Annotated in this window: 50 protein-coding genes (2 of these 50 running past the window's edge); 29 read left to right on the top strand and 21 right to left on the bottom strand. The window is 71.7% G+C overall.

Features of this window, described 5'->3' with window-relative positions; genetic code table 11:
* The 3 genes from ABZT06_RS11555 to ABZT06_RS11565 form a co-directional block, all read right to left on the bottom strand.
* Positions 1-3,755, bottom strand: the 5' portion of a protein-coding gene (locus ABZT06_RS11555; RefSeq protein WP_355738427.1) for a cation-translocating P-type ATPase. It extends 604 nt beyond the left edge of the window; the window shows 3,755 of its 4,359 coding nt (coding positions 1-3,755); the start codon lies at positions 3,753-3,755; its stop codon lies beyond the left edge, outside the window.
* Positions 3,756-3,764: 9 nt separating this feature from the next.
* Positions 3,765-4,235: a hypothetical protein gene (locus tag ABZT06_RS11560; protein WP_355738430.1), complete on the bottom strand. Its 471-nt coding sequence runs from the start codon at positions 4,233-4,235 to the stop codon at positions 3,765-3,767.
* Positions 4,236-4,320: 85 nt separating this feature from the next.
* Positions 4,321-5,214, bottom strand: a complete 894-nt coding sequence (locus ABZT06_RS11565) for a helix-turn-helix domain-containing protein (protein ID WP_355738433.1) — start codon at positions 5,212-5,214, stop codon at positions 4,321-4,323.
* Between the two features lie 101 nt (positions 5,215-5,315).
* On the opposite strand from ABZT06_RS11565, the gene ABZT06_RS11570 reads away from it, so the two are divergent.
* Both ABZT06_RS11570 and ABZT06_RS11575 read left to right on the top strand, forming a co-directional pair.
* Positions 5,316-6,743, top strand: a complete 1,428-nt coding sequence (locus tag ABZT06_RS11570) for an MFS transporter (protein ID WP_355738436.1) — start codon at positions 5,316-5,318, stop codon at positions 6,741-6,743.
* An 87-nt stretch (positions 6,744-6,830) separates the two neighbouring features.
* Positions 6,831-7,037, top strand: a complete 207-nt coding sequence (locus tag ABZT06_RS11575) for a hypothetical protein (protein WP_355738439.1) — start codon at positions 6,831-6,833, stop codon at positions 7,035-7,037.
* Positions 7,038-7,042: 5 nt separating this feature from the next.
* On the opposite strand, the gene ABZT06_RS11580 is transcribed toward ABZT06_RS11575, so the two are convergent.
* The 5 genes from ABZT06_RS11580 to ABZT06_RS11600 all read right to left on the bottom strand — a co-directional run bounded on the left by ABZT06_RS11580 (position 7,043) and on the right by ABZT06_RS11600 (position 11,045).
* A complete protein-coding gene (locus ABZT06_RS11580; protein WP_355738442.1) occupies positions 7,043-7,630 on the bottom strand; it encodes a TetR family transcriptional regulator in 588 nt (195 codons plus the stop codon).
* A gap of 124 nt (positions 7,631-7,754) precedes the next feature.
* Positions 7,755-7,895, bottom strand: a complete 141-nt coding sequence (locus ABZT06_RS11585) for a hypothetical protein (RefSeq protein WP_355738444.1) — start codon at positions 7,893-7,895, stop codon at positions 7,755-7,757.
* A complete protein-coding gene (locus tag ABZT06_RS11590) occupies positions 7,892-8,902 on the bottom strand; it encodes an aldo/keto reductase (RefSeq protein WP_355738447.1) in 1,011 nt (336 codons plus the stop codon). The genes ABZT06_RS11585 and ABZT06_RS11590 overlap by 4 nt, the downstream gene beginning before the upstream one ends.
* A 66-nt stretch (positions 8,903-8,968) precedes the next feature.
* Positions 8,969-9,580 (bottom strand): LysE family translocator, encoded by a 612-nt coding sequence (locus tag ABZT06_RS11595; protein WP_355738450.1) that lies wholly within the window; start codon positions 9,578-9,580, stop codon positions 8,969-8,971.
* Between the two features lie 82 nt (positions 9,581-9,662).
* Complete coding sequence (locus tag ABZT06_RS11600) at positions 9,663-11,045, bottom strand: glycine--tRNA ligase (protein ID WP_355738453.1); 1,383 nt, start codon at positions 11,043-11,045, stop codon at positions 9,663-9,665.
* Positions 11,046-11,175: 130 nt separating this feature from the next.
* Here ABZT06_RS11600 and ABZT06_RS11605 point away from each other — a divergent pair, with 130 nt between their 5' ends.
* The 5 genes from ABZT06_RS11605 to ABZT06_RS11625 all read left to right on the top strand — a co-directional run bounded on the left by ABZT06_RS11605 (position 11,176) and on the right by ABZT06_RS11625 (position 16,830).
* Positions 11,176-12,123, top strand: coding sequence for a metal ABC transporter substrate-binding protein (locus ABZT06_RS11605; protein WP_355738456.1), 948 nt, complete (start codon positions 11,176-11,178; stop codon positions 12,121-12,123).
* A complete protein-coding gene (locus ABZT06_RS11610; protein WP_355738459.1) occupies positions 12,120-12,896 on the top strand; it encodes a metal ABC transporter ATP-binding protein in 777 nt (258 codons plus the stop codon). Before ABZT06_RS11605 ends, ABZT06_RS11610 begins: the two co-directional genes overlap by 4 nt.
* Positions 12,896-13,798 carry a metal ABC transporter permease gene (locus ABZT06_RS11615; protein ID WP_355738462.1) on the top strand — a complete coding sequence of 301 codons (903 nt, stop codon included), beginning with the start codon at positions 12,896-12,898 and terminating at the stop codon, positions 13,796-13,798. Before ABZT06_RS11610 ends, ABZT06_RS11615 begins: the two co-directional genes overlap by 1 nt.
* A 58-nt stretch (positions 13,799-13,856) precedes the next feature.
* Complete coding sequence (locus ABZT06_RS11620; RefSeq protein WP_020116255.1) at positions 13,857-14,273, top strand: transcriptional repressor; 417 nt, start codon at positions 13,857-13,859, stop codon at positions 14,271-14,273.
* 157 nt (positions 14,274-14,430) lie between these two features.
* Positions 14,431-16,830 carry a M4 family metallopeptidase gene (locus ABZT06_RS11625; protein WP_355738466.1) on the top strand — a complete coding sequence of 800 codons (2,400 nt, stop codon included), beginning with the start codon at positions 14,431-14,433 and terminating at the stop codon, positions 16,828-16,830.
* Between the two features lie 30 nt (positions 16,831-16,860).
* Here the strand turns inward: ABZT06_RS11625 and ABZT06_RS11630 are convergent, their stop codons facing one another.
* From ABZT06_RS11630 to ABZT06_RS11640, 3 genes are all read right to left on the bottom strand, one after another.
* Positions 16,861-17,709, bottom strand: coding sequence for an isoprenyl transferase (locus ABZT06_RS11630; RefSeq protein ID WP_125191743.1), 849 nt, complete (start codon positions 17,707-17,709; stop codon positions 16,861-16,863).
* 19 nt (positions 17,710-17,728) lie between these two features.
* On the bottom strand, positions 17,729-18,481 hold the full coding sequence (gene recO, locus ABZT06_RS11635; RefSeq protein WP_355738470.1) for a DNA repair protein RecO: 753 nt from the start codon (positions 18,479-18,481) through the stop codon (positions 17,729-17,731).
* Between the two features lie 70 nt (positions 18,482-18,551).
* The gene (locus tag ABZT06_RS11640; RefSeq protein WP_355738473.1) at positions 18,552-18,743 is read right to left on the bottom strand and encodes a hypothetical protein; all 192 of its coding nucleotides are present in this window, start codon (positions 18,741-18,743) and stop codon (positions 18,552-18,554) included.
* Between the two features lie 150 nt (positions 18,744-18,893).
* Here ABZT06_RS11640 and ABZT06_RS11645 point away from each other — a divergent pair, with 150 nt between their 5' ends.
* From ABZT06_RS11645 to ABZT06_RS11655, 3 genes are all read left to right on the top strand, one after another.
* The gene (locus ABZT06_RS11645) at positions 18,894-19,724 is read left to right on the top strand and encodes a helix-turn-helix transcriptional regulator (RefSeq protein ID WP_355738476.1); all 831 of its coding nucleotides are present in this window, start codon (positions 18,894-18,896) and stop codon (positions 19,722-19,724) included.
* The gene (locus tag ABZT06_RS11650; protein ID WP_355738479.1) at positions 19,706-19,900 is read left to right on the top strand and encodes a DUF397 domain-containing protein; all 195 of its coding nucleotides are present in this window, start codon (positions 19,706-19,708) and stop codon (positions 19,898-19,900) included. The genes ABZT06_RS11645 and ABZT06_RS11650 overlap by 19 nt, the downstream gene beginning before the upstream one ends.
* An 80-nt stretch (positions 19,901-19,980) precedes the next feature.
* Entirely contained in the window at positions 19,981-21,462 is a 1,482-nt protein-coding gene (locus ABZT06_RS11655) for an alpha/beta hydrolase (protein ID WP_355738482.1), read from the top strand.
* On the opposite strand, the gene ABZT06_RS11660 is transcribed toward ABZT06_RS11655, so the two are convergent.
* Entirely contained in the window at positions 21,450-22,571 is a 1,122-nt protein-coding gene (locus tag ABZT06_RS11660; protein WP_355738484.1) for an abortive phage infection protein, read from the bottom strand. The two genes, ABZT06_RS11655 and ABZT06_RS11660, sit on opposite strands and share 13 nt — an antisense overlap.
* 102 nt (positions 22,572-22,673) lie before the next feature.
* On the opposite strand from ABZT06_RS11660, the gene bla reads away from it, so the two are divergent.
* The 11 genes from bla (at position 22,674) to ABZT06_RS11715 (ending at position 38,563) form a co-directional block, all read left to right on the top strand.
* The gene (gene bla / locus ABZT06_RS11665; RefSeq protein WP_355739311.1) at positions 22,674-23,588 is read left to right on the top strand and encodes a class A beta-lactamase; all 915 of its coding nucleotides are present in this window, start codon (positions 22,674-22,676) and stop codon (positions 23,586-23,588) included.
* A 94-nt stretch (positions 23,589-23,682) separates the two neighbouring features.
* Positions 23,683-24,618: a dihydrodipicolinate synthase family protein gene (locus ABZT06_RS11670; RefSeq protein ID WP_355738487.1), complete on the top strand. Its 936-nt coding sequence runs from the start codon at positions 23,683-23,685 to the stop codon at positions 24,616-24,618.
* A 74-nt stretch (positions 24,619-24,692) separates the two neighbouring features.
* Positions 24,693-25,205, top strand: a complete 513-nt coding sequence (locus ABZT06_RS11675; RefSeq protein ID WP_355738490.1) for a hypothetical protein — start codon at positions 24,693-24,695, stop codon at positions 25,203-25,205.
* Between the two features lie 207 nt (positions 25,206-25,412).
* Positions 25,413-25,859: a hypothetical protein gene (locus ABZT06_RS11680; RefSeq protein ID WP_355738492.1), complete on the top strand. Its 447-nt coding sequence runs from the start codon at positions 25,413-25,415 to the stop codon at positions 25,857-25,859.
* Positions 25,860-25,876: 17 nt separating this feature from the next.
* Positions 25,877-27,814: an Hsp70 family protein gene (locus ABZT06_RS11685; protein ID WP_355738495.1), complete on the top strand. Its 1,938-nt coding sequence runs from the start codon at positions 25,877-25,879 to the stop codon at positions 27,812-27,814.
* Positions 27,811-29,295, top strand: coding sequence for a hypothetical protein (locus tag ABZT06_RS11690; RefSeq protein ID WP_355738498.1), 1,485 nt, complete (start codon positions 27,811-27,813; stop codon positions 29,293-29,295). The genes ABZT06_RS11685 and ABZT06_RS11690 overlap by 4 nt, the downstream gene beginning before the upstream one ends.
* Positions 29,292-30,833, top strand: a complete 1,542-nt coding sequence (locus tag ABZT06_RS11695; protein WP_355738501.1) for a hypothetical protein — start codon at positions 29,292-29,294, stop codon at positions 30,831-30,833. Before ABZT06_RS11690 ends, ABZT06_RS11695 begins: the two co-directional genes overlap by 4 nt.
* Entirely contained in the window at positions 30,830-31,087 is a 258-nt protein-coding gene (locus tag ABZT06_RS11700) for a hypothetical protein (protein WP_355738504.1), read from the top strand. Before ABZT06_RS11695 ends, ABZT06_RS11700 begins: the two co-directional genes overlap by 4 nt.
* Before the next feature lie 53 nt (positions 31,088-31,140).
* Positions 31,141-32,772, top strand: a complete 1,632-nt coding sequence (locus ABZT06_RS11705; protein WP_355738507.1) for a tetratricopeptide repeat protein — start codon at positions 31,141-31,143, stop codon at positions 32,770-32,772.
* Positions 32,769-34,478 (top strand): toll/interleukin-1 receptor domain-containing protein, encoded by a 1,710-nt coding sequence (locus ABZT06_RS11710; protein ID WP_355738510.1) that lies wholly within the window; start codon positions 32,769-32,771, stop codon positions 34,476-34,478. Before ABZT06_RS11705 ends, ABZT06_RS11710 begins: the two co-directional genes overlap by 4 nt.
* Positions 34,475-38,563 carry a hypothetical protein gene (locus ABZT06_RS11715; protein WP_355738513.1) on the top strand — a complete coding sequence of 1,363 codons (4,089 nt, stop codon included), beginning with the start codon at positions 34,475-34,477 and terminating at the stop codon, positions 38,561-38,563. The genes ABZT06_RS11710 and ABZT06_RS11715 overlap by 4 nt, the downstream gene beginning before the upstream one ends.
* Before the next feature lie 191 nt (positions 38,564-38,754).
* Here the strand turns inward: ABZT06_RS11715 and ABZT06_RS11720 are convergent, their stop codons facing one another.
* Both ABZT06_RS11720 and leuA read right to left on the bottom strand, forming a co-directional pair.
* Positions 38,755-39,450, bottom strand: a complete 696-nt coding sequence (locus tag ABZT06_RS11720) for a TerB family tellurite resistance protein (protein ID WP_355738516.1) — start codon at positions 39,448-39,450, stop codon at positions 38,755-38,757.
* 184 nt (positions 39,451-39,634) lie between these two features.
* A complete protein-coding gene (gene leuA, locus ABZT06_RS11725; RefSeq protein ID WP_351993217.1) occupies positions 39,635-41,356 on the bottom strand; it encodes a 2-isopropylmalate synthase in 1,722 nt (573 codons plus the stop codon).
* A 319-nt stretch (positions 41,357-41,675) separates the two neighbouring features.
* Here leuA and ABZT06_RS11730 point away from each other — a divergent pair, with 319 nt between their 5' ends.
* The 4 genes from ABZT06_RS11730 to ABZT06_RS11745 are packed head-to-tail and all read left to right on the top strand — an operon-like array spanning position 41,676 to position 45,638.
* Positions 41,676-42,746, top strand: coding sequence for a M4 family metallopeptidase (locus ABZT06_RS11730; protein ID WP_355738519.1), 1,071 nt, complete (start codon positions 41,676-41,678; stop codon positions 42,744-42,746).
* 21 nt (positions 42,747-42,767) lie between these two features.
* Positions 42,768-43,034, top strand: coding sequence for a protealysin inhibitor emfourin (locus tag ABZT06_RS11735; RefSeq protein WP_355738522.1), 267 nt, complete (start codon positions 42,768-42,770; stop codon positions 43,032-43,034).
* Between the two features lie 58 nt (positions 43,035-43,092).
* Complete coding sequence (locus ABZT06_RS11740) at positions 43,093-44,403, top strand: GH1 family beta-glucosidase (RefSeq protein WP_355738525.1); 1,311 nt, start codon at positions 43,093-43,095, stop codon at positions 44,401-44,403.
* Complete coding sequence (locus ABZT06_RS11745; protein WP_355738528.1) at positions 44,400-45,638, top strand: MFS transporter; 1,239 nt, start codon at positions 44,400-44,402, stop codon at positions 45,636-45,638. The genes ABZT06_RS11740 and ABZT06_RS11745 overlap by 4 nt, the downstream gene beginning before the upstream one ends.
* A gap of 69 nt (positions 45,639-45,707) precedes the next feature.
* On the opposite strand, the gene ABZT06_RS11750 is transcribed toward ABZT06_RS11745, so the two are convergent.
* Complete coding sequence (locus tag ABZT06_RS11750; protein ID WP_355738531.1) at positions 45,708-46,562, bottom strand: NAD(P)-dependent oxidoreductase; 855 nt, start codon at positions 46,560-46,562, stop codon at positions 45,708-45,710.
* A 118-nt stretch (positions 46,563-46,680) separates the two neighbouring features.
* On the opposite strand from ABZT06_RS11750, the gene ABZT06_RS11755 reads away from it, so the two are divergent.
* Positions 46,681-47,541, top strand: a complete 861-nt coding sequence (locus ABZT06_RS11755; RefSeq protein ID WP_355738534.1) for a helix-turn-helix transcriptional regulator — start codon at positions 46,681-46,683, stop codon at positions 47,539-47,541.
* Positions 47,542-47,755: 214 nt separating this feature from the next.
* Here the strand turns inward: ABZT06_RS11755 and era are convergent, their stop codons facing one another.
* The gene (era, locus tag ABZT06_RS11760; protein WP_355738537.1) at positions 47,756-48,715 is read right to left on the bottom strand and encodes a GTPase Era; all 960 of its coding nucleotides are present in this window, start codon (positions 48,713-48,715) and stop codon (positions 47,756-47,758) included.
* A gap of 174 nt (positions 48,716-48,889) precedes the next feature.
* On the opposite strand from era, the gene ABZT06_RS11765 reads away from it, so the two are divergent.
* Together ABZT06_RS11765 and ABZT06_RS11770 are read left to right on the top strand one after the other, a co-directional pair.
* Complete coding sequence (locus tag ABZT06_RS11765) at positions 48,890-50,200, top strand: ammonium transporter (protein WP_355738539.1); 1,311 nt, start codon at positions 48,890-48,892, stop codon at positions 50,198-50,200.
* A complete protein-coding gene (locus tag ABZT06_RS11770) occupies positions 50,197-50,535 on the top strand; it encodes a P-II family nitrogen regulator (RefSeq protein WP_355738542.1) in 339 nt (112 codons plus the stop codon). The genes ABZT06_RS11765 and ABZT06_RS11770 overlap by 4 nt, the downstream gene beginning before the upstream one ends.
* 43 nt (positions 50,536-50,578) lie before the next feature.
* On the opposite strand, the gene ABZT06_RS11775 is transcribed toward ABZT06_RS11770, so the two are convergent.
* The 5 genes from ABZT06_RS11775 to ABZT06_RS11795 all read right to left on the bottom strand — a co-directional run bounded on the left by ABZT06_RS11775 (position 50,579) and on the right by ABZT06_RS11795 (position 55,690).
* Positions 50,579-51,544, bottom strand: coding sequence for a DUF916 domain-containing protein (locus ABZT06_RS11775; protein ID WP_355738544.1), 966 nt, complete (start codon positions 51,542-51,544; stop codon positions 50,579-50,581).
* A 60-nt stretch (positions 51,545-51,604) separates the two neighbouring features.
* Positions 51,605-52,921 carry a beta-xylosidase gene (locus ABZT06_RS11780; RefSeq protein WP_355738547.1) on the bottom strand — a complete coding sequence of 439 codons (1,317 nt, stop codon included), beginning with the start codon at positions 52,919-52,921 and terminating at the stop codon, positions 51,605-51,607.
* 146 nt (positions 52,922-53,067) lie between these two features.
* Positions 53,068-53,541: a hypothetical protein gene (locus ABZT06_RS11785; protein ID WP_355738550.1), complete on the bottom strand. Its 474-nt coding sequence runs from the start codon at positions 53,539-53,541 to the stop codon at positions 53,068-53,070.
* 205 nt (positions 53,542-53,746) lie between these two features.
* On the bottom strand, positions 53,747-54,100 hold the full coding sequence (locus tag ABZT06_RS11790; RefSeq protein WP_355738553.1) for a cytidine deaminase: 354 nt from the start codon (positions 54,098-54,100) through the stop codon (positions 53,747-53,749).
* Between the two features lie 774 nt (positions 54,101-54,874).
* Positions 54,875-55,690 carry a helix-turn-helix transcriptional regulator gene (locus ABZT06_RS11795; RefSeq protein ID WP_355739314.1) on the bottom strand — a complete coding sequence of 272 codons (816 nt, stop codon included), beginning with the start codon at positions 55,688-55,690 and terminating at the stop codon, positions 54,875-54,877.
* 146 nt (positions 55,691-55,836) lie between these two features.
* Here ABZT06_RS11795 and ABZT06_RS11800 point away from each other — a divergent pair, with 146 nt between their 5' ends.
* Positions 55,837-56,730 carry the 5' portion of an MFS transporter gene (locus ABZT06_RS11800; protein ID WP_355738556.1) on the top strand. 540 nt of this gene lie beyond the right edge of the window, so only the first 894 of its 1,434 coding nucleotides appear in the window; its start codon is at positions 55,837-55,839; the stop codon falls past the right edge of the window.

Below are 56,730 nucleotides of genomic sequence, written 5' to 3' on the forward strand. Positions count from 1 at the left end.
AGGGCGTGGCCCTCGCGGACGGCCTCGATGAGGACGGTGAGGTCGTCGCCGGTCAGGACGAGGTCGGCGGCGTTGCGGGCGGCGGCCGAGCCGCGGGCGCTGATGCCGACGCCGATGTCGGCGGCGCGGATGGCGGCCGCGTCGTTGGCGCCGTCGCCGACCATGCCGACGACCCGGCCCGCGTCCCTGAGGGCCTCGACGACCTGGAGTTTCTGCTCGGGCGCGACCCGGGCCACGACATCGGCGTCGCGCAGCATCCTGGAGCGGGCCGAGCGGTCGGCGGCGGCCAGTTCGTCGCCGGTGACGACCGTGGCGTCCTCGGGCCAGCCGAGGTCGGTGGCGATGGCGTGGGCGGTCTGCGGGTGGTCGCCGGTCAGCACGACCGGCCGTACGCCCGCCTCTCGCAGCCCGCGAACCAGGTCCGGGGAGGTCTCCCGGGCCACGTCGGCGAGGGCCAGCAGACCGACGAACTCCAGGTCCCGCAACGGCTCTTCGAGTGCCTTCTCGTCGCCGCCGAGCGGACGCCGGGCCACCGCGAGGACGCGCAGGCCGTCGGCCGCCAGGGAGTGGGCCCGTTCGGAGGCGTCGGCGGGGAGGTCCGCGCAGGCGGGCAGGACGGTCTCCGGGGCGCCCTTGAGCACCAGGACCGGGGCGTCGTCGCCCGGGTGTCCGACGGCGGCGGCGTAACCGCGGCCGGCCTCGAAGGGCAGGCCCTCCAGCTGGGTCCATTCCTCGTCGGGGGCGGCCGCGTCCAGGACTGCCTCGTCGGTGGCGTGGGCCGGGCGCTGCCCGGAGTCGCCGTCGAGCTGGGGGCAGGCGCGGGCCGCGATCCGCAGCGGGCCGTCCGCCTCGGGCTCGTCGAGGGTGTGGACGGTGCCGTGCGCGTCGGTGACCCGGACCAGGCGCAGCCGGTTCTCGGTGAGGGTGCCGGTCTTGTCGAAGCAGATGGTGTCCATCCGGCCCAGGGCCTCCAGGGTGCGCGGGGCGCGGACCAGGACGCCGTGCGCGCTGAGCCGGCGGGCGGCAGCCAGCTGCGCGACCGTGGCCACCAGCGGCAGCCCTTCCGGTACGGCGGCCACCGCGACCGCGACCCCGCCGCTGACGGCCTGCCGCAGGGGCGTGCCGCGTACCAGGGCGAGCGCGGTGACCGCGGCACCGCCCGCCATCGTCAACGGCATCGCCTTGCGGGTGATTTCCTGGAGCCGGGCCTGGACTCCGGCGGCTGCCGGGTTCCGGGCGGCGAGCGCGACGGCGCGGGCGGCCTCGGTGCGGTCGCCGGTGTCCACGACGACCGCGCGGGCGTTTCCGGCCACCACGGTCGTCCCCTCGAAGACCATGCAGTGACGTTCGGCGACGGGGGCGCGCGGGCTCGGGTCGGTGCTCTTGTCGACCGGGAGGGACTCGCCGGTCAGCGCGGACTCGTCGACCTCCAGGCCGTCCTCCCACAGCAGCCGGGCGTCGGCGGGCACGACGTCGTCCAGGGTGAGCTCGATGACGTCACCGGGGCTCAGCCTGGCGGCGTCGACGACGTGCGGTTCCGCGTCGTCCTCGTCCGCGACCCGGGCCTTCTGCTTCTGCTGGGCGAGCAGCCCGGAGAGGGCCCGTTCGGCGCGCAGCCGCTGGAGGCCGCCGACGAGCGCGTTCAGGTCGAGGGCGCCGACCACCAGCAGGGCGTCCATCGCGGATCCGAGGATCGCGGACGCGGCCGAACCGACGGCGAGGACCGGGGTGAGCGGGTCGTCCAGTTCCCCGCGCACGGCCCGCGCGAGCTGCGCCGACCACCGGGCGGGGGCCAGCACGGGCAGGCGTACGACGGCGTCGGCGGCGGTGCGGACCCGTGCGGTCGTCTGCTCGGTGAGCGTCGGCTCCGGGGGCGCCTCCTGTTCAAGGCGGTCGCGTACGGCGTCCGGGTGCAGGGCGTGCCAGGCCACCCGGGGACGCGGGTGCGGGAGACTCGTGCCGGTCACCCGGAGCGCGGCGCGGGTGCCGGTGAACAGGGCGGCGGCCGCGGCCGCGTCGACGGGTGCGTGCCGGAGGCCGGGGAGTGCCGTACGGCGTCCGCCGCGGCCCGACTCGCCGACGGCGACCAGGAGTCCGGACAGGGCCGCGCCCGAGCGGGCCAGGGTCTGGGAGCGGCGGCCGACCCCGCGGGCCGCCGGTACGGCGGTCAGCAGCCGCCAGACGTCGGGCAGTCCGTGCGGGGCGAGGATGTCGGCGCCCCAGGCGACCGCGCAGCCGCCGTCGGTGAGGGAGACGGCCACGTCACCGCGGAGGAGCCCGGCGACGGTGTCGGCGTCCTGGGGGCGGGCGACGGTGAGCACGCCACCACCGCCGCGCCCGTCCTCGTCTTCGCCCTCGCCGTCGTCGTCGCCGTCGTCGTCGCGGAGTTGGTCGACGATGTCCCGCAACGGCCGCTCGGCGCTGACGACCTGGTCGGCGAGGCCGGTGAAGTCGGCCAGCGCGGGGTCGTCCACGACGACGACCCGGAGTCCGGCGCGCCGGGCCGCGTCCAGCACGGGTTCGGCCCAGGGGTCGGCGCCGGCGCCCGGGGTGCGCAGGGCGCTCGGGTGCAGGAGGACGGTGCCGAGGGTCTCCAGCTGCCGCAGCCGGTCCGGGTCGCGCACCAGGATGCCGGAACGCGACAGGGCCGCGCTCAGTACGGCGTGGAAGGCGGCGGGGCCGTACCGGGCGGCCTTGGGGGAGCCCGCGAGGACGGCCTCCGCGGCGTCGGTCACGTCGTGCTTGACGAGGAGCGCGGCGACGGCGCCGGCGACGCTGCCGGCCGAGGCGTGACCGGCGTACTCCTGGGCGGGCGAGGGGCGCGGGGGCGGGCGCAGGGCCAGGTCGGCGGGCACGCTGTCCCGGTCGGGGACGCACAGGTCGTCGTGCACGGTCTCGAAGGCGGCCGTCCGCACGAGGGCCTCGGCCAGTTGGCAGCTGCGCAGTGTGCCGTCGAGCAGCAGCGAGGTGGGGCTTTGGCCGGCGCCGTGCACGGCGGCGTTCACGGCGGCCAGCACCACGTCCGTCCGCGCGCTCCCGAGCCGCCCGCGCAGCCAGCCCCGGAAGCGGGGGTTCTCCCGCAGCATCATCGTCACCGCCGTCACCGGCCGCGGCGAGGCGGGCAGCCGCAGCGCGGACCCGGTGACCGCGGCGGCGGCCCCGACGGCGTCGGCGGCCAGCGCCAGGGCGGCGGTGCGCACGGAGCCGGGGTCACCGGGGTGGGCGAGTTCCTCGACGTCCTGGCTGTCCGGCACCAGGCCGTACCGCTCTGCGAGCACCGAGGCCCGCTCCACGACCCGATCGGTGGCCGCTTCCTCGACCGCGGTCACGACGAGCCGCCCGAGACCCTCGTCCCAGTAGGCCAGGGCGACGTCGGGGTGCTCGGCGAGGTCTACGGCGAGGCGGCGGGCGCGGTGTGCGGTGGGGGCGTGTTCCCCGTGTGTTCCCTTTTGCTCGTGTGTTCCCTGTTGCTCGTGTGCCCCGTGTTCTCCGGGTTCCCCGTGCCCCGCCTCCGCCTCCGCCCGCAGGGGCAGATGGACGCGGTGGCCCGCTCGCCAGTGCGTGGGTGCTCCCGGAAGGGCCGCGCGGGCGGCCCTCGTGGTGCGGGCCGCGAAGTCCGCGGTGCGTACGCCGGCCCGGGCCGTTCCGGCCACCGCTCCCGCGGCCGCGCCGACCGCGGCGGGCGTACCCCTGGCGAGCAGGCGCGGGCCGGCCAGGACGAGTCCCGCGGCGGCCGTCGTGAGTCCTCGGTTCATCGTTCGTCCTCAGTGGCCGGGTCGGGACGCCGTCTCGTGCGGCGGGAGCTTGTCGGAGGGCGTGGGCGGCGCGGAGGAGGGTGCCCCGGACGCCCGGTGGGGCGCGGAGCCCGGTGTGCCGTGGGTCGACGACAGGACCCGGGGGGTGGGCCGGCTCTCGTCGGCGGGCTCCTCCCGCTCCCCCGGCCTCGGCTGGGTCAGCCACGCCACCGCCGCCCCGGTGACCGCGACGGGCCACTCCACGATGCCCGCGACGCCGAGCACCCCGGCCCCGGCGTACACCGCGAGCCGTCGGCCGCGCGGGGACACCGCTCCGACCCGGTCCAGCGCTCCCTCGGCCACCCGGCCCACCGTCCCGGCCCCGGGCACCTTCCCCAGCACCGACACGGCGGCCCGCAGCGGCTGCGGGAGCCCCTGCGACGCTGAAGGTGACGGTGAGCGTGACTCTGCTACCTGCTGCGACGACTTCTGCTCGGCCATGACGCGCCTCGCCTGTGGGGGGTCTCTTCTTCGGACCGCCCGAGTTCCCGCACTACGGGCGCTCATCCACACCGGCGGCGACCGATCAGGCGCTCCCCCGCTCCAGGGCGATCGCGTGCAGCTTCTCCAGCCGTCCGCGGGTCTCCTCGTCGGCGGGGGCGTAGATCACCATGCGGGGGCCCGCCTCGGGGCCGAGCCAGAGGTCGGTGTGGTCGACGGAGACGTGGCCGACGTAGCGGTTCACGAACTCCTTGCGGCGGCCCCGTTGTTCGATGACCTCGTGCCGGTCCCAGACCTCGCGGAACTCCGGGGACTCGGTGCGCAGCCGCTTCAGGAGCATCTTCCAGGCGGGCTCGGCGAGGTGGCCGGCCATGGTGGCGCGGAACCGGGCGGCCATCAGGCGCTGCGCCTCGGGCAGGTTGATGATCGAGGAGCGCCAGTCCTCGTTGGTGTAGGAGAGGATCATGCCGTTGCGGTCCTCGGGCGGCACCGCGTCCAGGTCGCACAGCAGCAGGCCGTAGGTGCGGTTGTAGGCGAGGATGTCGTAGCGGCTGTTCTGCACGCAGGCCGGGACCGGTTCCAGCTGTTCGAGCACCTGCCGGACGGCGGGGGTGACCGACGGGCAGACGGTGGCCGGTGTCGGGTCGACCGCACCGGCGAGCTGGAAGAGGTGCGAGCGCTCGCTCGGGTCCAGCAGCAGCGCGCGGGCGAGGGCGTCCAGGACCTGCACGGAGACCTGGATGTCGCGGGCCTGCTCCAGCCAGGTGTACCAGGTGACGCCGACCGCGGAGAGGTGGGCGACCTCCTCCCGGCGCAGGCCCGGGGTGCGGCGCCTGCGGCCGCGGGGCAGGCCGACCTGCTCGGGGGTGATGTGCTCGCGGCGGTGGCGCAGGAAGGCGGCGAGCTCATGGCGCCGGATCGCCGAGAGGGACGCGGAAGCGAGTGCCGGTACGGCTGTCTCCTGGACCATCGTCGTCATGCCTCCAGCCTGCCCGCACCGGAACCCTGTTGCCAGGTGGTTCTTCTACCAGGATAAGAAGACTCTGGTACCCGTCTGGGCGTGGGCGCAGGCTCGTCGACGTGACGACCGAAACCACGACTCCACGCCCTGTCCGCGCCGCCGCGCCACCCGAGCTGGGCGGCCTCGGACTGTTCACGGTGCTGCTCGCCGCGGCACTGCCCCTCATCGACTTCTTCATCGTCAACGTCGCCCTGCCCAGCATCGGCGCGGACCTCTCCGCGAGCGAGTCGGTCCTCGAACTCGTCGTGGCGGGTTACGGGTTGGCGTACGCCGTCCTCCTGGTCCTCGGCGGCCGGCTCGGCGACCTGTTCGGCCGGCGCCGGCTGTTCCTGGGCGGCATGCTGGCGTTCGGGCTGACCTCACTCGCGTGCGGGCTCGCGCCGACCGCGTGGACGCTGGTGGCGGCGCGGGTCGCCCAGGGCGCCGCGTCGGCCGCGATGCTGCCGCAGGTCCTCGCCACCATCCAGTCGGCGACGGCCGGACCCCGCCGGGCGCGGGCGATGGGCCTGTACGGCGCGACGGCGGGCCTCGCCATGGTGGCGGGCCAGATCCTCGGCGGTGTCCTGGTGGCGGCCGACATCGCGGGCACGAGCTGGCGGGCGGCGTTCCTGGTGAACGTGCCCGTGGTCCTGGTCGGCCTGGTCCTTGCGGCTCGTACCGTCCCGGAGACCCGCTCCCCCCGCCCCGAGCCGGTGGACGGGCCCGGCACGGTCCTGCTGGCGGCGACCCTGCTGGCGCTGCTGGCCCCGCTGACCGAGGGCCGGGCGGCGGGCTGGCCGCTGTGGACGTGGCTGTCGCTGGCGGCGTCCCCGTTGCTGGCCGGGGCGTTCCTCGCGGTGGAGCGCCGGGCGGACCGCGGGGGCCGCACGCCTCTCGTCCCCCCGAGCCTGTTCCAGCTGGTGTCCCTGCGCCGCGGGCTGCTGCTGATCCTGCCCTTCTCGATGGGCTTCGCCGGCTTCATGTTCGTGATCGCGGTGGCGCTCCAGGAGGGTGCGGGCCGCAGCCCCGTCCAGGCGGGGCTCGCGCTGGTCCCGCTCGCTGTGACGTTCCTGTGCACGTCGATCGCCGGGCCGCGGCTGATCTCCCGCTTCGGCACCCGGGTGGTGACCGCGGGCGCGCTGGTCCAGGGGGTCGGCCTGGGCCTGATGATCCTGGCGGCCCGTTCCTCCTGGCCCGACCTCGGTCTGCTCCCGCTCCTGCCCGGCGGGGCGATCGCCGGAGTGGGCCAGGCCCTCCAACTGCCCGTGGTCTTCCGGATCGTGCTGTCCGAGGTGCCGCCCGCGCGGGCCGGTGTGGGCAGCGGGGTGATGGTCACCACCCAGCAGGCCGCCCTGGCCCTGGGTGTGGCCACGCTGGGCAGCCTCTTCCTCGCCCTGGTGCCGGGCATGGGCATGCGGGACGCCCTGGTCACCACCCTGCTGGTGCAGTTGGCGGGGGTGGCGCTGACGGGACTGCTGAGCCTGCGGCTGCCGCGTGTCATCGACTGAGCCCGCTCACGATTCGACCAACTCATGGTGAAGGTGCTCCTGTTGATGTTGGTCTTGCAGCACACTCCTCGTCGGAGGCGAGGCGTCATGGTGCAGACCAACACGAGCAAGGTGAGCCGGTGGGACCAGCACGGGCGCGAGCATGTCGTCCAGGTGCTCCGCAAGGGCCCGCAGCGCACGATCAGATGTGACACCTGCGGGTGGCGCAAGGGGGCCCAGTTCCTGCCCTGGCTGAAGGCGGAGGAACACCTGGCGGAGGCCCACCAGGCGACGGTGGACCCGTCGCAGACGTAGCGCGGTCAGGCCTTGAGGCCGCGCACCAACAGGTCCACCAGTGCCGTGAACTCCTCTTCCACGCCCGGCTGTTCCCACTCCCCGGCATAGCCGGGGTCGTGGAAGCGGCCGGTGGCCTGGAAGACGGCTCGGGCCGCCACGGCCGGGTCGGCGACGGTGAAGGTGCCCGCCTCGACGCCGTCCCGGACGATGCGGGTCAGCTGGTCGGTCAGCTCGGCGAGGTGCTCGATGACCGCCGCGACATTCTCCCCGGTCAGGACCGTGTAGGTGGCGAACAGCTCCGGATCGTCGCCCGCCTTGCGGCGCTTGGCCTCGAACAGCGCGGCGAGCCAGTCCCGCAGGCGGGCCTCCGGATCACGGTCCTCCTCGGCGATCGCGGCGAGCATGCCCGTCGCCCGGTCCAGCCACCGCTTCGTCACCGCCTCCCGCAGCGCCGCCTTCGTCCGGAAGTGCCGGTAGACGCTGCCATGGCTGACGCCGAGCGCGCGCGCCACGTCGATCACGGTGGCCTTGGCCGGGCCGTGACGGCGCAGCACCTCTTCGGTGGCTTCGAGGATGCGCTCGGCGGTCAGGATCTCGATGGTCGGCGGCATGCCTAGACGGTACCTGGCACGGTGTTCACCGCTCGCTGTCGAGCATCGCCATCAGCCAGGCCGACGGCACCCAGGACCACGCCGAGCCGTCCCCGGCCCCTGGCACCGACCAGCGCCACGGTGATCACCGCTCGCCGTCGAGCATCGCCGTAAGCAGCCCCACGTCCGCCGGCACGGCAGCCTCGATCGCGGCCAGGCCGACGGCACCCAGGGCCACGCCGAGCCGTCCCCGGCCCTTGGCACCGACGAGCGCCACGGTGTTCACCGCTCGCTGTCGAGCATCGCCATCAGCGGTGCCGCGTACCGCTCACCGGCCACCGCGTCCGCCGGTACGGCGTCCTCGATCGCGGTGAGGTCGGCGGCGTCCAGGGTCACGTCCAAGGCGCCCAGTGCCTCGCCGAGCCGTTCCCGGGTCTTCGCGCCGATCAGCGGCACGATGTCGTCGCCCCGGGAGGCCACCCAGGCGATGGCGATCTGCGCGACGGTGACGCCCTTCTGTTCGGCGATCTTGCGCAGGGACTCGACCAGCGTGAGGTTGTGCTGGAGGTTCTCGCCCTGGAAGCGGGGCGAGTGGGCGCGGAAGTCGTCGGCGGCGAGTCGCCGGTCGGCCGTGAGGTGACCGGAGATCAGTCCGCGCGAGAGCACTCCGTACGCGGTGACGGAGATGCCCAGCTCGCGCAGGGTGGGCAGGATCTCCCGCTCGGGACCACGGGACACGAGCGCGTACTCGATCTGGAGGTCGGAGATCGGGGCGGTGGCGGCGGCCCGGCGAATGGTGTCTGCGCCCACCTCACTGAGCCCGATGTGCCGGACCCAGCCCTTCTCGACCAGTTCGGCGATCGCGCCGACGGTCTCCTCGATCGGCACCTGCGGGTCGAGCCGGGAGGGGCGGTAGACGTCGATGTGGTCGACGCCGAGCCGCTGGAGGGAGTACGCGGCGAAGTTCTTCACGGCGGCGGGGCGGCCGTCGAAGCCGGACCAGCCGCCCTCCGGGTCGCGCAGGGCGCCGAACTTCACACTGAGCAGCGCGTTGTCGCGCAGGGAGGCCGGAGCGGTGCGCAGTGCCTCGCTGATCAGCAGTTCGTTGTGGCCCATGCCGTAGAAGTCGCCGGTGTCCAGCAGGGTGACGCCGGCCTCCAGGGCGGCGTGGATGGTGGCGATCGACTCGGCGCGGTCCGTCTCGCCGTACATACCGGACATGCCCATGCAGCCGAGGCCGAAGGCGGAGACCTGGGGGCCGGTGGTTCCGAGGGTTCGCGTTCGCATCGTCATGCCGCCCACCCTGCCATGACAGCTGACAGATTTCAATATCTGTCAGCTGTCATTCGTCATGCACCTTCACGTCCGGGTGGTGGCCAGCTTGGCCCCGAGCAGCACGAAGGACCCCGCGAAACTCCGCCGCAGCCAGGCCATCACCCGGGGCCGGGAGATCACATGACTGCGGACCGAGGCCGCCAGGACCCCGTACCCGGCGAAGACCACGAAGGTCGCCAGCATGAAGACCCCGCTCAGGGCCAGCATGCGCGGCAGGGCGTGCGGCTCGGCCGGGCTCACGAACTGGGGCAGGAACGCGAGGAAGAAGATCGTCAGCTTCGGGTTGAGGAGGTTGATCAGCACCCCCCGGACGATCACGCGGCCCGCGGACCGGGGCGCGCCGTCCTGGTCGACGTCGATCACCTGCTTGTCCCGCACGGTCGCCCAGGCCATGTACAGGAGGTAGGCGACCCCGGCGTACTTGACCGCCTGGAACGCCACGGCACTGGCGTTCAGCAGCGCGGCGAGCCCGGTGACGGTGGCCAGGACGTGCGGCACGATCCCGAGGGTGCAGGCGAACGCGGCGACGACGCTCGCGCGAGGACCGCGGGAGAGTCCGGCGGCCAGCGTGTAGACGACGCCGGTGCCGGGAGTGGCGACCACGACGAGGGTGGTGAGGAGGAAGGCGAGGCTCATGGGGCCAGCCTGGACATGCGACGGCCCCCGATACAGGGCCAAAGCGAGGCGTGTATCGGGGGCCAAAGACAGCGGGGGGGACCTAGCAGCCGATCAGCCGGGCCGCCAGGTAGCCCTCGATCTGGTCGAGGGAGATCCGCTCCTGCTTCATGGAGTCGCGCTCGCGGACCGTGACCGCGTTGTCCTCGAGGGTGTCGAAGTCGACGGTCACGCAGTACGGCGTACCGATCTCGTCCTGGCGACGGTAGCGGCGGCCGATGGCACCGGCGTCGTCGAACTCGATGTTCCAGTTCTGGCGCAGCGCCTGGGCCAGGCCCTTGGCCTTCGGGGACAGCTCGGCGTTGCGGGACAGCGGGAGGACCGCGACCTTCACCGGGGCCAGGCGGTGGTCGAGGCGCAGCACCGTGCGCTTCTCCAGCTTGCCCTTGGCGTTGGGGGCCTCGTCCTCGACGTAGGCGTCGAGCAGGAACGCCAGCATCGCGCGGCCGACACCGGCCGCGGGCTCGATGACGTACGGCGTCCAGCGCTCGCCGGCCTCCTGGTCGTAGTAGACGAGGTCCTGGCCGGAGGCCTTGGAGTGGGCGGTGAGGTCGTAGTCGGTGCGGTTGGCCACACCCTCCAGCTCACCCCACTCGTTGCCGCCGAACTGGAAGCGGTACTCGATGTCGGCGGTGCGCTTGGAGTAGTGGGAGAGCTTCTCCGCCGGGTGGTCGTACCAGCGCATGTTCTCCTCGCGGAGACCGAGGCCGGTGTACCAGTTCCAGCGCTGCTCCATCCAGTACTCCTGCCACTTCTCGTCCTCGCCCGGCTTGACGAAGAACTCCATCTCCATCTGCTCGAACTCGCGGGTGCGGAAGATGAAGTTGCCGGGCGTGATCTCGTTGCGGAAGGACTTGCCCATCTGCGCGATGCCGAACGGCGGCTTCTTGCGCGAAGCGACCTGCACCTGGGCGAAGTTGGTGAAGATTCCCTGCGCGGTCTCCGGACGCAGGTACGCGACGGAGCCGGAGTCCTGGGTCGGGCCGAGGTGGGTGGAGAGCAGACCCGAGAACTGCTTGGGCTCGGTGAACTGGCCCTTGTTACCGCAGTTGGGACAGTTCACGTCGGCCAGGCCGTTCTCCGGGGCGTGCCCCTTCTTGGCCTCGTAGGCCTCCTCCAGGTGGTCCGCGCGGAACCGCTTGTGGCAGGAGGTGCACTCGGTCAGCGGGTCCGTGAAGGTGGCCACGTGACCCGACGCGACCCAGACCTCGGGGGCCAGGATCACGGACGAGTCGATACCGACCACGTCCTCACGGGACGTCACCATGTAACGCCACCACTGACGCTTCAGGTTCTCCTTGAGCTCGACACCCAGCGGTCCGTAGTCCCAGGCGGCGCGCTGACCGCCGTAGATCTCACTACAGGGGAAAACGAAGCCACGGCGCTTGCTCAGGCTGACGATGGTGTCGATCTTGTCGGCGGCCACGGTGCTCTCTTCATGCGAATGGACGGCAGCGAATGCTTCAGGTTACCGGCGCGGCCACCCCCGGTATCAAATCGGTTCGCGACCCGGACTTTGTTGACAACGGTTTCCATATTTGATGAAAATGACTGTCATGAACGTACGACGTCGCCTCATACCCGCGGTCGCCGCGGCCGCCGCCCTCGCCGCCCTGTCCGCCTGCTCCACCGACAGCGCCGCCGCGGGCAACACCGGCAAGTTCGACGTCGTCGCGTCCTTCTACCCGATGGCCTTCCTCGCCGAGCGGATAGGCGGGGACCACGTGCACGTCACCAGCCTGACCGAGCCCGGCCAGGAGCCGCACGACCTGGAGATCAGCGCCAAGCAGACCGCGCAGCTCCAGGAGTCCGACGCGGTGCTCTACCTCAAGAACCTCCAGCCCTCCGTCGACGACGCCGTGAACCAGTCCGAGATCAAGACGAAGATCGACGCCGCCTCCCTCACCTCGCTGGAGAAGCACGGCAACGAGGTCGGCGGCCACGCGGCCGAGCACGACGACCACGCCGACGACGAACTCGCGGGCCTCGACCCGCACGTCTGGCTCGACCCGGTGCGCTACGCGCAGATCGCCGAGGGCGTCGGCAAGGCCTTCGAGAAGGCCGACCCGGACCACGCGGCCGACTACAAGGCCAACACCGCGGCCCTGGTGAAGAAGCTCGACGCCCTGAACAGCGAGTTCAAGACAGGGCTCGCCGACACCGGCACCAAGGTCTTCATCACCACCCACGCCGCCTTCGGCTATCTCGCCGAGCGCTACGGCCTCACCGAGGAGGCCATCAACGGTCTCGACCCGGAGTCGGAGCCGAGCGCCGACCGCGTCAAGGACCTTGAGAAGATGGCGAAGGCCGACGGCGTGACGACCGTGTTCTACGAGACGCTCGTCAGCGACAAGACCGCGAAGACCATCGCCTCCGACGCCGGTCTGAAGACGGACGTCCTCGACCCGATCGAGGGCATCACCGAGAAGTCCCGCGGCAAGGACTACTTCTCGGTCCAGGAAGCCAACCTCAAGGCGCTGCAGAGCGCCCTGGGAGCGAAATGACACCGGAGGACGGCATGACCGAGCCCGTCATCGCGCTGCGCGCGGTCCGCGCCGACCTGGGCTCCCGGCCCGTCCTGCGCGGCATCGACCTCACCGTGCACCGCGGTGAGGTCGTCGCCCTGCTCGGCGCCAACGGTTCCGGCAAGTCCACCGCGATCCGCACGATCATCGGCCAAGTGCCGGTGGCCGCCGGGGAGATCGAGCTCTTCGGCACCCCGCGCGGGCGCTTCCGGGACTGGGCGCGGCTCGGGTACGTCCCGCAGCGCACCACCGCCGCGGGCGGCGTCCCCGCGACCGTCACCGAGATCGTCTCCTCCGGCCGCCTGTCCCGGGCCCGCTTCGGCGTGCTCCGCAAGGCCGACCACGAGGCCGTACGGCGGGCCCTGGAGCTGGTCGGCATGGCGGACCGCGCCAAGGACTCCGTGAACGCCCTCTCCGGCGGCCAGCACCAGCGGGTGCTGATCGCCCGCGCACTCGCCGCCGAACCCGAACTGCTGATCATGGACGAGCCGATGGCGGGCGTGGACCTGGCGAGCCAGGAGGTGCTGGCGCGGACGCTGAAGGAACAGGTGGACCAGGGCGCCACGGTCCTGCTCGTCCTGCACGAACTGGGCCCCCTCGAGCCGCTGATCGACCGGGCGGTCGTCCTGCGCGACGGCTGTGTGCAGCACGACGGGCCGCCCCCGCGCGCCGTCGGCCAGCACGCCCTGCCCGGACACGACCACGTCCACCCCCACGACCACGAGCCGATCCGTACGGGACTGCTGAGCTGATGGACTTCCTCGACTACGCCTTCATGCAGCGGGCCCTGCTCGCCGCCGTCCTGGTCGGCATCACCGCCCCCGCGGTCGGCATCTACCTGGTTCAGCGCCGCCAGGCCCTCATGGGCGACGGCATCGGCCACGTCGCGATGACCGGCGTCGGCCTCGGCTTCCTGCTCTCCTGGTCACCGGTGTGGATGGCGACCCTCGTCTCGGTGCTCGGCGCGGTCCTCATGGAGCTGATCCGCTGGTACGGCAAGACGCGCGGTGACATCGCCCTCGCGATGCTCTTCTACGGCGGTATGGCCGGCGGCGTGATGTTCATCAACCTGGCGCCCGGCGGCTCCAACGCCAACCTGACGTCGTACCTGTTCGGTTCGCTGTCCACGGTCTCCGAGTCGGACGTGACGGCGATCTGCTTGCTGGCCGCGTTCGTGGTGCTCGTCACCCTCGGACTGCGCCGACAGCTGTTCGCGGTCAGCCAGGACGAGGAGTTCGCGCGGGTCACCGGGCTGCCGGTGCGCGCGCTCAACCTGCTGACCGCGGTCACGGCCGCGGTGACGGTGACCGTGGCGATGCGCGTGGTCGGGCTGCTGCTGGTCAGCGCGCTGATGGTGGTGCCGGTGGCGGCGGCGCAGCAGCTCACCCGGAGCTTCGCGGCGACCTTCGCGATCGCGGTGGCGATCGGCGTGACGGTGACGATCGGCGGCACCGTGACCTCGTACTACCAGGACGTGCCGCCCGGCGCGACGATCGTGCTGCTGACCATCGGGGCGTTCATCGTGCTGACGGGCCTTGCCACCCCGCTGGCCAGGCGACGGGCCCGGGCGGCCGCCGCCGCGCAACCCGCGCCGGACCCGGCCGAGTGCGCGATTCCGGCCAGTCGGGGAGCGGACGGCCCGGTCGGCGTCTGACCCGGCACAGGCCGGGCTGGCACAATGGCCCGGCAGGCGCCGAACGAAGGAGTAACCCGTGACGACCGCAGGACCGCCAGTGAAGGGCCGCGCCACCCGGCAGCGGGCCGCCGTGGCGGCGGCCCTCGACGAGGTCGACGAGTTCCGCAGCGCGCAGGAACTGCACGACATGCTCAAGCACAAGGGCGACGCCGTGGGTCTGACCACGGTCTACCGCACGCTCCAGAACCTCGCCGACGCGGGCGAGGTCGACGTCCTGCGCACCTCCGACGGCGAGTCCGTCTACCGCCGCTGCTCCACCGGCGACCACCATCACCACCTGGTCTGCCGGGTCTGCGGCAAGGCCGTGGAGGTCGAGGGCCCGGCCGTCGAGAAGTGGGCCGACGCGATCGCCGCCGAGCACGGATACGTCAACGTGGCGCACACCGTGGAGATCTTCGGCACCTGCGCGGACTGCGCGGCCGCCCAGGCCTGACCCACAAGGAACACACAGGGGAGCCGAGGGATAACCCTTGGCTCCTCCTCCTTTGCATGACATGACCCGGACAACGTGTCACGCTCCCTCCAGCTCTCACGCAGTTCCCGCACGGCACCTCCACCCCGTCGTCGCAGTAGGAGCAGTAGGAGTACGAGTGAGACCCTCCCCACGAAGATCAGCCGTTGCCGCGTCCCTGGTGGCCGCCGCGTCCCTCCTCGCCGTAGGCGTCCAGACGGTGCCCGCCGCCGCGAAGCCCGCCTCCCCTCACCCCAGCCCCCTGCGCACCGGAGGTCTGGAGGCCAAGCTCTCCCCGGCCCAGCGCACCGCACTGATCAAGAGCGCGTCCGGCAGGGCCGCGGCGACCGCCGACTCCCTGGGCCTCGGCGCCAAGGAGAAACTGGTCGTCAAGGACGTCGTCAAGGACAACGACGGCACCCTCCACACCCGCTACGAGCGCACCTACGGCGGCCTCCCCGTCCTCGGCGGCGACCTCGTCGTGCACACACCCCCGGCCGCGCAGGCCACGGGCACGCTCAGCGCGACCTTCAACAACAACCGCCGTACCGTCTCGGTCAAGTCCACGACCGCGACCTTCGGCAAGGCGGCCGCCGAGACCAAGGCGCTGAAGACCGCCAAGGCGCTCAAGGCCGACAAGCCCGCCGCGCAGACCGCCCGCAAGGTGATCTGGGCGGGCTCCGGCACGCCGAAGCTCGCCTGGGAGACGGTGGTCTCCGGCTTCCAGGACGACGGCACGCCCAGCAAGCTGCACGTCGTCACCGACGCCACCACCGGCGCCGAGCTCTCCCGCTACGAGGGCGTCGAGACCGGCACCGGCAACAGCCAGTACAGCGGCACGGTCACCATGGGCACCACGCTCTCCGGTTCGACGTACCAGCTGTACGACACCACGCGCGGCGGCCACAAGACGTACAGCCTCAACAACGGCACGTCGGGCACCGGCACCCTCATGACGGACGCCGACGACGTCTGGGGCACCGGCTCCGGCTCCAACACCCAGACCGCCGGTGTCGACGCGCACTACGGGGCCCAGGTGACCTGGGACTTCTACAAGAACACCTTCGGCCGCAGCGGCATCAAGAACGACGGGGTCGCCGCCTACAGCCGCGTCCACTACAGCTCGGCGTACGTCAACGCCTTCTGGGACGACGACTGCTTCTGCATGACGTACGGCGACGGCACCAGCAACACCCACGCGCTGACCTCGCTGGACGTGGCCGGGCACGAGATGAGCCACGGTGTCACCTCCAACACGGCAGGGCTCAACTACACCGGTGAGTCCGGCGGGTTGAACGAGGCCACCTCCGATATCTTCGGCACCGGCGTGGAGTTCTACGCCAACAACTCCTCCGACGTCGGCGACTACCTCATCGGCGAGAAGATCGACATCAACGGCGACGGCACGCCGCTGCGCTACATGGACAAGCCCAGCAAGGACGGCGGCTCGGCGGACAGCTGGTACTCGGGCGTCGGCAACCTCGACGTGCACTACTCGTCCGGGCCCGCGAACCACATGTTCTACCTGCTCTCCGAGGGCAGCGGCACCAAGACCATCAACGGCGTGACCTACAACAGCCCGACCTCCGACGGGGTCGCCGTCGCCGGGATCGGCCGGGCCGCCGCCCTGCAGATCTGGTACAAGGCGCTGACGACGTACATGACGTCCAGCACCAACTACGCCGGGGCCCGCACCGCCGCCCTGAACGCGGCAGCCGCCCTCTACGGCACCAGCTCAGCGCAGTACGCCGGGGTCGGCAACGCCTTCGCGGGCATCAACGTCGGCAGCCACATCACCGTGCCGTCGACCGGCGTGACGGTGACCAACCCGGGCAGCCAGACCTCGACGGTCGGCACCGCCGTGAGCCTCCAGGTCTCGGCCAGTTCGACCAACAGCGGCTCGCTGACCTACGCCGCCACCGGTCTGCCCACCGGCCTGTCGATCAGCAGCTCCACCGGCACCATCTCCGGCACCCCGACCACGGCCGGCACCTACAGCACCACGGTCACGGTCACCGACAGCACCGGGGCGACCGGAACGGCGTCCTTCACCTGGACCGTGAACTCCAGCGGCGGCGGCAGCTGCACCTCCACGCAGTTGCTGGGCAACGCGGGCTTCGAGTCGGGCAGCACGACCTGGACCGCAAGCAGCGGCGTGATCACCAACGACACGGACGAGGCCGCCCGCACCGGCTCCTACAAGGCGTGGCTGGACGGCTACGGCGCCACCCACACCGACACGCTCTCCCAGTCGGTGACGATCCCGAGCGGCTGCACGGGGACGAAGTTCACCTTCTACCTGCACGTCGACACCGCGGAGACCACCACCAGCACGGCGTACGACAAGCTGACGGTGACCGCCGGATCGACGACTCTGGCCACGTACTCGAACCTGAACGCGGCCTCCGGGTACGTCCAGAAGTCCTTCAGCCTGTCGGCCTTCGCCGGTCAGACGGTCGCCCTGAAGTTCACCGGTGTCGAGGACTCCTCGCTCCAGACGAGCTTCGTGATCGACGACACGGCGGTGACGACGAGCTGATCACCTGAGCGGTGAGGGCGGCTCGGAGGCTCAGGCCTCCGGGTCGCCCTTCATCGCTTCCTCCATGGCGAGCAGCTCCTCGTTCGGGACGGCCCCGCCGAAGCGGCGGTCCCGGGAGGCGAACTCGACACACGCCCGCCACAGGTCACGGCGGTCGAAGTCGGGCCACAGGACGTCCTGGAAGACCATCTCGGCGTACGCGCTCTGCCAGAGCAGGTAGTTGGAGGTGCGCTGTTCGCCGCTGGGCCGCAGGAAGAGGTCCACGTCGGGCATGTCCGGGTAGTACAGGTACTTCGCGAGGGTCTTCTCGTTGACCTTGGACGGGTCGAGACGGCCCGCCTTCACGTCCTCGGCGAGGGCCTGCGCGGCATCGGCGATCTCGGCCCGGCCGCCGTAGTTCATGCAGAAGTACAGGGTCAGCTTGTCGTTGTCCTTGGTCTGCTCCTGGGCGACCTGGAGTTCCTTGGCGACGGACTTCCACAGCTTGGGCATCCGGCCCACCCAGCGCACCCGGATACCGAGCTCGTCGAGCTGGTCGCGGGTCTTGCGGATGAAGTCACGGTTGAAGTTCATCAGGAAGCGGACCTCGTCGGGCGAGCGCTTCCAGTTCTCGGTGGAGAAGGCGTAGAGCGAGATGTTCTTCACACCGGCCTCGATCGCGCCCTGGAGCACGTCGAGGACCCGCTCGGCACCGACCTTGTGTCCTTCCGTCCTCGGCAGCCCGCGCTCCTTGGCCCACCGGCCGTTCCCGTCCATGACGATCGCCACATGCTCGGGGATCAGCTCACCGGGGAGCTTCGGCGCGCGGGCACCGGACGGGTGCGGCTCCGGCGCCCTGTACTCGCGCCGCCGGCGCCCCAGGATCCCGTTTACGACCATGGTGCTTCTCGTCTCCCTCTCAGGGTTGCTTCTCTACGTAACGCAGGGATCTGAGCCCGCGTTCCAGATGCCAGTGCAGGTAGGCGGAGACCAGCCCGCTGCCCTCCCTGACGTACCGCGGCTCGCTCGCGTCCGCGGTCTCCCAGTCTCCCGTAAGCAGTGCGGCGAGAAGTTCCAGGGTCTGCGGCGACGGTACGACGCTGCCCGGCACCCGGCAGTCCACACAGACCGAGCCTCCGGCCGCCACGGAGAAGAAGCGGTTCGGGCCGGTCATGCCGCACTTCGCGCAGTCGCTGAAGCTGGGGGCGTAACCGTTGACGGCGAGGGAGCGCAGCAAAAAGGCGTCGAGGACCAGGTGGGGCGCGTGCTCGCCCCGGGCCAGGGTGCGCAGGGCGCCGACCAGCAGCAGGTACTGCTGGACGGCCGGCTCGCCCTCGTGATCGGTGAACCGCTCGGCGGTCTCCAGCATGGCCGTCCCGGCGGTGTACCGGGCGTAGTCGGAGACGATCCCGCCACCGTACGGGGCGATGGTCTCGCTCTGCGTGCACAGCGGCAGCCCGCGCCCGATCAGCTCGCTCCCCCGCGCGAAGAACTGCACGTCGACGTGGGAGAAGGGTTCGAGGCGGGCGCCGAACTTGGACTTGGTGCGGCGCACGCCTCTCGCCACGGCCCGTACCCGCCCGTGACCGCGCGTGAGCAGCGTGATGATCCGGTCCGCTTCTCCCAGCTTCTGCGTCCGCAGCACGACCCCGTCGTCCCGGAAGAGACTCATCGCACACCCCCGGGCGGGGTGCGCGGCACGGGGCCGTGGTGGCGGAACAGACTCATGAGCCCATTCTCGCCTACGCGCAGCCGTGGTCGTCGGCGTGCTCGACTCCGCCCTCCGCCGGGGTGGCTTCCCGCAGGGCGTCCGGTACCGCGTCCCACTCCCTGCCACCGCCGTACGGTCTGAGTTGGACGTACGGCCCCTCATGCCCCATCACGACGCCGGACCTCCCGGTACGGGTGTCCACGACGTAAGAACCCACGGGCATTTTCGTCACCGATTCCCTCCCGACTTCGATTCCATCGAAATCCCCAACCTTTCCGAGTTTCACTCTTCCTGTCTCCAGAGTGCCCTTCTTTCCCTACACTCGGCAGGAGTCTGCGCACTACAAGTGCAAAGCTGAACAAGGGGGTTGGCCATGGCCAATGGTTCACGGCAGGCAGCGTGGGAGTTCTTCGGAACGGAACTGCGGCGACAGCGGGAGGAAGTGGGGATGACCCAGGCTGAGCTGGGATCACGCGTCTTCGTCTCCGGCGCTTATATCGGGCAGTTCGAGCAGGCCTTTCGAAAACCGCAGCTGGATATCTCCCAGCGGATCGACGCGGTTCTACAAACTGACGGTATTTTCGAGCGGTTGTGCAGGAAGCTCATCGACGACAGGCGGTATGCGGATTACTTCGCGCCAGCGGCGGAGTTGGAGGGGCTGGCGACGACTGTCTGGGACTTCGAGCCGACGGTCGTACCGGGACTTATGCAAACTCCGGCGTACGCGCGAGCCCTGGTGCTGGCGACACACCCACTCGCCACGGATGAGCTCATCGCCGACAGGGTCGCTGCCCGCATGGAGCGGTCCCAGCTCCTCAAGGACGCTACAAGGCCGATGTATTGCGTGATCGTGCACGAAACCGTGCTCCGCGTGCCCGTCGGTGGTCCCACGACCGCGGCTGAGGCACTGGAGCACATGGTCGCCATGGCCGACGAACGCAAGGTCCTGCTACAGGTGCTGCCGTTCTCGGCCGGAGCGTCCGCCTACAACGGCTCGCTCAGGCTCATGGAGTTCGACGACGCCCCACCGACCGCCTATACAGAGACGTCGTTTTCGGGGAGCCTCCTTGACGGCCCGGCAGTGGTGAAGCAGGCACGCCGAGCTTACGATCTGCTCAGGGGTGCCGCACTGTCGCCGGAGGCGTCCCTCGCCCTGATCCGATCGGCAGCTGAGGACTTCAGACGATGCACGAGTACGACCTGAGCAACGCCCACTGGCGCAAGAGCAGCTACAGCAACGGCGACGGCGGCAACTGCGTCGAGGTCGCCCCCGGAGTATCTGACCTCGTCCCCGTCCGGGACTCCAAGCTAGGCACGGACAGCCCCGTCCTCGCCTTCCCGACCGACACCTGGACCCACTTCCTCGGACTCCTCAAGTAGCTCCCCCGGGGGTAAACCCCCCTGCCAATCCGGCAGTTGACCGGATGGGGTCGGGCCGCTCACTCCGCGAGGCTCCTCGCATGAAGCAGATGACGAAGAGCCTCGCCCTGATCGCCGCCGCCTCCGGTGCCGTCTTCGGTGTCCTGACCCCGCTGTCCGCCTCCGCCGACTCCGGCGCCCCCGCGCTGAAGTGGACCAAGTGCGAGGGCAGCAGCCTCGATCCGCGCCAGCAGTGCGCGACCGTCTCCGTGCCCATGGACTACGCCGACCCGGGCGGCCGGAAGATCGAGATCGCCGTCTCCCGTATCCGCAGCGAGAATCCGGACGCCCGGCGCGGTGCCCTGCTGCTGATCCCCGGCGGGCCCGGCGGCGACAGCATGAACGACCCCTCGGGGAAGGGGCAGAAGCTGCCGAAGAGGGTGCGGGACGCCTATGACCTGATCGGCTTCGCGCCGCGCGGCATGGCTCCCTCGACGGCCGTCGACTGCGGGCTCGAACACCGGGACCTGGCCCGGACGACCATGCTGCCCTGGCCCTCCGCGGACGGTTCGGTCGACGCGAACATCGCCGCGGGGAAGCGCGTCTCCGAGGCCTGCGCACGCAACGGCGGCGAGCTGATCCAGCACATCAGCACCCTCAACGAGGCGCGTGACCTCGACCGCGTACGGGCCGCTCTCGGCGAGCGCAAGGTCTCCGCGTGGGGCGTGTCGTACGGCACCTATGTCACCGACGCCTACCTCCAGTTGTTCCCGCACCGCACCGACCGTGTCGTCCTGGACAGCAACGACAACCCGGACCCCGTCCTCGCCGAGCGTGCCTGGCTCGCCGCGTTCGAGCGGGGCGCCGAGGACAACTTCCCGGAGTTCGCCAAGTGGGCCTCCGCGCCCGGCAATCCGGACCGCGTCGCCGACACGGCCGCCGAGGTCCGGCCGCAGTTCCTGAAGCTCGCCGCCCGTCTGGACCGCGAGCCGATCCCCTGGCCGGGCGCCAACCCCGAGGAGCTGAACGGCAATGTCCTGCGCCAGTCGATGCTCGACTCCTTCTACGACCCGGACGACTACCCGGCCCTCGCCAAGCTGATCCTCGCCGCCCGGAAGGGCACGGTGCCGCCCGCCCCGGCGGGACCGCCCGAGGCCGTGCTTCAGAACGTCACCGCGGTCGCCGCCGCCACCATCTGCAACGACGTCGACTGGCCGAACGACCCGGTGATGTACCGCGAGGGCGTGGCGAAGAGCCGTGCCGAGTTCCCGCTGACCGGCGGCATGCCGAGGAACGCGATGGCGTGCCCCTCCTGGCCGTGGGACCCGAAGGAGGCGCCGGTGCACGTCTCCGACCAGGGCCCGTCCAACATCCTGATGGTGCAGAACGAACGGGATCCCGCCACCCCGCTCAGCGGCGCCCTCAAGCTCCGTGAGGCGCTCGGCCGGCGTGCCGTGATGGTCACCAACGACTCCACCGGCCATGACGCCTACCTCGACAACGGCACCGCGTGCGGCGACGCGGCCGTCTCCCGCTTCCTGGCCACGGGCAAGCGGCCCGCCAAGGACCTCTACTGCGGGTGAGCGCACCGCCCGTACCGGCGGGCCAGCGCGTGGAACGCCTCCTTCGGTTCCCAGTGCCAGTCCGAACGCGGGTCGTCGGGGCGGTCCCTGATCGCCTTGGCGATGCCGTAGCTCGCCATGTCGAGGTCGTGACGCGGGTCGCCGGGGCGGTGGGGGGCGTCGGCGGTGAGGAACTCGAAGGCCATCGCGGCGTAGAGGCCCATCGACTCGAAGACGTCGAGGAGTCGGGTGAGGTAGACGGCCTGGGTGTGCTCGCTGCGCACGACGTTGCCCTTGATCTCCGGCGGGTCCTTGTCGTAGTCGACGATGTCCCAGCCCATGCCCCCCGCCTCGGGGGCGCCGACGAACGTGCAGGTGCCGAACTCGGTGATGGCGACGGGCTTGCCCCAGCGCAGGTACTGCCTCAACTCACGTACGTAGTCACGCGGTTGACGGAAGTACGAGTAGTAGTCGATGCCGACCACGTCGAACAGGTCCCAGTCGACCTCGTCGTCCTGGGCGGCGGCGTAGCTGAGGCGGCCGTGGAAGACCGAGCGGCCCACCTTGGCCGCCCTCGCGGTGAAGCGGTCCAGTGCGCGCTGCATCCGCACCGGGTCGAAATTGCCCTTCATACGGTTCTCGACCCGTTCCAGGACCGTGTCCCCCGGCAGGATCCCCGGCACGAACAGCCAGAACTCGCAGCCCACGCTGAGCTCGACGCTCGCGCCCTGGCGGCGCAGCCGCTCCGCGAACCGGCCGCACTCCGCCAGGTGGTCGAGGATGTCCCGCTGCGGGACGTCGCCGAGGGTCGGCTGGAGCCAGACGTGCAGCCCGCGTTCGGCCACCTCGGCGGCGGTGGCGGTGAGACGTTCGACGCCGTCACCGGTGACGTCGACGGTGTCGGCGTGCAGGTCGTCGCGGATGGCCCGAATGTCGCCGCGCATCCGGGCGGCGTTCCAGGCGGTGGCGGGGGTCTCCCCCTCACCGACGGTGTAGACGACGCCGTGGCGCCTGAGTCCGTGCGGTCGCGCGTTCGCCTGGGCCCGGGCCGCCGGCAGGAGCAGCGCGGCCCCGGCCCCTGCGGCTCCCGCCAGGAACTGTGCGCGGTTGATCCCCGTTGTCTTCTCCATGCCGCCACTGTGTCGGCCACGGGCGGGCCTGTCCGTCGGCCGATGGTCTACGGCGGTGCAACCAAGGGATGACCACCGACGTCGATCATTGAAGAGATCGGTCTGTGTCCCCGAACGAAGGAGAGCAAGATCTTAGGCTCCGGAAACCTGTCCCGACGCACCCTCCTGGCGGCCGGTACAGCCGCCCTCGTGACCGGCGCGAGCACGACCGCGTACGCCGCCGACGACGACGTCACCACCCGGCTGCGCGCGCTGGAAGAGCGGTACGACGCCCGGCTCGGCGTCTTCGCCCACCACCTCGCCACCAAGCGGTCCGTTCGCTTCCGCGCCGACGAGCGCTTCCCGATGTGCTCCTTGTTCAAGACCCTCGCGGCCGCCGCGGTCCTGCGCGACCTGGACCGACACGGCGAGGTCCTCGCCCGCCGCATCCACTACACCGCGGACGACCTGGTGCAGCCGGGCTCCGACCAGACGGCGGCACACCTCGCCGAAGGCATGACGATCGCCGAACTCGCCGACGTGGCCATCACCTACAGCGACAACGCGGCCGGCAACCTCCTGCTGCGCGAACTCGGCGGCCCCACCTCGATCACCCGCTTCGCCCGCTCCCTCGGCGACCGGGTGACTCGCCTGGACCGCTGGGAGCCGGACCTCAACACCGCCGAGCCGTGGCGGCTCACGGACACGACGAGCCCGTACGCCATCGGCCGCACCTACGGCCGGCTGATCCTCGGCGACGCGCTGAACCGGCGGGACCGGGAGCTGCTCACGCACTGGCTGCTGAACAACACGACCAGCGTGAACCGCTTCCACGCGGGTCTGCCGAAGACCTGGACGATCGCCGACAAGACGGGCAGCGGCTCCTACGGCACCGCCAACGACGTCGGCGTCGTCTGGACCGGGGACGGTGACCCGATCGTCCTGTCGGTGCTGTCGACCATGCCCGCACCGGATGCCGTACGGGACGACGCCCTGGTCGCCGACGCGGCCGCGGTGGTCGCCGACACCCTGACCTGACCGGTCAGAACCGCCGGACGTACCGCCGCTGCCAAGGGGTCGAGGCAGTTCGGGCGAGGGGGGATCATGGGACGGTCGATCCCGAGGAGCCCCGATGATCCTTCCCGCCCCGCTGACCGGAGTCGTCCCGCCCGTCTGCACGCCGCTGACACCGGACCGCGAGGTGGACGTCCCCTCGCTGCTCAGGCTCGTCGACCATCTCGTCGCGGGCGGCGTGCACGGGCTGTTCGTCCTCGGTACGACGTCCGAGGCGGCCTTCCTCACCGACGCCCAGCGCGGGCTGGTGGTGGAGACGGTCGCCATGCACGTCGGGGGGCAGCTGCCCGTACTGGCCGGGGTGATCGACATGACGACGGCCCGGGTCCTGGACCACGTGCGGGCCGTCACGGCGGCGGGCGCCGACGCGGTCGTCGTCACGGCGCCCTTCTACACGAGCACCCATCCGCGGGAGATCGCCCGCCACTACCGGCTGGTCGCGGCCGGCAGCCCGGTCCCGGTCATCGCGTACGACCTGCCGAGCGGCGTCCACACCAAGCTCCCCGCTGACGTGGTCCTGGAGCTGGCCGCCGAGGGCGTCCTGGCCGGCCTCAAGGACTCCAGCGGCGACCTCGCCGGCTTCCGCACCGTCGTCTCCGGCGCCCGCGCCCACCCCGGCGTCACCGGCTTCAGCGCCCTGACCGGCTCCGAACTCGTCATCGACGCGGCCCTCGCGGTCGGCGCGGACGGGGCGGTGCCCGGTCTCGCCAACGTCGACCCCGAGGGGTACGTCCGTCTCGACCGGCTGTGCCGCGCGGGCGACCTGGACGCGGCCCGCGCCGAACAGGAGCGGCTGTGCGCCCTGTTCGGCATGGTGAGCGTGGGCGACCCGGCCCGCATGGGCGCGTCGTCGGCGGCCCTGGGCGCGTTCAAGGCGGCGCTGCATCTGCGGGGCGTGATCGACTGCCCGGCGACGGCGGAGCCGCAGGTGCCGTTGTCGGCGGCGGAGGTGGCGCGGGTGGGCGAGTTCCTGGCTGCTGCCGGGCTGCTGTGACAGGGCGGCCGGGCGTTTCGGGCGATCTCCGTGATTCGCGGTCGGGGTGGTGACCGCTGGGGAATGATGCCGACATGACGGAGATCGCCAGCTCGCTGTGGAACGACGACGTCGCCGGACCCGGCCTCCGCGAGGCGCAGGCGCCGTACCAGGCAACGGTGTTCGAGCAGTACCGACTCTGTGTGGAGATGGCCGACCGGGTCAGCGGACGCCGCAACCTCGCCAACACCTTCTTCCTGACGCTCAACAGCGGTCTCGTCGCCTTTCTCGGCGCCTGGCTGTCCCGGCCGCGCCAGGGTGACCTCTCGGTGCTGCTGCTCCTCGCCGGCCTGTTGGTGCTGCTGGCGATCTGTGCGACCTGGTGGGTCACCGTGCGGTCGTACCGGCAGCTGAACGAGGGGAAGTTCAAGGTGATCGCGGCCCTGGAGCAGCGGTTACCGGCCCGGGCCTTCTCGGCCGCCGAGTGGAAGGCGCTGGACGAGGGGCGGAACTGGCGGGTCTATCTTCCGCTGACCCACGTCGAGCAGTGGATCCCCGTCACCTTCGCGGTGACGTACGCGCTGGGATTCGCCTCGTTGGCCCTGTGACCCCACCGGTTCCGGCCAGAATCGCCTATCAGGGTTTCAACTCACCGGTAACTACCGAGAGTTGAGTCACCTACCGCAATCCCGCCTCTATAGTCGCCACGACGTCACGGCCGTCGCACCGCCGTGCCGCGTCACTGGAGTACCGCGTCGGAACAGGGCGGCAACCAGCCCCCAGTACGCCGCATTCGTGAACGGGGGGCTTTACCCATGCCCGGTGTCGACCATGACAGCGGGGCACTCTTCGGGCTGCCGTTGGTCGTGCCCCGATCGACGGAGTACACCCGCCTCGGGGTGCCGCCGGAGGCGACGGCCGACGAGATCCGCGCCGCGGCCGCCCGCTACGACGCCCTGCTGCAGGCACGGGGAGCAAGCGACGAGGAGATCGCCGCCGCGCACGCCGTCAACCTGGAGAGCACCGAGGCCCGCGCCGCGCACGACGCCCGCCACCCCCCGCTCCCCCTGCTGCGCCTGGAACCGACCTGGGAGCCCGTGCTCGACGACCGGGCCGTCGGAATGACCGTGCTGCGCCGCGAGACCGAGGCCTTCCTGAGGGCGGCCGGCGAGGACGTTCACCATCCCACGGACACCACCCGCACCGATTTCACCGGCGACTTCACCCGCACCCATCTGCTCGACGGCTTCGCCGACGAGTGATCCCCGGAGGAGCTCACATGGATGACCAGCTGCACCGGGTCGTGGGCATCGACCTCGGCACGACCTACTCGGCCGTCGCCGCCTACCACCCCGACGACCTCGCCCCCCAGATCCTCGCCGACCCCGAACGCGAGGGGAACGCCGCCGTCGCCACTCCCTCGGTCGTACGCCTCGACGCCGCCACCGGCGCGCTCGTCGTCGGGCACGACGCCAAGAACGCGATCCGTGCCGGCGGCCCGGCCGCGGACGACACCATCGTGGAGATCAAGCGGGAGATGGGCGCCGTCTTCACCGGGGAGCTGCTGGAGCACTTCGGCGCGAAGGGCGTCCACAAGGAGGGCGACCCGGTACGGGTCAGGCTCGGCGGCGAGTGGCTGCGCCCGCAGGAGATCAGCGCCCTGGTGCTGATGCAGATGAAGCGGATCGCGGAGCGCTCGCTGGGCGGCGAGATCCACGACGCGGTGGTGACCGTACCGGCGTACTTCATGGAACGGCAGAAGAAGGCCACCGAGGAGGCGGCCCTGCTCGCGGGCCTCTACCCCCGCCAGCTGATCCCCGAGCCCACCGCCGCCGCCATCGCCTACGGCGTCGACCGGGCCGAATCGGAACGGCAGGTGTACCTGGTCTTCGACCTCGGCGGCGGCACCTTCGACGTGTCGATCATCGAGACCCGGGACGACCAGATCGAGGTCATCGCCACCGCCGGCGACCAGCGCCTGGGCGGCGGCGACTTCGACGACGCGATCGCCCGCTGGATCGTCGCGGAGCTCGGCGACGCGCTGCCCAAGGACACCGAGCGGCTGCGGATCAAGGCGGCGGCCGAGGCCGCCAAGCGCGAACTGTCCCTGCGCTCCACCACCACCGTCGACATCGGCGAGGGCATCCCCACCCTGGAGCTGGACCGCGCCACCTTCGAGCGCGAGATCCAGCCGATCCTGCAGCGCTCCCTGCACCAGGTCGACGAGGCGCTGCGGTTCGCGCGGCAGAAGAAGGGCGTTCAGCCCGAGGACGTGCACGCGGTGCTGCTGGTGGGCGGTTCGACGCGGATCCCGCGGGTCCGGCAGATGCTGCTCGACCACTTCGACCAGGACGAGGGCTTCGTCCGCGGCGACGCCAACCCGGACACCCTGGTGGCCCGGGGCGCGGCCCTGGTCGCCAACCGCTTCGAGCCCTCCCCCGCCTTCGACCTCGCCACCCGGCCCACCGCGGAGCGCTCCGCCGACGAGCAGGACTACACGGTCACCCTGATCACGGAGCACACCCTCGGTGTCGGCGTGCAGCAGGGCCGTTTCAACCAGCTGATCGAGCGCGGCACCAAGATCCCGGCCCGCCAGGTGAAGACGTACACCAACCCGGAGCAGGCCGACCGCATCGAGGCGGCGATCTACCAGGGCGAGGGCGACTACGTCTACGACAACACCCTGATCGGCACGATCCACCTCGACGACATCGAGCCCCGGCCCGAGGGCTACCACCAGTTCGAGGTCGAGTTCTCCCTCGACGTGAACGGCCTCCTCGGGGTGCAGGTGACCCACACCAACACCGGCCGGGAGTACCAGGCGACCTTCGACCAGAGCACGACCATCGGGAAGGTCGACGAACTGGACGAGCGGCGCACGGCGCTGGTCGAGCTGTTCACCCACGGTTCCGCACCGCGGCCGGCGTCCCGGCAACCCGCCTCTCCGGCACCGGAGTTCACGATCCCCGACCCGGTGGCCGTGCCGGAGCCGGTGACCGTCCCCGCGCCGGTCTCGGCACCGCTCCCGGACATCGACCCCGCCGACGTGCCCGCCGAATACCGCCGCCTGGTCAAGAAGGCCCTGCGCACGGCCCGCGACGGACAGCCGCGGCCGGCGCTCGGCGAGGCCCTCGGCGCGTTCGTGGCGGCCGTGGGCTCGGGCGCGGACGAGGACACCCTGGACGAGCTGGCCGACCGGCTCGAAGACGAACTGTGACGACAGCGGCCGACGAGCGCACGAAGGCCGTCGAGAAGGAGCTCGACGCCGAGTACGCCGGGGTCGGATGGTGGGGCTCGGTCTTCCGCGCGCCCCGGCGCCGCCGCTGGTACCGGATCGTGCCGGCCGAGGAGATCAACGGGGAACAGCGCTCCGACCTGGTCGCCTGGCAGACCCGGCCGCGCCGCCGCGACCTGGTCCCCGTGGTGCCCGGTGAGCGGGGCGAGCAGCGGCAGATCGGCGGCCACTGGTACCAGGTCGTCAGTTACGAGACCGACGCGGGACGCGGCCTCGCCGACGCCCTCGACGACCCCGAACCGGCGGACCGGGTCGCGGCCGTGGCGGCCGCGCTGCGGGCGTATCCCGGCTGGCGCGAGGCGATCGGGGCGGGACTGGTGCCGATGCCCGCGGACATCGTGCTGACCGGGGACCGCGGGCCCCTGCTGCTCCCGCTGCCGCCCTGGGGCGCCCCGGCCCTCGACCAGCTGACCGGCGATCCGGAGCGGATCGCCCACCTCACCCCCGAGGCGGCCGCCGGCCGGCCCGCCCTCGCCCGGGACCCCGGCCTGTACGCGCTGGCCGTCGCCGCCCACCGCTGCTTCGGAAACCTGCCCGACACGGTCCCCGAACGGCTCCTCCAACGTGCCGCGTGCGCCGCGGTGTTCACCGACGAGGAGCGGCTGCCGCCCTGGATGCGCCGGGTGGAGCCGGTACGGGCGGTACGCGACCGGCTGCGCGACCTCACCGGGCCGGGTGCCGCGTACCTCGGCGTCGAGGAGTCCGGTGGGCTCGCCGATGCCCTCGACGCGGCCCGCGGCGCCATGGATCCCGTGACAGCCGTGCGCTCGCTGCGCACCGCGGGCAGCCCCCGCATGGCCGTCGGCCTCGCCCACAGCGCGCTGATCGACCGTCCCAGCTACGAACTCCTGCTGCTCGCCGCCGAGATCGCCCGCGAGGACCTGCGCGAGCCGCTGGAGGCGCTGTCCCTCCTGGAGCGGGCGGTCCAGGCGGACGCCGGACGGCCCGAGGCCTACGCGGCCCAGCTGTCGATCATCGGCCGGCTCTGGCCGGTCCTGGAGGGCAGCCTCGCCCGGGCCGCCGACGACTCCTTCACCCAGCGCCTGAACGACACGGCACGCACGGCCTTCCAGCGGCTCCCGAAGGAGCAACGGCGCGAGTACGCCCACGAGATGGCCCAATGCCTCATCGGCCAGGGCGCCTTCGCCGAGGCCAACGTCCACACGCACACCTGGCTGCACGACGACGGCACGCTGATGTGGTGGCGCTTCGACCTCATGCTCGACTACGCCGAGACCTTCCTGCTGCTCGGCCGCCGCGACGCCGCCGCCCAGGTCGCCGAACAGGTCAGGGCCGGGCTGCGCAGAGTGCGGGAGAACCGCGGGATGGCACCGGGCGAGATCCACGAGCACGGCATGCGGCTGGCCGCGTTCGACCGACGGCTGCTGGAGGGCGGCGCATGACCACGATTCTGCTGACGGTCGTCCTGCCGGTGCTGTTCCTGACGACGGCGGCGAGCGCGGCGTACTTCCTCGTCGTGCTGCCGGGTCGCTGGCGCAGGCCGTACCAGGAGGCCCTCGCGCTGCTGGACAGCGACGACCGGGACGAGCTGGAGCGGGCCGAGGCGCTGCTCGGGCAGGCCGTCAACGCGGGCCCGCGCGGGCGGGCGCTGAACCGGGTCCGGTTCGCGCAGGCGCATGTGCGGGCGATGCTGGGGACGTACGACCCGTCCCGTTACGGTGCCGCCGCGACCGTCCTCGACGAGCTGATCACCGCCGAGGGCCGGCGCACCGAGCACTCCGCCTACCTGGAACTGTGGCTCCAGGCCCGCCTGGAGAACCACGACCGCGTCACCGACCTGTACGCCGAGCACCGCGCCCTGCTCGACACCCGCCCCGACAGCCGCCGTATCGCCGCCGCCTCCCACCTCCAGCTGGCCGCGAGCCACTGGCGGCGCCGGGAGACCGACGGGGCGCTGCACCACTTCGACCGGGTGCGCGAGCTGGGCGAACTGACCGACCACATCCCGTCCGAACTGAACGACCTCCGGCTCGCCAAGGGCGTCCAGGCGGTGTTCGACGGGCGGACGGAAGAGGCCCGCGACGCCTTCGCCGCGGCACGCAGACGCTTCGAGGAGCAGCAGCTGTCCACCGTGGAGGCGGACCTCGGCCTGCTCGCCTGCGACTGGCCGGACGCGGACCCCGTGGAACTGGCCGAATGGCTGGCCGAGCTGGGCGACCAGCTGGACCGGCGCCCGCCCGCGGACGACGACACCGCGGCCCGGCTGCGCACCGGCATCGCCCTGCTGAGGCTGCACGCCCTGGTGCGGGAGTGGCGGGCCCGCCCCGCACTGTCCGGGGCGCCCTCGCAGTACGACCTCGGGGAGCTGGAGAGGCGGCTGACCGCCGTGCGCGAGGCCGATCCCGAGCTCGGGGACGCCGATCTCGTCGAGGGGCTGATCCGCTACTACTTCGCCCTGAACCAGCCGGAGCGCGAACAGGCGCTCGCCGTGCTGGACGCGGGCCGGCACAAGGCCAAGGCCGTCATGCTGCCCGAGGTGCTGGACCTCATGGAGCGCGAGCGGGAGCTGGGCGGGGAGGGCAACGCCCTGTCCCGCTATCTCGTCCTGCTCGGGGACTTCCTCGCCGAGCCGGGGCGCCCGGCCGAGGACCGCGCCCAACTCCTGCGCCTGAAGGAGAAGTTCCGGCAGCTCGTGCCGCCGGGCGACCTGGACGAGGACGCCGTCCCGCACCAGCGGGCCCCGCTGGACGACGTCAAACGCCAGGCAGAGGCGCTGCGCCGGCGGATCGAGCTGATCGTCTGGCCGCGGGTCCGCGACCTGCCCGACGACGCCCCCGCCAAGGAGGCCCTGCGTCGGCTGCTCGCCGATCTGGACGAGGCCGCCCTCACGGCCGCCGAGGGCGCGGCGGGCCTGCACCGCGCCGAGATCGCCGTCGTCACCAGGACCGCCCAGACACTTCTGCCGGAGGAGAGCCCGTGACGAGCAGTGACCTCCCCGCCCGCAGGTTCCGCGCCGGGCGACGCCCCACGGTGGACCACGCGGCGCTCCTCGACCGGCTTCCGCCCCTGGAGCACAGGCCCGCGCCCGACGCCGACCAGCTCTTCGAGCAGGCCTCGCTGGCCCGCGTGCTGCTGCTCATGGTGCGGGCCGACCAGGAGGCCGCGTACCGGCTCTGCCGGGAGCTGGCCGAACACGCCCTGGGCAGCGTGCCCGAACCGGGCGAGTCGGGCTGAGCCGACCGCCGCATCCCCCGTGCCGACCAAGCCACCCACCCGGAAGGGGCACCGTGACCGCCACCGGCGACCACTCGTTCCAGGAGCTGCGCCCCGTACAGGCACTGCGCACCCCGTCCTTCGAGCTCAAGGACGTCAGGGGACACGGGGACCTCGTCGACGACCACGACCGCCGGCTGGCGGAGCTGGCCCGGGAGGCGGAGAAGGCCCGGCCGTCCGGCACCCCGCAGCTGCTGGCGGTCCCCGTGTCCACCCTCACCGAGATCACGCTGCACCTCGGCGACGAGGGCGAGGACCTGCTGGAGGACGCCCGCGCGAACGTCGGCAACGGCGACTACCCGACCGCTCTGGAGCTGCTCCAGGAGTATCTGGACCTCGCCCCGGAACACCAGGAGGCCCGCTATCTGCGGGCGTTCTGCCTGTTCCACCTGGACGGGGACAAGCGGGTGCAGGCCCTGCGCATCCTGCGCCCGCTGCGGGACGAACCGCTCCCGGACGACCTGCGCGAGCGGGTACGGGAGCTGCGCGGGGAACTGCGCCGGCTGCTGACCCCGGCGGAGATCACCGCGTACGCCGGGGCCGCCGACTCCGACCCCGAGGGCGCCCTGGAACGGGTCGCGGCGTTCCTGGAGCTGGCCCCGGAGGAGGGCACCCTGTCCTACCTGCTCGCCCTGGGCCAGGCCCGCGCCGGGCAGCTGGAGGAGGCGCTGGACACCGCCGAGCGGGGCGCCGAGGAGGCGGACACCGACCGGGAGCGGGTCGCGGCCTACGCCCGCAGGCTGAAGCTCGCCCTGCTGCACCCGCACGCCGCGCCGGCCCTGTCCGCGTTCCGGACCGGTGAACTGCGCCGGGCCCGCGAGGAGCTGGCCGCGATGGACCCCCACTGGCGCCGCACCCGTGTCCTCGACGACTTCGACGACCACCTCCGCCATCTGCTCCAGGGCACCCTCCCGTCCCGGGGCTCGGACCTGCCCGAGGAGCGTGCCGAGGATCTCTACACGCTGGTCGCGGAGTCCGACGCGCAGCAGGCCGCCGCGCTGATGGGGATGGGGCGGCTGGAGGAGGCGGAGCGGTTCATGGCGCACCTGCTCTCCCTCGTCCCGGGCTTCCGCTGGCTCAACTTCCTGTACGCCGCCTGCCTTCTGCGCCTCGGCCAGGATCCTGACCGGGCTGTCGACTGCGCCGAGACCGCCCTGCGCGACCCCACCATCACACAGGCCCCGGAACTACTGGAGGCGGTCCGCGACTGGCAGGAGGCCGTGGCCGTCAACCCCGTGATCGATGCCTACGTGAACACCATGGAGTCGGTGCGCGACGGGGTGTCGGCCGCCGATCTGGACACCCTGCGGGCCCGCCTGAACGGCCTTCGCCTGAGGATCCCCGAGCTGCGCGGCACGGTCCGGTCCGAGGTCGGCAAGCAGGTCGTGCGGCAGCTCGACGAGGCGGTCGCGGCCCGGCTCGCGGAGCTCGAGCAGGTCGAGCGGTCGATGGCCGTCTCCGCTCTCGTGCAGAGCTTCAACGAGCTGCCGAACCGGGTGGGCCGGACCGACCGTCACCGGATGCGCGCCGAACTCGGCGCGATCCTCCAGGACGCGCGGCGGCTGCGCCGCGAGAGCGGCCTGCCCCCGGAGGCCCGGCACACTCTCGACCAGATGATCGAGCTGATCTCGAGGACCTTGGCATGACGACGGACCGCGCCACCGACCAGTGGGATGTGTTCATCAGCTACGCCCGCGAGGACTACATCCAGGCCAAGGATCTGCACGACGCGCTGCTGGAATGCGTGACGGCCGACGGCCGGGCCCCGCGCGTCTACCTCGACGTGTCCCGCACCGGCACTCCCGTGGGCGCGGACTGGCAGAACTTCCTCGAGGACGCGCTGGAGAACACCCGCCATGTCGTGGCCCTGTACTCGCCGACGTACTTCGACAAGGACGTCTGCCAGTGGGAGCTCCACGAGGCGTACAAGCTGCGGCTGACGAGGAACGTCGGGCTGGTCCCGCTGCTGATCGACCCGGGCGCCGCCAAGAAGGTGCCGTACGGGCTGAACCGGATCAACTGGATCCCGACGGCACGGCCGCGCTGGATCGACGAGGTCCGTGAGGCGCTGGGCCTGAGCACCGCCGTCGCCCGGCCCGAGCTGCGCTTCACCACCCCGGCCGGGGACGCGGTCGCCGGTCACACCCTGCCGCCGCTGACGGTGACGGCCGCCTCGGCGGGCGCCACGGCCGCCCAGGGCACGGTCACCCTGGCCGCCCAGCCGCCCGGCACCGGACTCACCGGGACGCTCACCGTGCCCCTCACCGGCGGCGAGGCCGTCTTCGGCGACCTCGCCTTCCCGGCCGCGGCGGCGGAGGACGTACGGCTCGTCGCGACGGCGCCCGGCTGCACACCGGCCACGTCGGCGCCCTTCCAGGTACGGGCACCGCGGGAGCAGCCGTCCTGGGACACGGCGGACCGGCCGGTGCTCCCGGTGCGGGGCCGCCCGGTGTTCTTCCCCGACGGACGCACGCTGGCCGTCCTGGACGGGCGGCGGCTGTCGGTGCACACCTGGACCGGATCGTCGTACGAGAGCGGCGGCACCGCCGAGTTGCGGGACCGGCCCCGGCTGTGGGCGCGCGGGCGGGACTGCCTGGCCGTGGCCGACTGGTCGGGGCGGGTGGTGCTGGCGTCGTCGGAGGGGTGGACGCGGGTCCGGGACATCCCCCCCGCGGAGGGGGCACGGCTGAACGTACCCGGGGCCCTGGCCTTCGACGGGGGCACTCTGTACGTCGGCATGTGGTCGGGGTCCGTGTGGTCCTTCGACGCTCCGGAGCAGGCGCTGCACCATCACGCCGGTGTGCAGGTGCTGGCGGCCGACGGCGAGCGGCTGCTGGTCGGCGGCCTCGACGGGCGGCTCACCGAGTACACGGCGGGCCGGGCCGGGGCGGAGCACACCCTGGAGTCCGTGCTGCTCGGTATCGCACGGGTGGGGGACTTCGCCCTGGTCGTCGGCGAACAACGCGTCCACCGACTCGACCTGACGCGACACCAGCTCCTGCAGGTGACACAGCCGGTGACCGGGATCACCGGAACACTGCCCGGCGGCGGGCTGACCGCGATCGTGGACGCCAAGGGCCAGGGAGTCTGCTTCGACGTGGAGTTGGCGGTGCGCGTCGGCTTCCACACCGTCCCGGGCGCCGGATTGGCGGGCTCCGCGCTGGACGGCCGGCTGCTGGTGGTGGAGCATCCCGACGGCTCCCACGCCCTGGTCCGCGACGGCCGTACCACCTACGTCCGCCCCCACCCCCTGGCGGTGTCCCCGGACGGCGACCGGGCCGCGGTGTCGGACGGCCGGCGTCTGCTGATCCTGCCGGTGGCCGAACTGGGCGCGGAGAGGGGTCCGGCATGACCGCACGCGGGAGGCTGGAGACCCGGCCGGACGTGCTGTGGCGCAACGCCGCGCACTGGTGGTCCGAGATCGAGCAGGGCAGGCCCGTCACCCAGGGCCAATTGGACGCGGTCGTCGAGGCGAGCTTCCGGATCGGCGTTCACCCCGCCACGGACCCGGTGACCGCGCTGACGCTGCTGGCCCGCGCCCACCGTCTGGACGGCACCAATCCCAAGCACCCGTACCACGTGGGGCTGCTCTACCTCCGCCACGGACTCCCCGGGCCCGCTGTCCGCTGGCTGACGGCCGCCGCCACCCTCTCCCCCGTCAACCACCGTGTCTGGGCCCATCTCGGCATCGCCCACCGGGGCCTGGACGAGGAGCGGTCGGGCACGCCCGGCTACACCGACGAGCACCGGGTGCGCGCCGACGGGATCGCGGACACGATCCGCGAGGGCCGTGACGACTTCGGCGGCCTCGGCGACCCGGAGGACGGGCCGCCCGCGCTGCCGCTGCTGCGGCCCGGGGAGTGCCGCTGGAGCGGTGTCCACGACATGACGGCCGACAGCCGGCTGCGCGGCCGTACGGCCGAGCGGACCAGGGACGCGCTGCACGCCGAGCTGGAGGCCGTGTGCGAGCTGGCGGGCCGGCGCCGGGGCGGGACGGCCGCGTTCACCGTCCTCGCCGTGCAGTGGATGGTGTACGGCTATCCGCCCGCGGCCGTACGCCGCCTCGCGAAGCGGCTGCCGCCCGGTGACGGCCCCGCGATCCGTGTGCTCCATCTGGTCTGCGAGCTCTTCGAGACGGAGCGCGCCGAGCTCCCGGCCCGGCTCGCGGACTGTGTCGCGGAGCGCTCCCTCCCGGACGTCCTGATCGCGTTGATCCACCGGCAGCGGCTGCTGTGGCGTCCGCTGCGCTTCCCCGACCTCGGCGCGCACGCGGCGGCCAGGGCGTTCACCGACGGCGAGCCGGAGCGGCACGAGAAGGCGCTTGCCGCGGCCTGGCGTGCGCTGGGCGCGGACCCCCCGGAGCCCATGGCGGACGCGCAACGGCAGGCCGGTCCCGAGGAGAGCGGGGCGGCGGGTCCCGACGAGCGGCTGGTCTGGTTCACGGACCTCGCGGGCGCGCTGAAGGACCTGCGCGAGGACACCCGGGCCCACGCGAAAGACCTGGCCGGGGCGGCGGTCGCCGACGGGCCCGCCTACGCGCGGGTCTGCGGGGACCACGGAGTCCTGACCGGCCTGGTGGACCGCCTGGAGACCGTACGGCTGTCCTGGCTGGAGGAGCTGGGCCGCTTCAAGGGGGCCGAACCGGCGGGCCTGGTCATGCCCTTCGACGAGTTCCAGGCCCGGCTGGAGGCGTGCGAGGCGGAGTTCCAGGAGCCGCTGGGCAGTGTGCGCAACATCCTCGCCAAGCGGGTGGGCCGCAGACTCGCCCAGCACCGCGACGAGTTCGCGGGCCTCGATCCGTCCCCCTCGCCGACGGCACTCGCCCTCGACGCGCGCCTGACCGAGCTGGCGGGCCGTACCCCGGCGGCCGTCCCGTCGGGCACCCCCTCGGCGGCCGGAGCCGACGAGCGGCTCGCGGAGTTCGAGGAGGCGGCGGCCCGGCTGACCGGGCTACTGGACGCGGCGGTCCGTCATGCGAAGGGCCTGCAGAAGGAGGCGGTCGAGGGGCAGGCCGGCTTCGCCCGGGTCCTGGGCGACCACGGCACTCTGGTGGCCCTGGCCGACCGCTGGGAGCGCCTGCGGCTGGCCCGTCTGGAGGACCTGCGGCTCTTCAAGGCGGCCGAACCGGCCGGGCTCGTCATGCCGTTCGAGGAGTTCCAGAAGCGGCTGGAGGACTGCGAGACGGGGCTTCAGCAGTCGCCCGGAAGTCTGCGGAACATCCTCACCAAGCGGGTCGGAAAGAAACTGGCGTCGGCACAGGGCACGTTCGGGCCGGTGGAGCCCGCGCCCTCCGAGGCGGTGCGGGCGCTGGAGGCCCGGCTGACCGAGCTGGAGGCGCCGGCCGAGGAGGCTCCGGACTCCGAAGCCCCGGCGCCCGCGAAGGCCCCCACCGCTCCTCCCCCGCCGCCGGAGAACGCCGGCCCCCGCGAACGGGTCGCGCACGCCCTCGCCACGGCCGAGGAGCGCCTGCGCGCCAACTTCACCGAGGCCTGGGCGACGCTGGACGCGTATCCGCCCGAGCTGCGGCGCCGGGAGGCGGTCACCCTGCTGCGCTCCTATGTCGGCGGCCGGCAGGCCGAGGCCGAACTGCGGCTGGGGCGCACGACCGAGGCACGACGGCACTGGAACACCATGCTCGCCGACGACCCCGTCGACCCGGCCGTCCTGCGCAACCTCGCGGTGGCCCACACCTCGGCGGGCGATCTGGCGCATGCCGCCCAGGCCTGGCGCCAGTACCTCGAAGCGCTCTATCTGCGGGCCCTGCTGCACGGGGACGTCCGCCACGGCGCCGCGGAACGGGCCGATGCGCACCGGGTCCTGGCCGGTTCCTTCGGCACCGCCCCGCTGATCCAGGGCATGACGCCGGACAGCGAACTGGAGGAGGACCCCCGGCTGATCCCGCCCGTCCTGGCCGGCCGGGGCAAGGTCGGGACGGCCACTGCGCATCTGCGCCTGGAGGAGCTGAACCACGTCCTCACCCACCGCAGCCCCACGCTGCTGCTCGGCGTCGGCCGCTCCGTGGGGGCGGCGGACCTCGCGGCCGCCCGGGACCGCCGTACGGCCGCTGTCGCCGCGGCCGTGGCGGCGCTCCCGGACCGGGTACGCGCTCCCTTCGAGCGGCTGTGCGTGGCACTGTTCGAGGAGGCGTACGACGAGGCCTCCCGGGCCACGGGACGTACCCGCAGGCCCGGGGACGAGGCCGAGGAGCAGGCGCACACGGAGTGGGCGCGGCGCCGGGTGCTGTGGAAGCTGGCGATCAACAAGGCCGTCGTGCACGACGCGGAGGCCGAGTGGGCGCTGACCGAATACTCCGGTGACGTGATCGGAAACCTGCGTCTCATCGACGCGCTGGCCCTGGACCCGGCGGACGAGAGCGTGCTGACCGGTGTCCGGCAGCTGGGGTACGCGGGCGACCCGGTGGCGTTCGTGGAGCAGAACAACAAGCTCACCGAACTCGCCTGCGAGCGTGCGCTGAGCCGCGTCTTCCAGGCCGTCGAGGAGGCCGCGTCGCGTTCCTCGTCCGATCTCTTCGCCGACCGGTTCCGGCGCATCGGCCGGTCCTGGGGCCGCAACCCGGTGCCCGACCGCTACGTCGACCTCCTGGACGACCCGCAGGGGCTGTACTTCCCCTCCGTCAGGTCGGCGTTCGACATCCTGAACAGGTCCGGTGCCCCGGCCGACGAGCGGGAGCGGGACGTCGTGACGGCCGCCGTGACGGCGCTGCGGCGCTGGGTGACACGGCTGCCCGGCGCCACCGGTCCCGCCGTCGTGCTGGCCCGGCTCCTGAGCAGCCTCGACCGGCACGACGAGGTCGAGGAGGTGCTGTCCAGGGCGCGGGACGAGGCGTTCGGCGAACGCGGTCGGCAGAAGCTCGCGATGTCGTTCATCCGCCTCGACATCGACCGCGGACGGCACGGCCAGGCCGTGCGGAGCGTCCGCGCGCTGCTGGCGGACGACCCGGACGACGAGCGGCTGCGCGCCCTGCTGATCGACGCGTACATCCGCTGGACCAACTCCGGCAAGGACCTGCCGGCGGCGCGGACCGTGGCCGAGGACCTCGGCCGCTGGACGGACGACGAGACCGTCGCGCTGCGCCGGAGGCTGGTCGTGAGCACGACGGTGAGCGCGCACGCGTCCCGCTCCGAACGGGACGGCTTCGGCCCGCTCGTCGCCGACCTGCGGCAGCTGTGCACCGAGGACCCCGACAACTCCGAGGCCCGCTACCAGCTGGTCAACGCCCTGTACCGGCACGCCTGGGAGCTGCGCAAGCAACTCCAGGGCGCCTCCGGCAACCGGCGCCGGACCCTGCGCGCGGAGTTCGAGAAGGTCATGGCGGAGTGCGCGGACGAGGCACGGGACGTCCTCGACAGCACCGGCCTGGACGAGGCGCAACGGACCGCGCTGTCGGAGATCCTGCGCACCGTGCGCCCGGGGTGACGGTCGGGACGACCGGTCCCTCACACGGCCCCCGGAGTCACCATCCCCGACTCGTAGGCCACGATGACCAGTTGCGCCCGGTCCCGAGCCCCCAGCTTCCCCATGATCCGGCTGACGTGGGTCGTCGCGGTGAGCTGGGCGCTGTCGACCCCCAGGGGTGGCCCGGAGCGTGGACTACTCCTCGGGGAGTATCAGGACGGCGTCCGGGCCGCCGCCAGCAGCCTCGTCACGTCGTCCGCGCAGATCGTCAGGGCCGTACCCACGGTGGCGAGGACGTCCCGCTCCGCCGGGGTGTACGGGCCGTCCGCGAGGGCGATGCGGGCCGCCTGGAGGAGGACCGACTCGCGGCCCGCCGGGGCGAGGTGGGGGGCGAGCGGGTCGAGGGCCTCGTGGAGCTCTATGGCGAGGCCGGCTCCGCAGGGGCGGTCGTAGACCCGGCCGGTGTCCTCGGCGAGGGCCTCGACCAGAGCCTCCAGCTGGTCCTCCGTGCAGTCGTCGAAGCCCGCCGCGCGGACCGTGGCGGCCGCGGTCTCCAGGGCGGTGCGCGAACAGGTGCCGCCCGCGGCCAGGACCGCGAGCGCGACCGTGTGGACGGCGTCGCGGAGCATCCCCGAGAAACGGGTCGTGGTCGGGTGGTCGAGGACGTCCGTGCCGAAGTGGCGTCGGCAGGCCGCGCATTCCACCACCGGGCCGGTGTCGCCGCGCGGCAGGACCGGGACGCCGAGCAGGGTGAAGCGGCGACGGCCGGTCAGGCGCTGGAAGTTGCGGTCGCCACCGCACCCGGGGCAGAAAAACTCGCCGTCGCCGACGGTCGTCCACGCGGTACGGGTGCCCAGGAGGCGCGCAGGCCTGACAGCACGGTCGTTTCGTCCCGGTCCTGGGAGCACGTCGCACCTCCGTAACGCCGCGGCAACATCGCCGCGCTTGCGTGATGTTAGCCACATCAGCGAGGCGGAGTCAGCACCCCTGACGAGACCTACCCGTGACCTCCACGCGCCGATGGCCGATAAACGACGGGGCCTTGATCGCCGTATACAGCGACCAAGGCCCCGAAACCACCGGTCAGAGGGATTATCGAGCGGCTCGGTTGACGGCCGAGACGACCGCCTTCAGCGACGCACGCGTCGTGTTCGCGTCGATCCCGATTCCCCACAGAACCTTGCCGTCGATCGCGCATTCGATGTACGAGGCGGCCTGCGCGGAGGCGCCCTCGCTCATCGTGTGCTCCTGGTAGTCCAGCAGCCGGGCGTCGATGCCGACCTTGGCCAGCGCGTCGAAGAAGGCCGAGATCGGGCCGTTGCCGCTACCGGTCAGGACGGTGTCGACGCCGTCGACCGTGGCCTCCACCTTCAGCGTGTCCACGCCGTCGGTGTCCGTGGTCGACTGGCCGTTCTTGACCTGGATACGGCCCCACGGGTTCTCGGGGTTCGGCAGGTACTCGTCCTGGAAGACCGCCCAGATGTCGGAGCCCTTGACCTCGCCGCCCTCGGCGTCCGTCTTGGCCTGGATGAGCTTGGAGAACTCGATCTGCATCCGGCGGGGCAGGTCCAGCTTGTGGTCGTTCTTCAGGACGTAGGCGATCCCGCCCTTGCCGGACTGCGAGTTGACCCGGATGACGGCCTCGTAGGAGCGGCCGACGTCCTTGGGGTCGATCGGCAGGTACGGGACCGCCCACTCGATGTCGTCGACGGTGACGCCCTTCGCGGCCGCGTCGGCCTCCATGGCGTCGAAGCCCTTCTTGATGGCGTCCTGGTGGGAGCCGGAGAAGGACGTGTAGACCAGGTCGCCCACGTACGGGTGGCGCGGGTGGACCTCCATCTGGTTGCAGTACTCCCACGTACGACGGATCTCGTCGATGTCGGAGAAGTCGATCTGCGGGTCGACGCCCTGCGAGAACAGGTTCATGCCCAGGGTGACCAGGTCGACGTTGCCGGTGCGCTCGCCCTGTCCGAACAGACAGCCCTCGACGCGGTCGGCGCCGGCCATCAGGGCCAGCTCGGCGGCGGCGACGGCGGTACCGCGGTCGTTGTGCGGGTGGATCGAGATGCACACGTACTCGCGGCGGGAGAGGTTGCGGTGCATCCACTCGAAGCGGTCGGCGTGCGTCGAGGGGGTCGAACGCTCCACCGTGGCAGGCAGGTTGAGGATGATCTCGCGGCCCGGACCGGGCTGGTAGACGTCCATCACCGCCTCGCAGACCTCCAGCGCGAAGTCCAGCTCGGTGTCGGTGAAGATCTCCGGCGAGTACTGGTAGCCGAACTCCGTCTCCGGGCCCAGCAGCTTCTCGGCGTACTCCATCACCAGGCGCGTGCCGTCGACGGCGATCTGCTTGATGTCGTCCTTCGAGCCCCGGAAGACGACCCGGCGGAAGACCGGCGCGGTGGCGTTGTACAGGTGGACGGTCGCGCGCTTGGCGCCCTTCAGGGACTCCACGGTCCGCTCGATCAGGTCCTCGCGGGCCTGGGTCAGTACGGAGATCGTGACGTCGTCCGGGATCGCCCCCGGCTCCTCGACGATCGACCGTACGAAATCGAAGTCCGTCTGGCCCGACGCCGGGAAGCCGACCTCGATCTCCTTGTAGCCCATCTTGACCAGCTGGTCGAACATCCGGCGCTTGCGCTCGGGCGACATCGGGTCGATCAGGGCCTGGTTGCCGTCACGCAGGTCGGTGGAGAGCCAGCGGGGGGCGACGGTGATCCGCTTGTTCGGCCAGGTGCGGTCCGGGATGTCGACCTGCTCGTACTGGCCGTACTTGTGGATCGGCATGGTGCTGGGCTGCTGGCGGTTCGCCATGATTGCGGGGCTCCTAGGGATGTCCGGAAAGGACGGCCGACACGCAACGCGAAGCTCCGCGGGGAGGGAGTCGACCTGGACTACAGGCCCTCGCCGCGGCAGCTAAGAAGAAGCAGCCCGAAACGCATGATGCGAAGCATGCTAGCCGAGCCGGTTCCGGTGCGGGGCGCCGTATCAGTATGCGGGACCCGCAAGATAAAAGGGACAAAAAGTGCGCCATACCACTTCGTCACGGAGCGTGCGCACTTCTGTCCGCATATTTCACCAATCATGGTTGCGACTAGTGACACGGTCATGACTCAGTGCAAAGGTGCCGGGCATGACGACAAACGGGGGCTTCGAGCCCGTCTTCTGCACGGTCGTACCACCACACGTCCTCGACAAGCTCGCCCGCAACGAGGACCCCGCACTCTCCGGCCCCGCCCGGCGCACCCTGGTCCGCGACAGCGAGCTGCGCGGCCGCCGCCGCGTCACCACCGAGTTCGGCCTCGCGGCCGCCCCGAAGGCGACGGCGCCGTCGGACCAGCCGCTGCGCACGATCTACGACGCCGGGCACGGCACCGACCTGCCGGGCACGAAGGTCCGCGCCGAGGGTGCCGACCCCGGCCAGGACGCCACCGTCAACCGCGCCTACGCCGGTCTCGGCGCCACCTTCGACCTCTACCTGCAGGCCTACGCCCGCCACTCCATCGACGGCGACGGTCTCCCGCTCGACGCGAGCGTCCACTTCGACGAGAACTACAACAACGCCTTCTGGAACGGCGAGCAGATGGTGTTCGGCGACGGCGACGGCGAGATCTTCCTCGACTTCACCATCCCGATCGACGTCATCGGCCACGAACTCACCCACGGCGTCACCCAGCACACGGCGAACCTCACCTACTACGGCCAGCCGGGCGCCCTCAACGAGTCGATGTCCGACGTGTTCGGCTCGCTCATCAAGCAGTACACGCTCGGCCAGACCGCCGCCGAGGCCGACTGGCTGATCGGCGCGGGCCTGCTCGCGCCCAGCGTCTCGGGCAAGGCCCTGCGCTCCATGAAGGAGCCGGGCAGCGCGTACGACGACGACGTCCTCGGCAAGGACCCGCAGCCGGCGACGATGGACGACTACGTCCGCACCGGCCGCGACAACGGCGGCGTGCACATCAACTCCGGCATCCCCAACCACGCGTTCTACCTGGTCGCCAGCGCTCTCGGCGGCCACGCCTGGGAGCGCGCGGGCCAGATCTGGTACGACGTCCTCACCGGCGGCGAGCTCTCCGACCGCGCCCTGTTCAACGACTTCGCGAAGCTCACCGTGAAGGCCGCGCGCGAGCGCTTCGGTGACGGCGGCGACGAACTCCAGGCCGTGTCGAAGGCCTGGGAGCAGGTCGGGGTGCGGATTCTGTGAGTCCGTACTAGACAGGGACCCATGCGTATTCAGGTGCGGCGCACGGGCGGGTTCGCGGGCATCGAGCGGCACAAGGAGGTCGACACCTCCGAGCGGCCCGATGCCCACGAATGGCAGGCCCTGGCCGAGAAGGCGGTCGCGGCCGGCCGGGGCACCCGGCCGATCGGGGTTCCGGACGGCTTCAGCTACGAGATCACCGTGGACGGCAGGACGGTCTACGCGGCCGATCCCCGGCTGACGGAGGAGCAGCGGAAGCTGATCTCGAAGGTACTCAAAGAGGGCGCGTAACTGCTTGTTCACGCCTGCCCGTTGACTTCCCTACCCGCCGGTACGGATGATCCGGCGCATGGCGACTCAAGAGCATCCGATCCCCCGGTTCCCGGCCGGCTTCCAGTGGGGCGTCTCGACCTCCGCCCATCAGATCGAGGGCGCGGCGGACCAGCGCGAGCGGTCCGTGTGGGACACCTTCACGGCCGAGCCGGGCCGGGTGAAGGACGGCTCGACGGCGGCGGTGGCCTGCGACCACTACCACCGCTACCGCGAGGACGTCTCCCTCCTGGCGGGCCTGGGCGTGGACGCGTACCGCTTCTCGATCTCCTGGCCACGGGTGAACTCCCCCGGCGGCCTCGACTTCTACGACCGTCTCGTGGACGAGCTGGTCACGGCGGGCGTCCGTCCGGTCCCGACCCTCTTCCACTGGGACCTGCCGGTCACCCTCGACTGGCTGGAGAGGGACACCGCTTCCCGTTTCGCCGAGTACGCGTCCCTCGTGGCCGACCGTCTCGGCGACCGCGTCAAGAAGTGGATCACCCTCAACGAGCCCGCCGAACACACCCTGTTCGGCCACGCGCTCGGCGCCCACGCCCCGGGCAAGCAGCTGATGTTCGACGCACTGCCCGTCGCCCACCACCAGCTCCTCGGCCACGGCCTGGCCGTACAGGCGCTGCGCGCGGCCGGTGCCACCGACATCGGGATCGCCAACTCGCACGGCCCGACCTGGCCGGCCTCCCAGGACCAACCCGACCTGGAGGCGGCGGACTTCTACGACCTGCTGCTGAACCGGCTGTTCGCTGAACCCGTCCTCCTCGGCGAATACCCTTCAGGCCTGGGCGACCTGATGCCCGGAGACGTCGCCGCCGACCTCAAAATCATCAGCGAGCCGCTCGACTTCTACGGGGTCAACTACTACGCCCCGACCCGCGTCGGCGCCCCCCAGGGCGAGGACATCGAGTTCGGCGGCCTGACGATCCCCGCCGAACTCCCCTTCTCCGTCCAGGAGATCGAGGGCGTCCCGGTGACGGACTTCGGCTGGCCGGTGGTCCCCGAGGGGCTCACCGAACTCCTCACCACCTTCCACGAGCGCTACGTCGACCGGCTCCCGCCCGTGGTCATCACCGAGAACGGCTGCTCCTACGAGGGCCTCGACGACCAGGACCGGATCGCCTACCTGGACGGCCACGTCCGCGCCCTGCACAGGGCGGTCGAGGCCGGTGTGGACGTGCGCGGGTACTTCGTGTGGTCACTGATGGACAACTTCGAGTGGGCGGAGGGGTACGCGCGCAGGTTCGGGCTGGTGCACGTCGACTTCGAGACGCTGGCCAGGACCCCGAAGGCGTCGTACGACTGGTACCGGGGCCTGCTCCGGGCCCAGAGGTGAGCACGGCTCTCTCCGAGCCGGTCGACCGGGTCGGCAAGAGCTGGACCGCGTCCCTCTCCCTCGCCAACGTGGCGATCTGGGTGGGCTGGTACGGCCCACTCCAGATCCTGCTCGCCCGGCAGGCGGAGGACTTCGCGCCCGGCACCGGCATGTCGAAGGAGACGCTGCTGGCGTGGGTGACCGGGGTGGGCGCGGTGGTGTCGCTGGCGGCGAACCCGTTCTTCGGCGCGCTGTCGGACCGCACCACGGCCCGCTGGGGCCGCCGCAGCCCGTGGATCGTGGCCGGTGCCGCAGGCGGCGCGCTGTCGCTGCTGGTGCTCGCCGGGGCGCACGGGCTGTGGCTCATGACGCTCGGCTGGTGCCTGGTCCAGCTGACCCTGAACGCGGCCTTCGCGGCGGTCACGGCGGCCGTGCCGGACCGGGTGCCGCGGCTCCAGCGGGGCGCGGTGGGCGGCTGGATCGGGGCGGCGCAGATCCTCGGCGCCGTCGTCGGCACGGGCCTCGCGACGGCGGCGGGCGGGATCGCGGCGGGCTATGCGGCGTGCGCGGTGTTCACGCTGGCGGGGGTACTGCCGTACGTGCTCCGCCACCGGGATCTTCGACTGGGGGCGACGGACCGCCCCACCTGGTCCTGGCGGTCGTTCGCGCGCGGCTTCTGGCTCAGCCCGCGCCGCCACCCCGACTTCGCCTGGGCCTGGCTGACCCGCTTCCTGATCAACCTCAGCAACGCGCTGGTGATCCTCTACCTCCTCTACTACCTGCGGGACCGCCTGCACCACGACGACCCCGAGCAGGGCGTGCTGATCCTCACCGCTGTGGACAGCGTGGCGCTGCTGGCCACGGTCGTGGTGGGCGGCGTCTGGTCGGACCGGCTGGGCCGCCGCAAGCCCTTCGTCCGCTGGTCCGGGGTCCTGATGGCGATCGCCACGGCCCTGCTCGCCGTGTGGCAGACCTGGCCGAGCGCGATCATCGTGGCGGCACTGCTGGGGGTCGGGCTCGGGGTCTTCATGTCGGTCGACTTCGCGTTGATGACAGACGTCCTGCCGAGGGCGGTGGACCGGGGAAAGGACCTGGGCGTCATCAACATCGCCAACGCCCTCCCCCAGGTGGCCGCCCCCGCGCTGGCGGCCCCGATCGTCACGCACCTAGGGGGGTACCGGGTGCTGTACGGACTGGCGGCGGTACTGGGTCTGGCAGGGGCGATACTGGTCGACCGCATAAGAGGCGTCGACTAGACCTACTTAGGGGCGCGGGGAACTGCGCGACAAGCCCCCACCGGCCCGCAGACGACGACCGACCTTTTTTCAGAGCGCTCCGGCCTCCCGAGCCGCATAAACCGACGGATACACCGGCCGATACCCCAGCTCCCGCCGAATCCGCTCCGTGGACATGATCACCAGCCACGGATCGGGATCGACCCGCTCGTACAACTCCGCCGGAATCTCCACCCCGTTGAGCTGATGCAACTCCACCGCCGTCACAGGCGCGTCGTCGGCGATGTTGTACACCCGCCCCGAAATCCCCGGCGCGTACAGAATCCGCAGCAACCCCTGGGCCACATCCGCATGGTGCCCGACGTGGAGCCGCTGGGCCGACGCCCAGTTCTTCGCCCACATCAGGGACTGCGCGAGATGCGGATCCCCCTCGCCGTAGACGAAGGGAAGCCGCCCGACGCGCACGTCGAGCCCCTCCATGGCCAGCAACCGCCGCTCGGCCTCCGCCTTGGACTCGGGATAGGCACCCCACATCGCCCCGCCGGGCCGGCTCTCGTCGTCCTCGGTGAGCGGGCGGCGGCGCCCGGTGCCGTACACGAGACCGGTGCTGACCTGCACGAACCGTCGAACGCCGGAGGCCACCGCGGCGCGCCCCAGCTCCACCGCCGCGTCCCGGTTGACGGACCACGCCTCCTCGTCCGGCACTCCCCGGAAGGCCGCGGCGACGTTCACGACCGCGTCCACCCCGGCGACGGCCTTGCCGAGCACCTCGGTGTCCCGCAGATCTCCTACGACGACCTCGGCGCCGAGCTCCGCGAAGCGCTCACCGCGAGCCGCGTCCCGCACCAGCACCCGGACCTGCTCCCCCGGCCGGGACTGCGCCAGCAGCCTCGGCACGAAGCGCCGTCCGACCTGTCCCGTCGTACCTGTCACCAATGTCAGCATGTCCTGCTCCTCTCGTCCCGACCAGCGTGGGGCGGCCCCGCTCGCACCGGGAGAGACCTCTCGATCAGGGGATCGGCAGTCCCTGGATAAGCCGGACGGGGTGCCGCACGCTGGAGGGGTGAACCGAGCCGAACTCGCCGACTTCCTGCGTCGCGGCCGCGCCCGTCTGAACCCGTCCGACGTGGGCCTGACACCGGGCGCCCGGCGCCGCACGCCCGGGCTGCGCCGCGAGGAGGTGGCCCAGCTGGCCGGGATGTCGGTGGACTACTACACGCGGCTGGAGCAGTCCCGGGGCCCCCGCCCCTCCCGTCAGATGCTGACCGCGCTGGCCCGTGCGCTGCGGCTGACCGACGTGGAGCAGGACCATCTGTTCCACCTGGTCGGCGAGGAGCCCCCGCGCCGCGAGACGGGGTCGGCGCATGTCCGCCCGGGGCTGCTGCTGATCCTGGACCGGCTGCACGACACCCCGGCGCAGGTGGTCAACGACTACGGCGAGGTGCTGGCGCAGAACGCGATGGCGAAGGCGCTGGTCGGCGACGCGATGTCCCGCCCGCGCCGCGAGCGCAACCTGACCCGGCGCTTCTTCCTGGACCCGACCGCGCGCACGCTCTTCCCCGAGGAGGACCTCGCGGACCACGCGCGCACCCAGGTGGCCACCCTGCGCGCGGTGACCGCGGCCCGCCCCGACGACCCGGAACCGGCCGCGCTGGTCGCCGAACTACGGGCGGCCAGCGAGGAGTTCGCCCGCCTGTGGGACGAGCACGAGGTGTCCCAGCGCAACAAGGCGACGAAACGCTTCGTGCACCCCGTGGTGGGCCTGCTGGAACTCGACTGCGAGGTCATGGTCAGCCACGAACACCACCACCTCCTGGTCGTCCACACGGCCCGCCCGGGGACGGAGGCGTACGAACGCCTGCAACTGCTGAGAGTGGTGGGCCTGCAGGACATGTTCCCCGGAATCAGCCCCTCCGGCGTTTGAGGAGCGGGGGTCCGGGGGCTGGTCCCCGTAACGGGGGCCGAAGGGGGCAGCGCCCCCTGGAGGTGGGACGGGTAGGGGCGGCGGGGGCGAAACCCATGCGGCTACCGCCGCGCGGCCGGCGTGAGCAGCGCCTCGACCTGCTTCCGCGACCTGATGCCGCCTCGCTCAGGCCCTCACACGGACGGCGACCGCCACAAACCTCCACCCACCCCGCTCAGAACCCCAGCTTCCGCAACTGCCGAGGATCCCGCTGCCAGTCCTTCGCCACCTTCACATGCAGGTCCAGGAAGACCGGTGTCCCCAGCAGCGCCTCGATCTGCTTGCGGGACTTGATGCCGACCTCCTTCAGGCGCTTGCCCTTGGGGCCGATGATGATGCCCTTCTGGCTGGGGCGCTCGATGTAGACGAAGGCGTGGATGTCCAGGAGGGGCTTGTCGGCCGGGCGGTCCTCGCGGGGCAGCATCTCCTCGACGACCACCGCGATGGAGTGCGGGAGCTCGTCGCGGACGCCCTCCAGCGCGGCCTCGCGGATCAGCTCGGCGATCATGACCTGCTCGGGCTCGTCCGTGAGGTCGCCCTCGGGGTAGAGCGCGGGCCCCTCCGGGAGGAGCGGGACGATCAGGTCGGCCAGCAGACCCACCTGCTTGTCACCGACCGCCGAGACGGGCACGATCTCCGCCCACTCGAAGCCCAGCTCCTTGCCCAGCTGGTCGATCGCGATGAGCTGCTCGGCGAGGGTCTTGGAGTCCACGAGGTCGGTCTTCGTGACGATCGCGATCTTCGGCGTCTTCTTGATCGACGCGAGTTCCTTCGCGATGAAGCGGTCACCGGGACCGAGCTTCTCGTTCGCCGGCAGGCAGAAGCCGATCACGTCGACCTCGGCCCAGGTGGTGCGGACGACGTCGTTCAGCCGCTGGCCGAGCAGCGTGCGCGGCTTGTGCAGCCCAGGGGTGTCGACCAGGATCAGCTGGGCGTCCTCCCGGTGCACGATCCCCCGCACCGTGTGCCGCGTCGTCTGCGGCTGGTCCGCCGTGATGGCGACCTTCTGGCCGACCAGAGCGTTCGTGAGGGTGGACTTGCCCGCGTTGGGGCGGCCCACGAAGCAGGCGAAGCCGGCGCGGTGGGGGGCCTCCGACGATGCCGACGGCTCGGATGACTGACTGCGAACGCTCATGCGCCCCATTCTCCCTGATCCACAGAGCCCCGCCGCACAGGCGCCCGAGCACCCGCGTTCCGGTGAGCTTCCCGAAACCTCCACGCAACGAAACATCCCGGAAACACCGGCGTGCTCAACCGGAAACGCACGCCGGTGAACCTCTGACGAGCCCCCACCTGGTTGGAGACCTCCATGTCCCTCGCCGCGCAAGGCGTCGACACCGGCGACACCGCCTGGCTGCTCGCCGCCACCGCCCTCGTCCTGCTGATGACCCCGGGGCTCGCCCTGTTCTACGGCGGCATGGTCCGCACGAAGAGCGTCCTCAACATGCTGATGATGAGCTTCGTGTCGATCGCCCTGGTCACGGTGGTGTGGCTGGCCGCCGGATACTCGCTGGCCTTCGGGGACGACATCGGCGCCGGGCTCATCGGCGGCCTTGAGCACGCCGGCATGAACGGCCTCGGCCCGGACAGCGTCCAGGGCACCGTGCCCACCCTCCTCTTCGCCACCTTCCAGCTCACCTTCGCGATCATCACGGCCGCGCTGATCAGCGGCGCGATCGCGGACCGGGCGAAGTTCGGCGCGTGGCTGGTGTTCGTCCCGGTCTGGGCGCTGCTCGTATACGTTCCCGTCGCCCACTGGGTGTGGGGCCCGGGCGGCTGGGTCCTTAACAAGCTCGGCGCGCTCGACTTCGCGGGCGGTCTGCCCGTCGAGATCACCTCCGGGGCCTCCGGTCTCGCCCTCGCCCTGGTCCTCGGCCCGCGGCTGGGCTTCAAGAAGGACGCCATGCGCCCGCACAACCTCCCCATGGTCGTCCTGGGCGCGGGCCTGCTCTGGTTCGGCTGGTTCGGCTTCAACGCGGGCTCGGCCCTCGGCGCCAACGGCCTCGCCGCCGCGGTCTTCCTCAACACCCTCGCCGCGGGCTGCACCGGCCTGCTCGGCTGGCTCTTCGTCGAGCAGAAGCGCGACGGCCACCCGACCACCCTGGGCGCGGCCTCCGGCGCGGTCGCGGGCCTGGTCGCGATCACCCCGTCCTGCGGTTCGGTCTCCCTCCTCGGCGCGCTCGTCGTCGGCCTCGCCGCCGGTGTCGTCTGCTCGTACGCGGTGGGCTGGAAGTTCAAGCTGAACTACGACGACTCGCTGGACGTCGTCGGCGTCCACCTGGTCGGCGGAGTCATCGGCACCCTGCTGATCGGCGTGTTCGCGGAGAAGGCGATGACGGGGGGCACCGAGGGCCTCCTGTACGGCGGTGGGCTCGCCCAGCTCGGCAAGCAGCTGGTGGCCGTGGTCGCCGTGGGGGCGTACGCGTTCGCGGTGACGTACGGCATCGGGAAGCTGATCGACAAGGTGATGGGCTTCCGGGCCGACGAGGAGCACGAGCACACCGGCCTGGACCTTACGGTGCACGCCGAGACCGCATACGATCACGGCGTCCTGGGCCACGGTGCCCCGGTCAGCGCGTCGTCCGTCCCCTCCGCCCAGAAGGTCAAGACCCAGGCATGAAGCTCATCACCGCGATCGTCAAGCCGTACCGCCTCGACGAGGTCAAGACCGCGCTCCAGGAGATCGGCGTCCACGGTCTGACCGTGACCGAGGCCAGCGGCTACGGCCGGCAGCGCGGCCACACCGAGGTGTACCGCGGCGCCGAGTACCAGGTCGACCTGGTCCCCAAGGTCCGCATCGAGGTCGTCGTCGACGACGCCGACTCGGACACCGTCATCGACGCGATCGTCAAGGCCGCCCACACGGGCAAGATCGGCGACGGCAAGGTATGGGCCCTGCCGGTGGAGACGGTCGTACGGGTACGGACGGGCGAGCGGGGTCCCGACGCGCTTTAGAAAAGGCAGCCCGAGGGGCGCCCCTTCAGGGGCGGGGCTGTGTTCAATGTGCGGCTCCGCCGCGCGGGCGCGACAAGCCCCCACCGGCCCGCAGCCGCAATCGAACCCACACCCCCCCTCCCACGGCACCCGACAAGAACAGCACCACCGCAACCAACCACGGCAGCGCAAAGAAGCTCGCGCTCGCCGACTCCCGCGTGTCCTTCGCGCTTGCCGTCAACTTCACGTCGCCCCAGTCGAGTTGGGGTGAGCCGCGCCACGGTTCACTGAGCCGCACCCGCTGCCCCGGCAGCAACTCCCCCGGGATCCGCGCGAGTTCACGCGCCAGCAGCGTCCGCCCGAACAACCCCGTCGCCCGCAGCTCCACCTTCGGGTTCAACGTGACGTTGCCGGTGTTGCGCAGGGTGTACGAGATCGTCGCACCGCTGTCCCCCAACCCCGGTACCAGCGGCTGGTGATGGCTGACGCGGACGTCCTCGACGGCGATCGCCGGCACGGTCGGTCCGCCCACGCGCAGATAGATCCTCGCGGCGACGGCCCGCTGCACACCGAGCGCCACCGTGCCGTCCCCCTTGTCGACCCGTTCGTCCAGCGCGACCAACGCGCCGGGATGGTCGCCCGGTTCGGCACCCTCGGGCACCGACAGCGTGAAGGGCACGGTCACCTTGCCGTGCGCGGGAACGGTCACCCGGGACTTCACGGGCTTCGCCCAGGCCCCCACCCCGCGCTGCTTCTCCGCGACCGTGCGCACGGCGAAACCGCCGTCGCGGGCGGTGTTGTAGGCGTCGGCGGCGTAGAGCAGGAAGGTCAGCGGCTCACCGGTCTTGTTGCTGACGACCACCTTGTCGTCGATGCTCTGGCCGGGGTCTGCGGAGAGATAGAAGTAGGGCCGCGCGGCGACCTGGGAGGCGGCGGGATACACGGACCAGCTGCCGTTGTCGGCGCCGTACGCGGGCGCGGCGGCCGTGACCAGGAACAGGCTCAGCAGAAGGACGTACAGCTTGCGCATGGGTGCGGACCCCCACGGGTGCGAGAAGGACGGGACGGGCGGGTGCGGGCGCCCGTACGGTCAGCTGAGCGTGAGGGTGAGAACGCCGGAGTACGTGCCCACCGGTGTGAACGCCGGGACGTTCAGGGAGAGTCCGGCATCCACGGTGAACTCACCGCCGGTGAGGGCGGAGTTGGGGGTGGACGCGAGAGTCGCTCCCGAGGATCCGACCGTGCCGGCGGAACCGGCCTGGCAGGTGCTCGGGCTGCCCGCCTTGGTGGCGCAGGCGGGACTCCAGCTCAGCGCACCGGCGTCGATCTTGGCGCCGGGTCCGGTGAAGTCGGTGACCTTGCCGGTGAGGGACCAGCCGGCGGGACCACCGCGGAAGTCCTTGACCGTCACCTGGTTCAGGTTGCCGGTCGAGGCGCCGCCCTTGCCGTAGTCCACCGCCGAGAGGCTGACGGAGTCCCCGGCCTGGGACATGGACAGGGTGCCGGCCTTCACCGTGGTGGTGACCTTCTGGCTGCCGGCCGGGACGGGCGTGTCGTCGATGACGACGTACGCCTTGGGCCCCGCCCCCTTGGCATCGCTCCACGCGCTGCCCTCGTACGCCACGACACCGGTCGTCGTCTTGTCGTTGACGACGAGCGAGCCGCTGAAGGCGCCCGAGGAGTTGACGGTGACGGTGGCGGTGTCCGCGGTCTGGGCGGCGCCGGCCCGCCCGGCCAGGGTGACCGTCGCGCCCGGGGTGAACTTGCTGCCGGTGACGGTGACGCTGTCACCGGGCTTCCCGGATGCCGAACCCAACGCTATGTCCCGCTCGTTGACGGGGTTCGCGTCCGTCGCGGTGACCGTCTCGGAGACCGGGGCGGGCGGGGTGATCACCGTGCAGGGCGTGTCCAGTTCCAGGATGTAGCTGGTGTGGATGTTGTAGTCGCCGGGCGAGAGCGTGATCGCGCCGGGTGAGGTGACCTTGAAGGTGCCGGTCATCGAGAACGACGGGAAGGCGCCGTTGCCCGGCACCGGGTCGTTCTTCTTCGGTCCCGCGACCGTCACGGCGCCGGTCTGGGCGCCGCCGAGGGTGACCTTGCCGGTCGGCGTCATGATGTCGGCCGGCAGGGCGATGGCCGTGGGGTTGCTGGCGGCGGGCTTGACCACCGTGTAGGTCACGGTGACGGTGTCGCCCACCTTGGGACTGGTGTTGTCCACGGCGATACGGGCCGTCGTGGTGCCGTCGATCGGCGGGATGCCCGCGACCGCGGGCGGGATGCAGTGCGTGGCGAAGTCCACGTCGGTGGCGGCACCGGCCGGACAGGCCAGTGCGCCGCCCGCGGTGACCGCGAGCGCGGTCGCCCCGAGCAAGGACGCCAGACGGCGTCTTCGAGTCGTCGAACCCATGGATGTGCCCCCTCCGGAAGCTCCTGAAGTCCTGCGCCGACAGGGGGCATTGATGTGGGGATCGCGTGAGAAGTCAATGGAGTTGCCGCAGAAACCTGACGGAATGTCAGTTCCTGCGGCAACCACGGGACTTGCTCGCCGGAGGATCAGTCGAAGACGAACGGGCCCGGGGCCTGCGGACCGGTCGCCGTGCAGGTCACGGTGATCCCGAAGACGACGATCTGGAGCGAACCGCCGTACGACTCCAGGCTGTCGCCGGGCGCCACCGTGCCGTTGAGCGGGCCCACGGTGACGGGGTCGCCGGCCGCGATGGCGGGGTTCTCCGTACCGGTGAAGGTGGTGGTGCCGCCGTTCGCGTTCACGAACGTGAGGGTCGAGGAGATCGAGTCCTCGGAGAGCGCGAGCGGAGCGTTGATCGCCGAGGTGACGGTGACGGTGGCCGCGGTGCCGTCCTGGGTTGCGGTGAGAGTGGCCTGGCCACTGCCGTAGAGGCCACAGTCCGCGTCGATGGTCGCGGTGTCCGGGGTGACGGCCAGGGCGGCGGGCGCGAACGCGAGTCCGGCGGCCGCGAGCATGCCGACCGCCAGTGCCGCACCAGAGCCTGTGCGCTTGCCTTTCATGGAATCCGGTTCCCTTCCCGTGGTGGGGACTGCCATGTGGGGATGGACGGGGGGTGCGTCCCGACGGACGGCCGGGCTTCACGGGGCGTGGTGCGGGACGCCGCGCGAGCTGGAATCTGACGGTCCGTCGGAATCTCCGGTTCCATTGATGCGCGTGGGACGAGGAACGGCAAGCGGGAATTCCGGCCAAGTGTTACCGGGAGTATCAGCCTGCGGTCACGGTGCCGCGCACGGTGCCGTCGACCCCCGCCACCAGCACCGGAGTCTGCGGTCCGCCCAGATCCCGCACGGCGGCCAGGTCCTCGTCGGAGGCCGATTCGGCATCCGTCACCACCGCCGCCGCCTCCAGGGACTTCGCCCCGGACGCCACGGCCATCGCCACCGCCGTCTGCAGCGCGCTCAACCGCAACGAGGCAAGCGCCACCGTCCCGGCCACATACGTCCGCCCGGTCTCGTCCCGCACGGCCGCCCCCTCGGGCACCCTGTTGCGGGCCCGCGCCGAACGGGCCAGGGTGACGATCTTGCGGTCCTCGGGGTCAAGCGCACTGTTGTCGGTCATGACAGGAGCATACGAACCGAAACTGCCAGGACGGCGACACGGGGGGTACGCCGCCCCCGGACCCACCCCCACCGAGCAAGCCCGACGGCAACCGAGACACCCTTCCCGCCGCCGAAGAAGCCAGCCGCAACTGGAGCCGCTGCCCTCCCGCGGGGGCACGCCGAGACCCGGGCCGCCTCCGCCCGGAGCGCAGACCCCGACCGGAGCCGCGGCCCGCCCGGGGGCACGCCGAGACCGGAGCCACCGCCCGCCCCGGGCGCACGCCGAGACCGGAGCCACCGCCCGCCCCGGGCGCACGCCGAGACCGGAGCCACCGCCCGCCCCGGGCGCACGCCGAGGCCCGAGCCACCGCCCGCCCCGGGGGGGGCACGCCGAGGCCCGAGCCACCGCCCGCCAGGGATGGCCAACCACGACCGAGACACCCGTTCGCGCCCGGGAAAGACCCCAGCCCTGACTGGAGCCGCCGCCCGCCCGGAGATCAAACCCAAACCGAAGCCACCACCCGCCGGAAGCCAGGCCGAGACCGAAGCCGCCGCCCGCCGAGGAAGCCCGACGGCAACCGGGACACCGTTCCCGCCCGGGAAGAAGCCGACCGCAACCGAAGCCGCCGCCCACCGGGGCACACCAAGACCGAAGCCACCACGCGACAAAAGCCAGGCGCCCAGACCGGAGCCACCGCCCGCCGGGGGAAGACCGACCGTCACTGAAACCGCTGGCCGCCCAGAAGGCAGACCGTGGCCCGAGCCGCCCTGACGGCGCGTCGACCGGCCGTTCTCACCCCGCCACCGGATACATCGCCCCGCGCCGCCCCTCCGGTGAGGCCAGCCACTCCAGTTTGGCCGCGGTGTTGGCCTCGGCCAGCGGGGTGTGCAGGACGACCGTCAGGTCGGAGCGGGCCGGTACCTTCATCGCCGTGGACTCCACGCACAGCAGCCCGACCAGCGGATGGTCGAGCTCCTTGCGGATCACCCCGGCGTCCTCGATGTCCCGCCGCTCCCACAGCTCGACGAACTCCGCGCTCAACTCCCTGAGCCGGCCCAGCACTTCCTGGAAGCCCTCGTCCTCCGGGCGCGCGGAGGAGGCCGCCCGGAACTGCGCGACGACCGTGCGCGCGTTCTGTTCCCAGCTGTGCGATCGCGACCGGTACAGCGGGTCGGTGAAGAAGTCGACGAGACAGTTCTGGGTGTTCTCCGGCCGCATGCCCAGCACCCAGCCCGCCGCGTCGTTGTACAGCACGCAGTTGTAGTACGCGTCCATGATGTGCGCCGGATACGGCATCCACGCGTCGATCAGCCGCCGCAGCCCCTCACAACCGTGGTCGGCGGCCGGTTCCGGCGCGGGCGGGTTCAGCCCGGCGAGGACGTACAGATGCCGCCGCTCGGCGTTGCTCAGCCGCAGCACCCTCCCGACGGAGTCGAGGACCTGCGGGGACACCGAGATGTCCCGCCCCTGCTCCAGCCACTGGTACCAGGAGGCACCCACCCCCGCCAGCACGGCGACCTCCTCGCGCCGCAGCCCCGGGGTCCGCCGCCGCGCCCCGCCGTCCGGCAACCCGGCCTCGGCGGGCGAGACCCGCGCCCGCCGGCTCATCAGGAACTCGCGCAGCTCACGGTGCCGTTCACTCTTGGGTACGACCTCGGGCACGAACGCATCCCCCTCGTTGTTGCCTGGTGGTGCCACCACCAGCACAACTTGCGGCTCCCCACGGCTATTCCGGCGCCCGCAGGCTCTTGCCCATGGCGATCGACACCACACACCCCGCCCCCGACACGCTCGACACCCCCCGGTTGTCGACGCGCGACAAGCTCGTCCTGTTCGTCCTGTGCGCGGCCCAGTTCATGGTCGCGCTGGACTTCTCCGTCCTGAACGTCGCCCTGCCCGTCCTCGGCGCGGACCTCGGCATGAGCCCCTCCGCCCTCCAGTGGGCGGTCACGGCGTTCGCGCTGCCGTCCGGCGGCTTCCTGCTGCTGTTCGGCCGCATCGGCGACCTGTACGGCCGACGGAAGCTGTTCCTCGCCGGGCTGGCCCTCTTCGGCACGGCCTCCCTGCTCGCGACCCTCGCCTGGGACCCGGCGTCCTTCCTCGCCGGACGCGCCCTCCAGGGCCTCGGCGCCGCCGCCATCGTGCCGACCGGCATGTCCCTGCTGACCACGACCTTCCCCGAGGGCCCCGCCCGCGACCGCGCCCTGGGCATCTCCGGCACCCTGCTCTCGCTCGGCTTCACCGTCGGCATGGTGGCCGGCGGCACCCTCACCGACACCCTCGGCTGGCGCTCCACGATGGGCCTGCTCTCCCTGTTCGCCCTGATCGTGCTCCCGCTGGCCCCCACCCTGCTCCCGGAGTCCCGCACCCCGGACCGCCCCCGCCTGGACATCCCCGGCGCGATCACGGTCACCGGCGGCCTGCTCTCCCTGATCTACGCCCTGTCGACCGCCGCCGACCACGGCTTCGGCCACGCGGACGTCGTCGTCACCCTGATCGCGGGCGTGCTGCTCCTCGCCACCTTCGTCAAGATCGAGTCCCGTACCGCACAACCCCTGGTGTCCCTGCCCATGCTGCGCCGCCGCACGGTGGCGTGGGGCAACATAGGCGGCCTGGTCACCTTCTCGATGATGTCGACGGTCGTCTTC

Source organism: Streptomyces sp. NPDC005483 (assembly GCF_040606035.1).
Taxonomy (GTDB): Bacteria; Actinomycetota; Actinomycetes; order Streptomycetales; family Streptomycetaceae; genus Streptomyces.

What these genes read in the sequence shown, in the direction of transcription:
- ABZT06_RS11560 (WP_355738430.1), bottom strand. Translation starts at nt 4,235, where the DNA reads ATGGCCGAGCAGAAGTCGTCGCAGCAGGTAGCAGAGTCACGCTCACCG.
- ABZT06_RS11565 (WP_355738433.1), bottom strand. Translation starts at nt 5,214, where the DNA reads ATGACGACGATGGTCCAGGAGACAGCCGTACCGGCACTCGCTTCCGCG.
- ABZT06_RS11575 (WP_355738439.1), top strand. Translation starts at nt 6,831, where the DNA reads ATGGTGCAGACCAACACGAGCAAGGTGAGCCGGTGGGACCAGCACGGG.
- ABZT06_RS11580 (WP_355738442.1), bottom strand. Translation starts at nt 7,630, where the DNA reads ATGCCGCCGACCATCGAGATCCTGACCGCCGAGCGCATCCTCGAAGCC.
- ABZT06_RS11590 (WP_355738447.1), bottom strand. Translation starts at nt 8,902, where the DNA reads ATGACGATGCGAACGCGAACCCTCGGAACCACCGGCCCCCAGGTCTCC.
- ABZT06_RS11595 (WP_355738450.1), bottom strand. Translation starts at nt 9,580, where the DNA reads ATGAGCCTCGCCTTCCTCCTCACCACCCTCGTCGTGGTCGCCACTCCC.
- ABZT06_RS11605 (WP_355738456.1), top strand. Translation starts at nt 11,176, where the DNA reads ATGAACGTACGACGTCGCCTCATACCCGCGGTCGCCGCGGCCGCCGCC.
- ABZT06_RS11610 (WP_355738459.1), top strand. Translation starts at nt 12,120, where the DNA reads ATGACACCGGAGGACGGCATGACCGAGCCCGTCATCGCGCTGCGCGCG.
- ABZT06_RS11615 (WP_355738462.1), top strand. Translation starts at nt 12,896, where the DNA reads ATGGACTTCCTCGACTACGCCTTCATGCAGCGGGCCCTGCTCGCCGCC.
- ABZT06_RS11630 (WP_125191743.1), bottom strand. Translation starts at nt 17,709, where the DNA reads ATGGTCGTAAACGGGATCCTGGGGCGCCGGCGGCGCGAGTACAGGGCG.
- recO (WP_355738470.1), bottom strand. Translation starts at nt 18,481, where the DNA reads ATGAGTCTCTTCCGGGACGACGGGGTCGTGCTGCGGACGCAGAAGCTG.
- ABZT06_RS11640 (WP_355738473.1), bottom strand. Translation starts at nt 18,743, where the DNA reads ATGCCCGTGGGTTCTTACGTCGTGGACACCCGTACCGGGAGGTCCGGC.
- ABZT06_RS11645 (WP_355738476.1), top strand. Translation starts at nt 18,894, where the DNA reads ATGGCCAATGGTTCACGGCAGGCAGCGTGGGAGTTCTTCGGAACGGAA.
- ABZT06_RS11650 (WP_355738479.1), top strand. Translation starts at nt 19,706, where the DNA reads ATGCACGAGTACGACCTGAGCAACGCCCACTGGCGCAAGAGCAGCTAC.
- ABZT06_RS11655 (WP_355738482.1), top strand. Translation starts at nt 19,981, where the DNA reads ATGAAGCAGATGACGAAGAGCCTCGCCCTGATCGCCGCCGCCTCCGGT.
- ABZT06_RS11660 (WP_355738484.1), bottom strand. Translation starts at nt 22,571, where the DNA reads ATGGAGAAGACAACGGGGATCAACCGCGCACAGTTCCTGGCGGGAGCC.
- ABZT06_RS11670 (WP_355738487.1), top strand. Translation starts at nt 23,683, where the DNA reads ATGATCCTTCCCGCCCCGCTGACCGGAGTCGTCCCGCCCGTCTGCACG.
- ABZT06_RS11675 (WP_355738490.1), top strand. Translation starts at nt 24,693, where the DNA reads ATGACGGAGATCGCCAGCTCGCTGTGGAACGACGACGTCGCCGGACCC.
- ABZT06_RS11680 (WP_355738492.1), top strand. Translation starts at nt 25,413, where the DNA reads ATGCCCGGTGTCGACCATGACAGCGGGGCACTCTTCGGGCTGCCGTTG.
- ABZT06_RS11685 (WP_355738495.1), top strand. Translation starts at nt 25,877, where the DNA reads ATGGATGACCAGCTGCACCGGGTCGTGGGCATCGACCTCGGCACGACC.
- ABZT06_RS11695 (WP_355738501.1), top strand. Translation starts at nt 29,292, where the DNA reads ATGACCACGATTCTGCTGACGGTCGTCCTGCCGGTGCTGTTCCTGACG.
- ABZT06_RS11710 (WP_355738510.1), top strand. Translation starts at nt 32,769, where the DNA reads ATGACGACGGACCGCGCCACCGACCAGTGGGATGTGTTCATCAGCTAC.
- ABZT06_RS11715 (WP_355738513.1), top strand. Translation starts at nt 34,475, where the DNA reads ATGACCGCACGCGGGAGGCTGGAGACCCGGCCGGACGTGCTGTGGCGC.
- leuA (WP_351993217.1), bottom strand. Translation starts at nt 41,356, where the DNA reads ATGGCGAACCGCCAGCAGCCCAGCACCATGCCGATCCACAAGTACGGC.
- ABZT06_RS11730 (WP_355738519.1), top strand. Translation starts at nt 41,676, where the DNA reads ATGACGACAAACGGGGGCTTCGAGCCCGTCTTCTGCACGGTCGTACCA.
- ABZT06_RS11735 (WP_355738522.1), top strand. Translation starts at nt 42,768, where the DNA reads ATGCGTATTCAGGTGCGGCGCACGGGCGGGTTCGCGGGCATCGAGCGG.
- ABZT06_RS11740 (WP_355738525.1), top strand. Translation starts at nt 43,093, where the DNA reads ATGGCGACTCAAGAGCATCCGATCCCCCGGTTCCCGGCCGGCTTCCAG.
- ABZT06_RS11750 (WP_355738531.1), bottom strand. Translation starts at nt 46,562, where the DNA reads ATGCTGACATTGGTGACAGGTACGACGGGACAGGTCGGACGGCGCTTC.
- era (WP_355738537.1), bottom strand. Translation starts at nt 48,715, where the DNA reads ATGAGCGTTCGCAGTCAGTCATCCGAGCCGTCGGCATCGTCGGAGGCC.
- ABZT06_RS11765 (WP_355738539.1), top strand. Translation starts at nt 48,890, where the DNA reads ATGTCCCTCGCCGCGCAAGGCGTCGACACCGGCGACACCGCCTGGCTG.
- ABZT06_RS11770 (WP_355738542.1), top strand. Translation starts at nt 50,197, where the DNA reads ATGAAGCTCATCACCGCGATCGTCAAGCCGTACCGCCTCGACGAGGTC.
- ABZT06_RS11775 (WP_355738544.1), bottom strand. Translation starts at nt 51,544, where the DNA reads ATGCGCAAGCTGTACGTCCTTCTGCTGAGCCTGTTCCTGGTCACGGCC.
- ABZT06_RS11780 (WP_355738547.1), bottom strand. Translation starts at nt 52,921, where the DNA reads ATGGGTTCGACGACTCGAAGACGCCGTCTGGCGTCCTTGCTCGGGGCG.
- ABZT06_RS11785 (WP_355738550.1), bottom strand. Translation starts at nt 53,541, where the DNA reads ATGAAAGGCAAGCGCACAGGCTCTGGTGCGGCACTGGCGGTCGGCATG.
- ABZT06_RS11790 (WP_355738553.1), bottom strand. Translation starts at nt 54,100, where the DNA reads ATGACCGACAACAGTGCGCTTGACCCCGAGGACCGCAAGATCGTCACC.
- ABZT06_RS11795 (WP_355739314.1), bottom strand. Translation starts at nt 55,690, where the DNA reads ATGAGCCGGCGGGCGCGGGTCTCGCCCGCCGAGGCCGGGTTGCCGGAC.